The sequence below is a fragment of the Mesorhizobium sp. WSM4313 genome (assembly GCF_002294725.1).
GTDB lineage: Bacteria > Pseudomonadota > Alphaproteobacteria > Rhizobiales > Rhizobiaceae > Mesorhizobium.
In genome coordinates, this window is the sequence record NZ_NSFT01000008.1 from 218280 (window position 1) to 270070 (window position 51791).

The window sequence follows — 51791 nt, forward strand, 5'->3', positions numbered from 1 at the left end:
AGTTGCTTTGGTCAAGCTTCGTCTATGGAGGTTGTCATGCCAAGCAAACTGATGGAAGCAAGAAAGAGTCAGGACTGGATCACCCTGATCCTGGCGATTTGCCTGTTCATCTCACCATGGGTCATCGGATTCACCGCAGCGACGGTGCCCGCGTGGAACGCCTGGATTGTCGGCGTTCTCCTCGGCGCGCTGGCGCTCGCGACGCTTTCGGTGTTCGCCGAATGGGAAGAATGGGTAAACGTCGTCCTCGGGCTCTGGCTGATCGTGTCGCCCTGGTTGCTACACTTCGCGGCTGACACGTATGTCATGGCCACGCATGTCGTTCTCGGCGTACTGGTGGTCGCGGCATCGGCCTGGGCTGTCTGGGACTTCCGTCATCCCCACGCTCATGCGTGAGCGGTGATTGAGCGGGAGCCCGCCGCGCAAGCGGCGAGCTCCTGCTACTGCGGCGTCTGGGCATCGGGCTGAGCGGCCATTGCAGCGTCTTCACGCGATTGCTGCAACGGGAAACGTTTTGGTGCATTCTTGGGAATGGTCTCGATGCTTAACCCCGACACCCCGGCCAAGTGCTGCTCCTACTGCGGCGGCCGCGACCATGATTTCGAGGAATGCCCGAAACGCAAGGCCGACGCTGAGAAGGAAAAGGTGGAGCGGGAGCCGGCCGTGATCAGGCTCCCATATTCTCGTCACGCGTCCTCCAACCAGTAGATCGCGCCTTGCGTCGCCATAAAGAGATCTTGCTGCGCGGCCCGCGTCCACGGCTCGATTGCCGACAGGGGTACCGTCGAGCCGTCGTCTCAATTTGGCACTCGCCTTATCCCCTCAGCGCACGCGCCGCCGCCTCCGCGAACGAGATGTCGCCCTTGATCTCGCGCATCGCCATCGAAGTAACCGTGCGGCGCACGCCGGGCAGGCGGCTGAGTTCCTCGCGCAGCATCCGGTCGAGCGCCATCATGTCGACGGTGACGATCTGGAGCAGATAGTCGGCTTCGCCCGTGGTGGCGTAGCAGCGGCGGATCAGCGGGTGCTTCTTCACTGCCGCCTCGAAGGCATCCGACACCTCGAAGTCGATCGACACCTGAATGAAGGCCTCGATGCCGAAGCCGATCCTGGCCGGGTCGATGCGGGTCGAATATCCGCGGATAACGCCGGCCTCTTCCAGCGCCTTCACCCGTTTCCAGCAAGGCGTCTTGCTCAAGCCGACCTCCTCGGCGAGTTCGCCGAACGAAATGCGTGCGTCGCGCTCAAGCGCGGCGACTATTCTGCGGTCGAGAGCATCCAGCGTCATTCGTTCTCCAATATGACAGAAGATATCGACGATCGTCCTTCATTCCACGTCATTTGGATAACAGAAAGGAACAATGTTCAAGCCGAAAGCGCTATCCTTGTCGCCTGGTCGAAAACCTGCCGCGAGGAGGATACGCCATGGACAAGACGGACTATCACGCCCGCATCGAGGCCCCCGAGATGCGCGACTACGGCGTCTATCTGAAATGCGATCAGCTGCTCGCCTGCCAAAAACCGCTCTCCGGCATGGTCAACGCCGACGAGCTGCAGTTCCAGATCGTGCACCAGGTCGAGGAACTGTGGATGAAGCTCATCGCCTACACGCTGGTCGATGTCCTTGACTATCTGGAGAAACAGGACACGCATCGCATCGTCACGCTGATGGGCCGCGTACACCGGCTGATGCGCATGATGACGGCGCAGCTCGACCTCCTGGAGACCATGTCGCCCAAGGAGTACCAGCAGATCCGCCTGCAGCTCGGCAATGGCAGCGGCCAGGAATCGCCGGGCTTCAAGCTTTTGCTGCGCCTGCCGCCGGACCTTTGGCGGGCCTTCAGGCGTGCCTATCTCGACGGCCGCGGGCTGACCGTGGAGGATATCTATGACGAGCATTACGACCACGGCGATTCCTATGTCGTGGCCGAGGCGCTGATCGAGTTCGACGAGCTGTTCCAGAAATTCCGCGCCAACCACCTCTATCTGATCCACCGCTCGATCGGGCTCGGCGCGAAGTCGCTGAAAGGCAGGCCGGTGGAGATCCTCGAAGGCGGCGCCCGCCACCGCTTCTTCCCCGAGCTCTGGGACATTCGCTGCGCCATGACGGACCGCTGGGGCGCCGAATACGGCACCGTTCGGGATTCGATCAGCCATCTGCCGCAACTTTCTCCTTCTCCCCTTGTGGGAGAAAGTGGCCGCGAAGCGGCCGGATGAGGGGTGTTCCAGGGAAAGCCAGCGTTTCACTCCGCTGGAACACCCTCATCCGTCTCGGCGCTGAAGCGCCGATCCACCTTCTCCCACAAGGGGAGAAGGAGAAAGTTGTGGCGCCTCTCGCCAAACAATTTTTCCAGCGCCTGTCGGAACCATCTCTCTCCGCCCGTCCTTGGGGGCATCAACCGCTTCAACAATCCGGAGGACACCGTGGAAATGCAGTCGACCTGGCAGACCGCCGCCATTCTCATCGCCCGCCTAATCTTCGCCGCCATGTTCGCGATGGCCGTCGCCTTCAAGCTGATGGATATCGGCGCCACCGCAGGCTACATCGCGGCCGCCGGCTTCCCGTTCCCGCTGTTCCTGGCCTGGTGCGCGGCGATCCTCGAAGCGTTGCTGGTGATCGCCTTCCTCACCGGCGCTTATCTGACGCCGTTGGCGTTGATTGGCGCCGTCTACGTCACCTTCCTCGGCTTCGCCTTTCACGGCCCGTCGCACTGGGCCGGAAACCAGGCCGAGTTTGGCGCCTTCATGTCGCATTTCCCGTTCGCCGCCGGCCTGCTCTACGCCGCCGCCCACGGCCCGGGCAGCGTGCTGGCCGTCAAGCTGGGTTGGCCGGGCAGGGCATGAACTTTCCTTCTCCCGTTCTACGGGAGAAGGTGGCCGAAGGCCGGATGAGGGCGGCGCCAACATTTCAAGACAAGGCGCCTTCCCACATGCTCACATCTGATCGTTATACGGCTCTTTCATCTGGCCGACCATGCGCGCCAGCTTCGAGAAGGACGGCATGTCGGCTTCCGGCTGGCACTGGTTGGCGAGTTCGAGCAGCCGGATCGGGAAGTTGACGGCGTCGCGGCTGGAGGCCGACATGCCTTCCGAGCGCTCCTCGCTGGTTTCGCTGGCCTCCGCCTTGCGCAGCGCGATGTCGATCTCCTCGACCGTCAGCACGCCCTTGCGCACCAGCACCTGGTTGACCGAAGCGACGGCCATCAGGAGGCCCTCGAGCTGCAGATTGGCGACATTCATGGCTTTTGCTCCCATTGACCGGGGTGAAACGCGCGAGCCGCGGTTACGATCCGGAGATGCGCAAGCCTCGCTTAGGCCTCCATCCACCGCTCTCCATATTCGCTCCAAAGCCGCCTGATCTCGCGGTTGCCGAGCGGCGGCGTCTGGCGATCGCCGTAGAAGACAGCGACAGCGCTGAGGTCATATTGGCCCTCGGCCTGGGCGATGAAGCGGATCGCTTCGCCGAGCGGTCTCGAATGGAAGATCGGATCGGCCTGGCCCCGGCCCAGGCTGCGAACGCCCGAAATGCTTGCTGGCACATGCCGCATCCGAAAGACGGATGCCATGGCAGGTTTGTCCATGCCTGCTCTCCGCGATTCCCCTTAGGGAATGATCCCATAAGCATCGGCTAATGACCAGCCCGGGACGGCCGCCGGAACAGAGCGGGCCCCAGAACAACCTCGGGAACTAAAAAGCCGGCGGGGAAAGAAAAAGGCCCGGGCGCGACGGCCCAGCGCGCGGCCGCCGCAAAGCAACCCTCGCTCACTATTGTTTTCCGGCTCGGCTCTCTAGCCGGGCCGGCAATGTCTACCTGTGCCAACGATGCAGCCAGTCCGGCTCGGGGGCGGAGCTTCGGCTGATCGCCATGCCGGCCAGCAAGCCGACCAGGCCGCCGATCAACATCGCGGTCGAGAAGGTGCCGGGGTTCTGCTGCACGGTCTCCGAAACGCTCTGCGCCTGGCTGCGCAACTGGCTCGCCGCGCGCGACGCGCGGTCAGAGGCGCCGCTGTAAAGGTTCGAAGCCCGGTCGGCCGCGCCCCGATACCAACCATGCGCGGTCTCTGCGGCTTCCCCGGCCTGTTCGGAAAGCGTGCGGTTCAGCCGGTTCACCTCACGCTTCAATTCGGCGATCTGCTTCTTCATCGCGTCTTCCGATGCCCGCGAGGCTCGTGCGCTGCTGCGGGACGCGGGACGGGTGCGCGTGGCGCGCGCGGCGGCGGTTTTCGCGTTGCCGTTGGCTGAATTGGTGGTGCTGGTGTCATTGTCTGCCATCGGTCTCTCCTTTTTGCCTCCTGGGAACGAACGGCCGAGCCGTGCCATTGTTCCCCCGCGGTTTTCCGCAGGCGCGCCGCCAGACCAAAAGACGAGGGCCGCGAAGCGAACTCCACGGCCCTTGGTCCAAGCCCGATGCCCTTGCTTGCCGCAGTTACTTGCCGCAGTTGTTGTCGTTCACGTTCGGCTGCACCGTGGTGGCGGTGCTGTTGTTGGCATCGCCCATTGCGCCCTGCGGATGATTCGCGCAGTTCTTGTCGGCGTTCGAATTCATGTCGCCGCCTGTGATGCTGCCGGTCGTGCCGGTATCGGGCGGAGCGGCCTGGTCAGGCGACGGCGCGGCCGGCGTCTTCGGCTCGACGGTAACGGTCTGGCCGCTGCCCGTGCCGTCATTTCCGGCGGTACCCGCGTTCTGGGCCATCGCCGCCGTCGCGAGGCCGATGGTCAAGGCCGAAGCTGCAAGAATCCTTGTAAGCATGATCTCTTCTCCTCTGTTGCGAGACGGTCATCTGTCGCGTTGCGACTAGGGGTGGAATCCGTCGGACCAAGGTTGGTTCCGACAAAAATTGTTGTGATCTGGCCCGGCGTTTCAATCTATAGGTGTGGCGCGCACGGGGGCTTTGCCGCCGGTATTTTGAGAAATTTAGGAAAATGTACCTAGAGGCTATTGCCTGGTGAAGGCAGCTATGCTACTATTTTGTCCATGGTGCTGATTTGCGCCAACGACCCGCCGCCGGCGGGTTTTTTGTTTTTCGCGCCATCCATTCTTTCGAAGCGCTGGCGGCGCCTTCCCTGTCCTGCGGCGCTTTCAACATTCTGCTGGAGGCCCAGATGCCACGCTATGCCACCATCGTCACCGCCGATGACGGCGCCGAGATCGTCAGCGCTATCGGCGAATTCGAAGGCACAAGCCTTCCGCACCGCTCGGGCCGTTTCGAGCAGGTCGCGCCGGGCGTGCGCATCGGTATGGTTCGCGGTGGCCTTGATGAAGCCGTCGCCGGTTTCGGTTTCCCGCGCCAGGGCCTCGGCCCGGCTGCGGTCCGCACAGCCACGGCGGGGCTGAAGGCAATGGCCGCGCCGTCCGCCGATGCCCGGCCCGCCAGGCCGGCCATGGCAAGGCCGCGCAGGAAGTCGGCCCGCAAGGTCCGCAAGGCGAAGAAGGCGAAAGCAGCGCCATCGGATTCTGTCACCCATGGCTGACGAAAACAGACGCCGCGAGGCCGTAGGCGCGAAGCGGGCGGGGCGAAAGCCGAAAGCTACCAAAGCCGCTGCCGCTCCGTCCCCCCGCCCCAAGCGCTCGCGAAGGACGCTCGTCGACGATTTCGCCGCCGCGCTTCGCGCCGATTTCCGCGTCCATGGCGCCGGCGTCATCGCCGCGGTGCGCGCCGAAAAACCCGAGCAGTATCTGAAGGTCGTGCTGACGCTGCTGCCCAAGGATTTCTCGGCCAAGGATTTCTCGGAACGTGTCGATGCCAAGCAAACCAGCCTCGGGCAATTGAGCGATGAGGAGATCCGTAGCCGCATCCGCGGCCTCGAAACGAGCCTCCGGCCGCTCCTGGACAGCGATGCAGACCTATCTGGCGCTGCTCGAGGAGATGGACCGCAGGCGTCGCCGTAACCTTCTTGCAGCCTACGCGCCTTACAAGCAGCAGGCCGAATTTCATTCGGCAGGCGCGACGCACCGCGAGCGTCTGTTCATGGCCGGAAACCAGCTCGGCAAGACCAGGGCAGGGGGCGCGGAATGGGCCATGCACCTCACCGGTCGCTATCCGGGCTGGTGGAAGGGCAAGGTGTTCGGCCAACCCGTCAGGCTCTGGGCCGCCGGCGTCACCGGCGAGGGCACGCGCGACAATCCGCAGCGCGTGCTGGTCGGCCCGCCGCAGCAGCAAAGCGAGTGGGGCACCGGCATGATCCCGGCCGATGCCATCGCCGACACGGTAATGGGCCGCGGCGCGCCGGGAGCGCTGGACAGCGTCGTCGTGCGCTGGGGCGGTGGCGGCGATGTGCAGACCGGCGAGAGCGTGCTTTCCTTCAAGAGCTACGAAAAAGGCCGCGAGAAATGGCAAGGCGAGACGCTGCACGGCGTCTGGTTCGACGAGGAACCGCCGCTGGATATCTATTCCGAGGGCCTCACCCGTACGAATGCCACGGATGGCATTACGATCGTCACGTTCACGCCGCTGCTCGGCATGAGCGACGTGGTGCTGCGGTTTTTGAGCGCGGGCGAGATGGAGAGGATTGGGAAGACGTAGGTGACGGCCAATCTCCCCCACAAGAGGGAGATCGGCAGCTTCGGCGACGGCACCAATCAGGAAACCGCGCTGAGCCACGGGTCTCGCCCGTCCTTCGGACCCCACAAGGGAGAAGGGAAAGCCGTAGGCCCTGTCAAAACGATTTCCACCGCTTATGGTGCGCGAACGCGCGGTCGCGCGACTTGCATGCCGTAAGGGATTTCAGGAATGTATGTAGGCCGTTCTTACAGGTTGCTGGACTTCGCGCTCTGGTCGCGGCGCAGCGTCATCTACATGGTCGTGGTGAGCGGGTTGGCGATCGCCGCCTACCGCCTTCCGGCGACCGCGGGCTTCTCGGTGCCGTGGTCGGTCGTGCTGGTGCTCGGCACCACGGTGTCGCTCGTCGCCGGATTCAAGAATTCGCAGGTCTTCACCCGCGCCAACGAGGCTCTGCAGGCCTTCTCGCAGATCACCGCCAGCAGCCGGATGCTGTCCGGCTTCTGCCGGGATTTCATGGATGCTGCCACCGCCCGCCAGCTGATCTACCGTCATCTCGCCTGGCTGACGGCGCTGCGCTTTTCGCTGCGGCGGCCGATGCCCTGGGAATCGCTGGCGAAAGCGGCCAACATCGAGTTCCGGCGGCGGCGCTATCACATCCAGGAGGATAAGACCTCGCTCGCCGAGGAACTGCGTAGGTTGCTGGGCGAGGAAGCCGAAAGCGTGCTGAAATCGCCACAGCCGGCGATAGAGCTTCTCGACAGGCAATTGGCCGAGGTCAACGGCTTGTTGAAGAGCTCAGCCGTTCCGACACAGGTCTATTCCGAATTGATCAAGCTGATACGCGACTTCCAGGACCAGCAGGCGCGTTGCGATCGCATCAAGAACAATCCCTATCCCCGGCAATACGCGATCGTGAGCTCGATGTTCATGATCATCTTCTGCACCTTGCTGCCCTTCGGCGTCGTTCCGGTCTTTGCCGAAATGGCCAAGCTGGGCGGCGTGCTCGGCTGGATCTCGATCTGGCTGACCATCCCGTTCAGCGCGCTGCTGGGCTGGGTCTACATGTCGCTGGACCTGGTCGGCGAAAGCAGCGCCAATCCGTTCGAGGGCAACGCCAACGACGTGCCGATCTCGCAAATCTGCCGCGACATCGAGATCGAGCTGCGGCGTGGCCTTGGCGAGGCCGCGCTTCCCGCGCCGCTGGCGCCGGTCAACGACATCGCGACGTGAAGTTCTTTCCTTCTCCCCTTGCGGGAGAAGGTGGCCGCGAAGCGGCCGGATGAGGGGTGCTCCAGGGAACGCCAGCGCGTCTCTCCGCTGGAACACCCCTCATCCGTCTCGGCGCTGCGCGCCGATCCACCTTCTCCCACAAGGGGAGAAGGGAAAGGTTTGCCATGTCCCGACACGTCACCTTCATGACCATCGACGATGCCGGGCACTATTCGTCCGAACAGCGCGCTGAGATCATCGCGGCCTCTCGGACATCGTTTTCGAGGTGGTCGTGCGAAGATTCAAACAAACGCCGGATTCCTGATCGCGGCGGGCAGAAGCCGCGCAGGCATCGAGACATCGACCGGCGGATCGTCCACACCGGACCAAGATGCCGGTGTCAGCGGTTGGCCCGCTTGAGCCGCTGGAAGAATCCAGGTGCAACGCCTATCTATGGAGAATCCAAAGGAGGTACGACATGGCTTCTTCCACCGAGCGCGCGGTCCTTGCCGGCGGCTGCTTCTGGGGCATGCAGGATCTGATCCGGCGCTTGCCCGGCGTGATCTCGACGCGAGTGGGCTACAGCGGCGGCGATGTCCCCAACGCCACCTACCGCAACCACGGCACCCACGCCGAGGCGATCGAGATCATCTTCGATCCGGCCAAGACCAGCTTCCGCACGCTGCTCGAATTCTTCTTCCAGATCCACGATCCGACGACGAAGAACCGCCAGGGCAACGATATCGGCGCGAGCTATCGCTCGGCGATTTTCTATACCAGCGATGAACAGAAACGGATCGCCGAGGACACGATAGCCGATGTCGACGCGTCCGGCCTGTGGCCTGGCAAGGTCGTCACCGAGCTCGCTCCGGTCGGGCCCTTCTGGGAAGCCGAGCCCGAGCATCAGGACTATCTCGAGCGCTATCCCAACGGCTACACCTGCCATTTCGCACGGCCGGGCTGGAAGCTTCCGGTTCGTCAACAGGCGGCCGCGTCATAATCAGCGACCGCGGTGTGTTGACATAGTCTTCACGCGCTTTGATCTGCCCGCCGTGCCGGAAGGCATGGCGGGCTTTTTTGCGTTCCGGCTGGTTGTCCCGGCCCGGCGGGCCTTAGCCCTTGGCTCGGCGGCCTTCGTGTTCGTGGTTGCCGATCCAGTGGGCGCGGATGCGGTCGCTGGCTTCGAGATAAGCCATGTCGATCAGGTAGGTCAGAAGCTTCTCGCCATCGGCCTCCGCCTTCTGGCGAAGTTCTCGCAGGATTCCCTGCGCAAATTGCAGGTTTTCCATTTTGCTAGGCTGGTCCATGGGTGCCCCCAAATGTCGGTGCGGTAAGTTTGGCTCACTATGCTTGTACGAAGATTATCGCCTCGCTCGCGGTGAAGCTGTACTCGGTTGCACTGAGGACGCCCGATCAACGAAGCTGTTGGACATCGCGCGGAAATGTCGATATTTTACGCGCCCAATCGGATGGCGACCATGCACGAAGACGAGGGCAGCACTCCTGACAAGTTGCAAGCCATGCTTGACGTGATCGCCAGGAGCGAGCCCCCAAGCGAGAGCGGGCAAGCCGATTTCGGCCGATTGAAAGCCGACGCCGCCAAGGCTGCCGGCGTGTTGATCGAATTTTACGGCGATGCAGCCCTGGAGCGGGCCAAGCTCATAGAGCGCCGGTCGCCCCAGTCGCATTTTGCACGCATGGTCGTGGCTGAAGTCGGCCGGCGCGGCAAGCGAAATTGACCCGCGAGCAATCGGCGAAAGCTGCTTCAAGACGATCTTCGCCTCCCCAGCCTTGCGCTAAGCCGCTGCTCGACCTCTTCCTCGATGTTGTCCAGGAGATAGGACATCAGGTCGTGTCCGATCGACCGCGCTAGGTCCTTGGCTTGCCCGACATGGTTGCGGATCTCGCGCAGCGCCTGCTCTTCGCACGCGGCGTCGTCCGTCAAATCGACGAACCAGCCGGGATAGAGCGCTGCCTCGCCCGTCCCGTCAACATAGCATTGGCCGACGGCCAGGATCTTGCGCAACCCCATCTTTTCGGAATGGACCCTATAGACCTCCCTGAATGCGGACCTGCGCTCCACGGCCTTGCGGATCGCCAGCCGAACCCGTGAACGATCGTCCTGATCGATGCTTTGCATGCATCGTTCAAGCGAAGCGCCATGAGAGAACTCATCGAGTGTCAGACCGAAATAATCTGAAAGATTGGCGTCGCCATAAACGCGGTCGCGCTTGATGTCCCAGGTCCAGAACCCGTCGATCGGTGGATACCGCATGTGCATGTTGCGGCCGTGTTCAGGCGCCGACGTCATGAAAACCGCCCCGTCCGGTTTCAAGCTTTGGCAGCACTATGTCGCAAAAACGGTAAGAAACAAACATGGCCTTTTGTACAAGGCCGGAAGTCATAAGACTTGCTGCCACTGGCAATTCGGGGATGTCATGCTGATATAACCGGAAAGACGGCGAAGAAAAATTTCTCGAGCCGAAAGAATTTTCACTTTGATGTTGCAACTGCCGCTTAGCGTTTTACGCGAAAACGCGGCGGACAAGCAGGCGAAACAACCCCGGAAGCTGTATTTCCGCAAGAGGCATGGTTGAAAATTCTTATATTTTGTAAAAAGAATAAAACTCTTTGCGTGCTGCTCCAGGGAGCCAAGCCGGCTTGCCGCCTCATATTTGCAGCATATCTAAATGCTAGCGTCAGCCGATTGACCGGCAAACCGACCGGTGGTTGAAAAACGCGAAACTTCGAGAAAAGCCCGCGCATATCGATCCGCGGCTGGGCGTCCTCCCGGACGTCCGAAGCCGTCACCAGACTGAAGGTCTCTGTCGTTCAGACTAAAGTCTGCCAAGAGATCAACCTAAGCCAGTCTTTGCCGCGGCTCCAGGTCGGCTTCAGCGCTTGCGGCCGAATCATCGGCGATTCGGTCATGCTCGAACTGGCGCGCCGTGGGCAGGGCCTGCAACCAGGGCTCGCGGCGTCCGATCCAGAGTTCATAGCTCGGCACCAGCCCTTCGGTTGGCGCAACGTCCAGGCTACCGATCGTCACTTCGGCCTCGTCGTCGCCAACGAACGGAACGCGGCTTCCGCAGGTGGGGCAAAAGCTCCGAGCGCCATAGCTGCTGGTGATGCCGGTGGTTTCGAACGCTTTTAGCGGCCATACGGCGTAGGCATGGAAGGCCGATCCGCTTGTCTTGCGGCAGTCCTTGCAGTGACAGAGGCCGACCCGGAGCGGCTCCCCAGTGACGCGGAACTGCACCCCGCCACACAGGCAACTCCCGCTGCGCGCGATTTCAGGCATTGCTGTTCCTCCTGCGGCTATGCACAGAGCCAATTTCGCTCGCCCCGGCAGGTCCCGCTGCCAGCTGCTAAAACCCGCAACAAGTTGCGATGGTTCCACGCCTGCGTGCAAGAAGCACGGTCAGTCGGGGAGGTTGATCGGCTCCTCGCACCGATAGACGCGGCACTCGCCGTCCTTGGTGGGAACAGTCGTCGACACAGGCACTTCCGGCCAGTCGCACTCATTGCCGAATTGCCGAACGAATCGGTCATAAGTATCCGCGCCTGTGCTCAAGACCACGGCACGATCACTTTTGATCAGCATCTGCGTCTGCTCGCAAGTCATCGCGCGTGTGTCCGGCCGGGCGTAGGCGGCGTTCATGGTGCACAACATTGGGCCGGCGCACAATGTTTTGCCTGCGGCAAGTGCGATCAACAGGGTTCTCATGGGGACGCCAGGTTTTTGAAGTTTCCGGGTGTCGAATATCGACCGCGGCTAGAACACCGCAAGATATTTGAGCAGCGAAACGATTCCGATGATGATGACGATGATCTGCGCGATCTGGCGCGCGCGGGCATCGAGCGGCAGGCGTTGCACGAGGTAAAGCACCAGGATCACCACGAGGAAGGTGATCAATATGCCGATAAGGATCGATACGCCCATTTGCCTGCCTTCTTATCAAGATTGCCCGGATGGGCAGGCTCCAACGTTGCCGGCTGCGAAATGGTTCCAAGCGGATTGAGCCACCGATCGTGTCGTCCGAAAGCAGAAGCCGGCTTCGACGTCGGCGGAACATGCGCGCGGCTTGCGAGTTCACTTCCTCGATAGCAATGCGCGGGATCGCACTGTCAGAGAGGAAGAAACCATGGGCCTCGGCACGATTCTCATCATCATTCTCATTCTTGCCCTGCTTGGCGGCTTCAGCGGCTTAGGGGGAGGGCCTTTCTACGGCACCGGCTATTATGGCGGCGGCGGCCTCGGACTCGTCCTGGTCATCGTGATCATCCTGGTGTTGCTCGGCCGCATCTGACGGCCCACGATGCGACCAGGCCTCAGAGTGTCGCCAGCGCGTCCCTCAGCTTCGCTGCCGGGCGATTGCCTCGCGGCTGGCGTCGCGGTTCCCGATCTGCGTTTCGGCGAGTTTTGGCGGGCTAGGCGGCGATCAGCGCGACGACGGCAAGAAGCGGAAGCATTTGCCGTCGCAGGGCGCATCGCAGTCAGATGATCATTGCTGCCACAGAACAGGATTCGGCGGCGTTGCGGTCGACCGGCGGCAGATCCGCGAATCCCGCTAGCCCTCGCGCCCACTGCATTCGAGGCACACGATACTGTGTCCCGGACAATTCAGCCGGTGTGTGCCCTCTGGGCAGCAATGGCCGTTCGAGCTCAGCCAGCGCGCGCAAACGAAAACCTTCTTGGCCCCGTGACAGCGGGAGCATTCCTGCGGAGGCATCAGTTCCTCCCGTGACGGGACGCCATGTTCCGCTTCAACGACCGTGTTCATCCGTTTAGTCCCCAACGCCTGGATTATCGGTCACATATGTTAATTCACTATTCTTTACATTAGGGTTTATGAATGTGAAAGGCGTGAAAGCGACATAAGGCTTTCACGCGCTTGTGCGCTTTCCCTTTGCGCTGGCGTTGTTAAATGTGGTGCCGCCCGATGCGTCGACGGATCAGGGCACGCAAAGGGAACCTTCTTGCAATGACATGGACCGGCGCGGGCGCGCTTTTCATCCTCGTGCTCACCTATGCCGGCGTCGCCGTCGGCCGTATTCCGGGCCTGCGGCTCGACCGCGCCGGCATCGCGTTGCTGGGCGGCGCCGCCATGATCGCAATCGGCGTGATCGGCATCGAGGATGCCTACAGAGCCATCAATTTCGACACCATAACCTTGCTGCTCGGCATGATGATCGTCGTGGCGCATCTGAAGGTCTCGGGCGCGTTTCGGGCGCTCGGCGGCTTTGCCATCGAGCATGCCCACGCGCCCTTCATGCTTTTGGTAATGGTGACGCTGCTGACCGGCGCGCTCTCGGCCTTCCTGGTCAATGACGCGATCTGCCTGGTGATGGCGCCGATCGTCGTGCACGTCACACGAGTCATCAACCGCAACCCGGTGCCTTACCTCATCGCTACCTGCACGGCCTCGAACTGCGGCAGCGTCGCCACCATCACAGGCAACCCGCAGAACATGGTGATCGGTGCGCTGTCCGGCATTTCCTATCCGGCTTTCACGCTGGCGCTCGCGCCGGTGGCGCTGTTCGGCCTGCTCTGCGTCATCGTCATCGTGCGCATCGTCTACCGGGCCGAATTCTCCCGCCCTGCCGAGCTCAGCCCGGAAGTCTATCGCGGCCGCATGCTGCCCGGGCAGGTCCTGAAGGCCACCATCGTGTGCGTGTTGCTGGCGCTCGCCTTCTTCGCCGGCGTTCCCGTCGCGAAGGCGGCGCTCATTGCCGGCGCCTTCCTGCTGGTCACGCGGGCAATCAAGCCGCGGCGCATTTACCGCGAGATCGATGGACCGCTGCTCTTCATGTTCGCCGGCTTGTTCGTGGTGGTGGCGGGTGCCGAGCGCACCTTGCTCACGCCCGACATGATCGCCTGGGCCAAGAACATCGGACTCGACGATGTCTGGCGGCTCTCCGGCTTCACCGCGGTGCTTTCCAACATCATGAGCAATGTGCCGGCGGTGCTGGCGCTCCGGCCCTTCGTTCCTGGGCTGGAAAACCCGGCGCGCGCCTGGCTGGTCGTGGCGATGAGCTCGACGCTTGCCGGCAATTTCACGCTGCTCGGCTCGGTTGCCAATCTGATCGTCGCCGAGCAGGCAAAAGCTGCCGGCAAGGAGCTTTCCTTCTCGGCTTTCTTTAAGGTCGGCCTGCCGCTGACGCTGGTGACGCTTCTTGCCGGGACCGCCTGGCTAGCCTGGGCCTGAAGACGCTGTCCCTTCGGACCGCCTGATCGAGGGCGCCGCGGCGACATGACCGGCGGCAGCGTCTCGACCTGGCAGTCGGCTTGCGGGGGTGAGGGCCTTGCTTAGGCCACCGCCTTCAACGGCGCCCTGTCTGCCTGCTGCAGGCGTGCGGCGGCCGCGAGCAGGTCGGTCTGGGTGATCAGGCCGAGGATGCGCCGCTCCGCATCGACGATCACCACGGCATGGCTGCGGCCGTCGGTCAGCACCGGCAGCAGACTCATCGCCGGGGTGTCGGGTGAGGCTGTGCCGGCCTTAGACATCACCCCTTTGACCGTGTCGGTCGCCCTTGTCAGTTCGCGCAGGCCGACCGCGCCGGAGAGCCGACCGTCCGCGTCGATCACCGGCAAGGTGCGGATATTGTGGTCGATCAGCTGTTTGCGCGCGTCGTCGGCCGAGGCCTTTTCCGCCACGGAGATCACATCGCGCGACATGATGTCTTTGCAAAGCAGCGTACGCTGCGAGCGCACCATGGCCTGCAACTCGACCTGGCGCAGCAGGCGCTCCAGGTCGTCACGGTCGATGTCGAAGGTCTCGTCGAGCGCCGAGAGGGCGGCGTCGACATCCTCGGGCCGGAAGCCGACGCGCTCGGCCGGCGGCCGGTCGGCGGTGCCGTGGCCGCGGGCGGTGGGCACGTGCACATGGGGATAGTTGCGCCGCGACAGCTTGTGGAAAAGGAAGCCGAGCGCAACCAGGATGGTCGAGTTGAGTGCTACCGGCACGAAGGGAAACAGGAAGCCCGCGGCGGCTACGGCCGGCCCGCCGAGCACGCCGGTAAGCGCCGCTGCGCCGCCCGGCGGATGCAATGAGCGCGTGAACGACATGGCGGCGATCGCCAGTGCCACCGCTAGGCCGGAGGCGATCACCGTGTCATGCACAAAATGCGCCACCGTCACGCCAACCAGCGCCGAAATCGTGTTGCCGCCGATGATCGACCAGGGCTGCGCCAGCGGGCTCGAGGGAACGGCAAAGAGCAGCACCGCCGAAGCGCCCATTGGCGCCACCAGCATCGCCACAAGCGGGCCGCTACCCATGGCGAGCCCGCTGATCATGCCGGTGAGCGCGATACCGATGGTAGCGCCGATGCAGGCAAGCAGCCGCTCGCGAAGCGTCGCGCCAGCAAGGATCGGAACGAAAAGGCGAAACGCCATGGCAGGCCCTGGATCGAAGAGGTGGAATTGCGTTGCCCGCAATGCCGCTGAAGCCGCGGATTTGAAAGCCAAACCAATCCGTAGATTCGCCGCTGAAGGGAATATTATTGCACAGCGATCCGCGCAGGACGCGCCGCCAGCGGCCTCGGCTTTCTCAATCGCGCCAAGCCTTTACGACGGTTTGCAGAGTCGGTTCGGCAATTCGCCCGAATGTCTGGCCTAGGCGAAAGTGTGCGAGTGCGGCGCGCGGCGCTGAGGCTGCTTTCGGCATGGGAGGATTGCTACAAGGTCAAGCGAGGCGCTGCGCGCGCCTCGCTCTCGGATAGCTAGGGGGCCACCTCGACATGGCCCTTCATGTTGGGATGGAAGCGGCAGAAATAGTCCGCTGTTCCCGCCGCCTTCAGCGTAACGTTGCCCTTCGACTTTGCCGGGATCATCACGTCCCAGCCGCCTTTCACCGTCGCGGTGTGGGCGATCACGTCCTTGTTCGTCCACTCGATCGTATCGCCGACCTTGGCCTGAATGTTTGCGGGCGAGAAGACCAGCTTGTCGATCGTTATCTCGATCGTCGCCGCGAACGCCGGCGATGCGATGAGCGCCAGCGCCAGACTGAGCAAAGCAATTCCTGGAAAAGTGTGAAACGGTTGGGCGCAGCGACTTCGCAGCTTTCCGTCAGGAATTGCCTCAAAACAAAGCAATAGCAGCCTCATTTCAACATGCCGGCGACGTGTTCGGCATGTTGCTGATGCCCCCGGAAAATCTTGAGGCCGGTCTCCAGCAGGTCCTTCAGTTCAGCATTGCTTGCCGAGGGGATAAGCAAGGTTTCGAGCGCGCCGTTGACCTGTTTGTGATAGGCCACTTCGTTCTCTATATAGGCCTTGTCGAAGGCGGCACCCTTGAGCTTCGCCAGCTTGGCGTCTTCTTCCTTCGCAGCCTTGGTCAGGGCCTTGCTGGTGTCGTTGTCCTCGGGCGTGACCTTCAGCTTCTTCACGAGGTCGAGCGCCTGCTTGTTCACCGCCTCATGATCGCGCTCCATGCCTTTGGCGAAGTCGACGACCTCCTTGTTCTTGGACTTCTCGATCGCCAGTTTGGCCGCTTCGATGTCGAGCGTGCCGGCCGTATAGGCAATGTGGGCGATCTGCGGATCGGTGGGCTTTTCGGCGGCTAGCGCCAGCGGCGCCGTGCTCACGAAGAAAAGGGCGGCGAGGGCGGCGGTTGATCGCATGAACATGGCATCTCCTTCGCCCGACGGCATTGGCTTCGGGCTTCATTTGAGGTTGACGGTAGATTGGATGCCGGACGCGTCAAAACGTTCCCGGGAAAGTTAGACCTCGAAATCCAGCCTTTTCATCACCGCCTGCGTCAGCCGCTCGCAACGCCGGCCTGCAAAGGGGAAGGCGTCGAGCAGCACCGGACCGATCTCGTCGTCCAGTGCCTTTCGCACCAGCGTTCGCGCCCGGTGCAGTCTGGTCTTCACCGTCTCGGGCCTCACGCCGAGAAAATCGGCGGTTTCCTCGATGCTCAGGCCCTCGATGACGCGGGCGACGAAGACGGTGCGATAGACATCGGGAAGGCTGTCGGTCGCCCGTTCGACAAGCCTCAGAATCTGCCGCTGCGCCATCGTCCGCTCCGGATCGTCGCCTCGGTTCAAGTCGGTTGGATTCAAGGGAAACCGGATGATCTGCGCCTCCGGGTTCTCATGCATGACCGCGACGCGCTTGCGCTTGCGCAGCCGGCCGAGCGCTTCGTTGATGACGATGCGCGACAGCCAGGTGGAGAGCGAAGCCTCGCCGCGAAAGCTGCTGAGACTGGCGAAGGCGCGCAAATAGGCCTCCTGCACGATGTCCTCGGCCTCGGCGTCATTGCGCACCACGCCGCGCGCGATGCGGTAAAGCCGCTGGTTGTGCGTCTTGATGATGGCGCGGAACGCACCAGGATCGCGCGCAAGCGCCCGGCGCACCAGCGCCATGTCGCCGGCCTCCGCCGCACCGATTTCGGCGGCTTCAATAGCAGGCTGTCTCATCTCGCCCCGATCTCCCGGCAACGTTACATGTGCGATTGGATGCGCCTGCCGACAAAAGGTTCCAGAACGGTTGCACTGGTCATGCTACCGCTTGGACAGAGGCTTGTCTGGTCGGAATCGTCCGCTGATCAGGCCGTCACTCGGCGGCAGCCGCCGCGGCGAGGCCGCGGAGAATGTCGACCTTCAGGTCCTCGACATCCTCCAGCCCGACCTGCAGCCGGATCAGCGGGCCGGCATACGAACCTTTGGCAAGCGTGCGGTCGCCAAGGAAGACCGGAACAGCGAGACTCTCATAGCCGCCCCAGGAATAACCGAGGCCGAAGATCTTGAGCGCGTCGAGAAAGGCGTGCTGGGCCTTCTGGCCGCCGCTGTTGAGCACGATCGAGAAGACTCCGCTCGAGCCGCAGAAATCGCGCTTCCAGAGCGCATGGTCGGGATGGCTTTCCAGCGCCGGATGCAGCACCTGCGCGATGCCAGGCTGCTCCTCCAGCCAGCGCGCGATGTCGAGCGCGCTCTTGCGGTGATGCTCGAGCCGCACGCCCATCGTGCGCAGGCCGCGCAGCACTTGGTAGATATCGTCGGGACCGGAACAGCAGCCCAACGCACAAAACCCATCATAAAGCTTTGTCCAGCAGGCGTCATTGGCCGAAACCAGGCCGAGCAGCACGTCGGAATGACCGGCCGGATATTTCGTCGCCGCGTGGATCGAGATGTCGACGCCATGGTCGAGCGGCTTGAAATAGAGCGGTGTCGCCCAGGTGTTGTCCATCATCACGATGGCGTTCGCCGCATGTGCCGCCTTGGAGATCGCCGGGATGTCCTGCACCTCATAAGTGTTCGATCCCGGCGATTCGGTGAACACCACCTTTGTGTTTGGCTTAATCAGCGAAGCGATGCCGGCGCCGACCCGCGGCTCGTAATATTCGATCGCGACGCCGAGCCGCTTCAGCATCGTGTCGGCGAAGTGGCGCGTCGGGTGGTAGACGCTGTCGACGATCAACAAGTGATCGCCCGCGGCAAGGAAGGTGAGCAGCGGCACCGTCACCGCCGCCAGTCCGGAAGGCACCGCGATCGTGCCGGCCGAGCCTTCCAGCGCATCGACGGCGAGCGTCAGCGCGTCCATCGTCGGGGTGCCGCGGGTGCCGTAAGTGTATTTCTGGCTGCGCCCAGCCATCGAAGCGGCGTCGGGATAAAGCACTGTCGAGGCATGCACGACCGGCGGGTTGACGAAGCCGAAATAGTCGCGCGGGTTGTTGCCGGAATGGGCAAGCAGCGTGTTGATGCCCATCTCGATGCCGTCTCTAGCCATGGTTCGTCGCCTATCGAATGATGTCAGGGGACCAGCCATAAAGCGGCGGCAAAGCCGGCGCAACCGCGCCCGGCCCGCCAAAAGCCGGTCTTCCGCTGGGCCAATCCAAAGGCGCACAAGCCCAGTAAAGCACCCCTAGTGCCGCAGCGGATTCTATCGCCGGGCCACGGATTCGCGACGGCGCGACTTGGCTGATTTGTTCGCACGGCCTGCCGGTTTCATGTGCTCTTGTCCGCAATTCAGGCATTTGCGCCAATTGCTTTCCAAACCTCCCTGGAATCGGTCATTTCCCTTGACCTCACAGGAATAATCGCCTTCGATGCGTTTCGTGAATGGGAGGCAGCGCATCGGCAACCGATGCGGGTCCCGGGAGTGGGCCTTGGAGTGGGAGCTGCATTCACAAACGAAAAAAGATCAAGCGTCGCCTGGCAATAGGGGCGCCTGTAACAGAAAAGGGTCTGTGGGTCATGAAACACATTGCAATCGGCATTCTTGGCGTCGCCGCGCTCGGGTTCATGGCGTCTGCCGCCTCGGCCGGCACGCTCGATACCGTGAAGCAGAAGGGCTTTATCCAGTGCGGCGTCTCGACCGGCCTCGCCGGCTTCTCGGCGCCGGACGACAAGGGCGACTGGAAGGGCATCGACGCGGACTTCTGTCGCGCCGTTGCGGCCGCTGTCTTCGGTGACGGCTCCAAAGTCAAGTTCACGCCGCTCAGCGCCAAGGAGCGTTTCACCGCCTTGCAGTCGGGCGAGATCGACATCCTGTCGCGCAACACCACCTGGACCAGCAACCGCGACAGCGCGCTCGGCCTCGATTTTGTCGGCATCACCTACTATGACGGCCAGGGCTTCATGATCAACGCCAAGAAGCTGCCCGGCGTGAACTCCGCGCTGCAGCTTTCGGGCGCCGCCGTGTGCGTGCAGAGCGGCACCACCACCGAGCTCAATCTCGCCGACTACTTCAAGAAGAACAAGATGGAGTACAACCCCGTCGTGTTCGAGAAGCTTGAAGAGGTCAACGCCGCCTATGACGCCGGCCGCTGCGATGCTTACACCACAGACCAGTCCGGCCTCTATGGTATCCGTCTGACGCTCTCCTCGCCGGCCGACCATGTCGTGCTGCCCGAGATCATCTCCAAGGAGCCGCTCGGCCCGGCCGTGCGCCAGGGCGATGACCAGTGGGCGCATATCGCGCGCTGGACATATTTCGCGCTGCTCAACGCCGAGGAAGCAGGCATCACGCAGGCCAATGTCGATGAGATGAAGGCGTCGACCGACCCGAACATCCAGCGCCTCCTCGGCACTGAACCGGACGGCAAGTATGGCGCCGATCTCGGCCTCTCCAACGACTTTGTCGTCAACATCGTCAAGGCTGTCGGCAACTACGGCGAAATGTTTGAGCGCAATGTCGGCTCGGGCAGCCCGCTCAAGATCGCGCGCGGCATCAACGCGCTGTGGACCAAGGGCGGCCTGCAATACGGTCCGCCGATCCGCTGATTGAAACGTGATCCGGGAGGCAGGTCGTCTGTCTCCCGGTTTCTCTTTCCAGAGGACGGTCCATGGCTTCGCAGGAAATCCTTCGCGAGGAGCCGAGTCGCGGCTCCTTCATCAATGACCCGAGAATACGCAGCCTGTTCTTTCAGACGCTGGTTGTGATCCTGCTGTTCAGTTCGATCTGGTGGATCGTCCACAACGTCATCGAAAACCTCCAGCGTCTGCACATCGCGTCGGGCTTCGGTTTCCTCAGGAGCAGGGCTGGCTTCGACATTTCCGACACGCCGATCGCCTATACGTCCGACTCGACCTATTTCCGTGCGCTGGTCGTCGGTTTGCTCAACACGATCATCGTTGCCGCCGCCGGCATCGTGCTTGCGACCATCGTGGGCTTCGCCATCGGCATCGGCCGCCTGTCGCAGAACTGGCTGATCCGCAAGATCTGCACGGTCTATGTCGAGATCTTCCGCAACATCCCGCCGCTGTTGGTCATCTTCTTCTGGTATTCCGGCGTGCTGGCCGTGCTGCCGCCGCCGCGCGAGAGCATCCACCTGCCCTTCGGCTCGTTCCTCAACCAGCGCGGTTTCTATTTTCCGCGCGCCGTTTGGGGCGATGGCTCCTGGCTGATCGGCGTCGCACTGCTGCTCGCCATTGCAATGGCCTGGTTCGTCGCCCACAGGGCGCGACAGCGGCAAAAGGCGACCGGCCAGCAATTTCCGGTCTTTTGGACATCGGTCACGCTTATCGTGGGCCTGCCGGTGCTGGCCTACCTGCTTAGCGGCATGCCGCTCACCTTCGATTTTCCGAAGCAGTCGACCTTCAACCTGACCGGTGGCTTCTGGGTCAAGCCGGAATTCCTGTCGCTCTTGCTGGCGCTCTCCTTCTACACGGCGGCCTTCATCGCCGAGATCGTGCGCGCCGGCATCAGGGGCGTCAACAAAGGGCAGAGCGAAGCGGCGGCGGCGCTCGGCCTCCGCTCCGGTCCGACCCTGCGGCTGGTGGTCATCCCGCAAGCGATGCGCATAGTCATCCCGCCGCTCACCAGCCAGTATCTCAACCTGACCAAGAACTCCTCGCTGGCGATCGCCATCGGCTATCCGGACCTTACCGCGACCGCCGGCACGGTGCTCAACCAAACTGGCCAGGCGGTGGAGGGCGTGTTCATCATGATGATCGCCTATCTGGTGCTGAGCCTGGTGACGTCCTTTGTCATGAATATCGTCAACGCCAGAATGGCGCTGGTGGAGAGGTAGGGCCATGCAGGAACATGACATGTCCTGGGTGCGCACCGAGATGGCGCTTGCCCAGCCGGCCCCGCCTACCGAACGCGGCGCCTATGCCTGGGTGCGCAAGAACCTGATCGGTTCGGTCGGCGACACCGTCCTCACAATCCTCGGCATCGCCATCGTGCTTTGGATCCTGCCGCAGGTCATCAGCTGGGCCTTCCTCAATGCCCAGTGGACCGGGCCGGATCGCACCGTCTGCACCACCGTCACGCAAGGCGGTATCCAGCCCGACGGCTGGACCGGTGCCTGCTGGGCTTTCGTCAACGCCAAGTTCGGCCAGTTCATGTTCGGCACCTATCCGATCGAGGAGCGCTGGCGGCCGATCCTGGTCGCCATCCTGTTCGTGGCGCTGTTGGTGCCGATGCTGATCCCGCGCGTGCCGCGCAAGGGATTGAATGCGGTGCTGTTGTTCGTAGCGCTGCCGATCGTCGCCTTCTTCCTGCTGCTTGGCGGCGTGTTCGGCCTGCCGGTGGTCGAGACCTCGCGCTGGGGCGGGCTTCTCGTGACGCTCAGCCTCTCCTTCGTCGGCATTGCGGTGTCGCTGCCTTTGGGCATCGTGCTCGCGCTCGGGCGCCGTTCGAAGATGCCGATCATCAAATGGCTTTGTATCGTCTTCATCGAGACGGTGCGCGGCATTCCGCTGATCACGGTGCTGTTCTTCGCCAGCGTCATGCTGCCGCTGTTCCTGCCCGCGGGCGTTACCTTCGACAAGTATCTGCGTGCGTTGATCGGTGTGTCGCTGTTTGCCGCCGCCTATATGGCCGAAGTGATTCGCGGCGGCTTGCAGGCGATCCCGAAGGGCCAGTATGAGGGCGCCGATTCGCTCGGCCTCGGCTACTGGCAGAAGATGAGCCTGATCGTGCTGCCGCAGGCGCTGAAGCTGGTCATTCCGGGCATCGTCAACACCTTCATAGGCATGTTCAAGGACACCAGCCTAGTCCTGATCATCTCGATGTTCGACCTGCTCGGCGTGGTGAAGCAGAATTTCGCCGATGCAAACTGGGCGACCCCGCAGACCGCGAGATCCGGCCTGATCTTTGCCGCCTTCGTTTTCTGGCTGTTCTGCTTCGGCATGTCGCGCTATTCAATGTACACCGAACGCCGGCTCGACACCGGTTATAAACGATAAAAAGGGAACAGGTTATGGCCACCGAAAACGCCGTCAGCGCGGAAGAAATCAAGGTCAACGCCGCCAAGATGCACATCTCCACCACCGATGTCGCCATCGACATCGTCGGCATGCACAAATGGTATGGCGAGTTCCATGTGCTGAAGGACATCAACCTCAAGGTGATGCGTGGCGAGCGCATCGTCATTTGCGGTCCCTCCGGTTCTGGCAAGTCGACCATGATCCGCTGCATCAACCGGCTGGAGGAGCACCAGAAGGGCAAGATCATCGTCGACGGCAAGGAACTCACCAACGATCTGAAGAAGATCGACGAGGTGCGCCGCGAGGTCGGCATGGTGTTCCAGCACTTCAACCTGTTCCCGCATCTCACCATCCTGGAAAACTGCACCCTGGCGCCGATCTGGGTGCGCAAGATGCCGAAGAAGCAGGCCGAGGAAATCGCCATGCATTTCCTCAAGCGCGTCAAGATACCGGAACAGGCCAACAAATATCCGGGCCAGCTCTCCGGGGGGCAGCAGCAGCGCGTGGCGATCGCGCGCTCGCTGTGCATGAATCCGCGCATCATGCTGTTCGACGAGCCGACCTCGGCGCTCGATCCGGAAATGATCAAGGAAGTGCTGGAGACGATGGTGGGGCTGGCGGAAGAGGGCATGACCATGCTCTGCGTCACCCACGAAATGGGCTTTGCCCGCAAAGTCGCCAACCGCGTGATCTTCATGGATCAGGGCCAGATCGTCGAGCAGAATACGCCAGCCGAATTCTTCGACCATCCGCGCCATGAACGCACAAAGCTTTTCCTATCGCAGATCCTGCACTGAGCGGGCGCAATCGCCAAATTTTCGGAAGCCCGGCTGGAAACAGCCGGGCTTTTTTGCTTTCGGGCTATCGGACAAGGATCGGCTCATTTTTGGTTGACGCTCCGAAATCGTCGAGCCTGATCGGCCAGGCCTTCCTGGAATCGCCCCAGACAAGATGGAACCACCGCATCCGATGAGACGAGGCCTGCGATATCTGGTGATGCTGTTGGGGGCGGTGCTGCTTGCCGCCGCGCTCGGCACGCTGGTGCCGCGTCCGCTCTGGCCGGCGGCACGGGCCGACGGCGAGGGGACGCGGCACATACTGATGTTGAGGAATCCGATTCACACCGACATTGCTGTGCCCCTCGATGACGGCGTGCGCCGGCGATTTGCCTTCCTGGCCGATGCCGGCCTGCCGACCGACGCGTCGGAGGCGCGGTATCTCATTTTCGGCTGGGGGGCCGCGCCTTCTATCTGGAAACGCCGACCTGGTCGCTACTCAAAGCGGTGCCGGTGCTGAAGGCGCTAACGCTGGACGCCTCGGTGATGCATGTCGATGTCGCGGGCGCTATTCTAGAGCCGCATCCGAATGTCGTCGGTTTTGACATCGATGAGGAACATTTCTCGGCGCTGCTCGACTATATGGCCGGCAAGCTTCCGGCAGGGGCCGGGCGGACCGATGCCGATCGAAAATGCGGGCTATTCAACTTACGACCGTTTCTACGAGGCCAACGGCCATTTCAACGCGCTGGTCGGCTGCAACACCTGGTCGGCGGCGGCATTGTGCACTGCCGGAATCCGGACAGGTTGGTGGAATCCGCTGCCGGCATCGCTGGGGTGGTCACTTACACTTTATAATTAGATAATTAGCTGGTTCTGCTCGTCAGCCGGTTTTACGATCCTGCTTCGTCACATATTCACGCAATGCCTTGTTGATTGCGCTCTGGTAGCCGCGACCGTCAGGTGTGTGCCTCTTGAACCAAGCGACAACATCCGAATCGAGGCGAAGAGTCAGTTGCTGCTTGATTGGCTTGAAATACGGATTTTGGACAGCATTCAGCCAGAATTCCTCAGTCAATTCCGGAATATCGCTCGTATCGACATCGTCTTCCGAGCGCGCCTTCAGCGCGGCGATTTCCGCTTTCTGGGCTTCGGTTAGCGGAGGTGGATTTGCAGGGTCGAACTTATATCGAACGATTTTCCGCATAACGTCTTCTTTCTCTTGTTGTAGCCCGCCGCGCAGAAATTATGCGGATCATTTCGATCCCATGTTCTTCCGTATCGGCGTGGGCAACTAGCAACACGAGCGCTCCGTCAACCAGACCGATCGTCTGCCAACGATATTCGCCACCTTCTATCCTGTCCTGCTCCGTCAGCGCGAACGGATCTGAGAAAACGCGAACGGCAGTCTCGAAGCTCACGCCATGTTTGCGCAGATTGGATCCGGCCTTTTCCGAATCCCACTCAAATCTCAATTCATCCATTGTTCGTAACCACAAAAATGTAACTACAAATAGCCACTACGTCAAGGATGGCTGTTCGCCTCCTACCGCCGCACAACCTCCCGCTCCTCCCACCCATAGAGCCAGTCCAGGTCCGCCGCGAGCTTCTCCGGCGGGCGCGTCGCCAGCACCAGATTGCGCGCGATCGCCGCCGGCCCCCAGGCATGCCAGGCGAGGCGATTGAGCGCGCCGCGTTTCAGCACTCTTTCGACACGCGGCCGTCTGAGATTCTCCCAGGTAGTCAGGCCCTGCTTCGGATCGTCCGGAAAGACCAGATTGGCGAGCATCGCAGCATCCTCTATCCCCATTGCCGCGCCTTGGGCCGCGAAGGGCGTCATGGCATGCGCGGCGTCGCCGATCAGCGCGATGCCCTCCGCCATCGTCCAGCGGCGCTGCTCGACCGTGTGGATGGGGAACGCCGTCCAGGGGCCGGCGAGCGCCACCAGCCTCGACAGCACCGCAGCGGTGCCCCGGATGGCGCCTGAGAGGATCGCGGGGTCGGCATGGCCGGACCAGCCTTCGGCAATGCGTTCGCCCTTGGTGAAGGCGGCAAGGTTGAAGGCGCTGCCCTTGCTCACGGGATAGGCAACCATGTGGAAACCGGGATGCAGGAAGGTGGTGACGCTGTCGGTCGCGGCGATTTGCGCGAAAGCCTGGCCGGCGGCGCTTTCCGCCGCGATCGTCGCGCGCCAGGCGAGCTCTCCCGAAAAGCGGCTTGCCGCAAAGCCGGTCGTCCGGGCAAGCTGGGTGCGGACCGAGGACCAAACGCCGTCGGCTGCGACCAGCAGGCCGCCCGCGACATTCGTCGCTTTGCCGTCGATCTCTACCGTCGCGGTCACGCTTTGCGGGTCGACAGCAATGCCGGCAACACGCGCGCCGGTGACAAGCGCGATGTCAGGCCGTTCGACCACTGCCGCCATCAGCGCCGCCTGCAGGTCGGCGCGGTGCGCCACGAGATAGGGCGCGCCCCAGCGCTTTTCTGCGGCTTCCCCAAGCGGCACGCGCGCCAGCTCGCGCAGGCTCCTTGCGTCCTTCAGCACCACGGCTTGCGGCCGTATCGCGTTGGGCAGCAGGCGATCGAGCACGCCGAGCCGGCGCAGGATGCGGGTCGCGTTGGGGGAAAGCTGGAGGCCGGCGCCGGCCGCTTCGAGTTGCCTGGCCTGCTCGAACAGTGTTACCGGGAAGCCACGCTCGGCAAAGGCAAGCGCTGCCGTCAGCCCGGCGATGCCAGCCCCGGCGATGACGATTTGCCGGGACCGTGCTTCAGTCATGATCTAGCAGTCGTTCATGATCTGCCGGGTCAGGCGGCCTGGTCGACATAGAGGCAGCCGGCCGGCTGCGTTTCCGTCGCCTTCAGCGACGGTGAATAGCGGTAGAGCGTCGAGCAGTAGGGGCAGACCTTTTCATTGTCGTCGCCCATGTCGAGGAAAACATGCGGATGGTCGAAAGGCGGATTGGCGCCGGTGCACATGAATTCCTTGACGCCGATCTCGATGACCGGATGGCCCGCGTCGTTCTGGAAATGGGGAATGCTGCCGCCTGCCATCGTCGTCTCCAATTGGGTTCGGCCAGTGGGTGTGACCAGTTTGCATCTGGAGCATAACAGGCCAGTTTGCAAGATCGATGAAATCAAACTGTCGCAAAAGGCTGGCAGAGGATAAGTTGAGCCGGTTAAGAGCGTCGTTTAACGGCAGTATGCGGCGCCTCCTGGGAACGGTTGCGGGCAAGAGCAGGAAACCATGAACGAACTGAAGCCTGTGCAGAGCGAGTTCATCACCGTCGAGGCCGCAAGCCCCGACGGCGGCAATCCCGATCGTTTCGTCAACCGCGAATTCTCCTGGCTGCAATTCAACCGCCGCGTGCTGGAGGAATCGCTGAACGAGCATCATCCGCTGCTTGAACGCGTCCGCTTCCTGTCGATTTCTGCCGCCAATCTCGACGAGTTCTTCATGGTCCGCGTCGCCGGCCTTGCCGGCCAGGTCCGCGAGGGCATCGCGCTGAAGAGCCCGGACGGCCGCACGCCCGAACAGCAGCTGGAACAATTGCTGCGGGAGGTCGAGCGCCTTCAGGAAGACCAGCAGAAGAGCCTCTCGGCGCTGATGACGCTGCTTAACAAGGAAGGCATCGAGAGCATCACCCGCGACGCGCTGACCAAGGATGAGAAGGCCTGGCTGGAGGAACATTTCCAGGAACAGGTTTTCCCGGTGCTGACGCCGCTGTCGATCGACCCGGCGCATCCGTTTCCGTTCATCCCCAATCTCGGCTTTTCCATCGCCCTGCAATTGCGCCATCGCAAGAATGGCGAGGAGATGAGCGCGCTGCTGCGCCTGCCGGTGGCGCTCAGGCGTTTCATCCGCCTGCCCGACCGCAAGAACCATGTCCGCTTCATTCCGCTGGAGGAAGTGGTCGGCATCTATATCGGCAAGCTTTTCCCCGGCTACGAGGTCAAGGGCTCCGGCACGTTCCGCATCATCCGCGACAGCGACATCGAGGTCGAGGAAGAATCGGAGGACCTGGTGCGCCTGTTCGAAACGGCGCTGAAGCGGCGCCGCCGCGGCTCGGTGATCCGCATCGAATTCGACACGCTGATGCCGGCCGCGTTGCGGGACTTCGTCGCCGGCGAGCTCGGCGTGTCGTCGAGCCGCATCAGCGTGCTCACCGGTCCGCTGGCGCTCAACCAGATATCCGAGATTGTCGCCATCCCGCGCGACGACCTCAAATTTACACCCTACAATCCGCGCTTTCCCGAGCGCATCCGCGAGCATGGCGGCGACTGCTTCGCCGCCATCCGCGAGAAGGACATCGTCGTCCATCACCCCTATGAGTCCTTCGACGTGGTGGTGCAGTTCCTGCGCCAGGCCGCCGCCGACCCGGAAGTGGTGGCGATCAAGCAGACGCTCTACCGTACCTCTAACGACAGCCCGATCGTGCGCGCGCTGATCGACGCCGCCGAAGCCGGCAAGTCGGTCACGGCACTTGTCGAGCTCAAGGCGCGCTTCGACGAGGAAGCCAACATCCGCTGGGCGCGCGACCTCGAGCGCGCCGGCGTCCAGGTCGTGTTCGGCTTCCTGGAGCTGAAGACCCACGCCAAGATGTCTTTGATCGTGCGCCGCGAGGATGGCCGGCTGCGCAACTACGTGCATCTCGGCACCGGCAACTACCACCCGGTTACCGCCCGTATCTACACCGACCTGTCCTTCTTCACCACCGACCCGACGATCGCGCGCGATGTCGCGCAACTCTTCAATTTCATCACCGGCTATGCCGAGCCCGCCGAGGAGATGCGCCTTGCCGTATCGCCCTTCACGCTGCGCAAGCGCATCCTGAAACACATCTTGGACGAGATCGTTCATGCCCGCGACGGCCGACCGGCGCGCATCTGGATGAAGATGAACGCGCTGGTCGATCCGACCGTCATCGACGCGCTTTACGACGCCAGCCGCGCCGGCGTCGAGGTCGACCTCGTCGTGCGCGGCATCTGTTGTCTGCGGCCGCAGGTGCCGGGTCTTTCCGAGAACATCAGGGTGAAATCGATCGTCGGCCGCTTTCTCGAGCACAGCCGCATCTTCTGCTTCGGCAACGGCCACGGCCTGCCGTCCGACGAGGCGGTCGTCTACATTTCGTCGGCCGACATGATGCCGCGCAATCTCGACCGTCGCGTCGAGACTCTGGTGCCGATCACCAATCCAACTGTGCATGAACAGGTGCTTGGCCAGATCATGCTGGGCAACATCATGGACAACCAGCAAAGTTTCGACGTATTGGCTGACGGCACCTCCCGGCGCGCTGTGCTGGAGGAGGGCGAGGAGCCGTTCAACGCGCAGGAATATTTCATGACCAATCCGAGCCTCTCCGGGCGGGGCGACGCGCTGAAATCGCATGCGCCCAAGCGCATTGCCCAGTTCAAGCGCCGCAAGAAGAACAGCGCCGCGTGACTGCAGTTTCCCAGGGCCGGCTTCAGGACCGGCGGCCGCTGTCGATCATCGACATCGGATCGAACTCGATTCGCCTTGTCGTCTATGAGGGGCTGGCGCGCTCGCCCACGCTTCTGTTCAACGAGAAGATGCTGGCCGGCCTCGGCCGCGGCATCGTTTCGACGGGCAAGCTCGATCCCGAGGCGGTGACGCGCTCGATGGAGGAATTCCGCCGGTTCCGCGCGCTCTCGGACCAGGCGGGTGCCGAGCACATCTATGTGCTGGCGACAGCCGCCGCGCGCGAGGCGGGCAACGGCCCCGATTTCATCCACCGTGCCGAGGAGGTGCTGAAGACCGAGATCCGCGTGCTCACCGGCCGTCAGGAGGCCTATTATTCGGCGCTCGGCGTCATTTCCGGTTTCCATCCGGCCAATGGCGTCGCCGGCGACCTTGGCGGCGGCAGCCTCGAGCTGATCGACATCAATGGCGAAGCGATAGGCGACGGCATCACGTTGCCGCTCGGCGGCCTGCGCCTGCAGGACATGGCCAGGAACTCGCTCGTGCAGGCCCAGAAGATCGCGCGCCAGGAACTGGCGCGGGCGAAGCTTCTGAAGGGCGGGCAGGGCAGGGTTTTCTACGCAGTCGGCGGCACCTGGCGAAATCTTGCCCGGCTGCATATGGAGATGAACAACTACCCGCTCGGCGTCATGCATCACTACGAGATATCGGCCGACAGCGCGCAGACTTTCCTCAAGCAGGTCGCCCGCAGCGAGGTCGAGAAGGTGAGGGGCATCGAGGGCGTTTCCAAGAACCGCCGCTCGCTCTTGCCCTACGGTGCCGTCGTGCTGCAGGAGATCATGTCGGCCATGCAGCCGTCGAAGATCGTCGTCTCGGCGCAGGGCGTGCGCGAGGGTTTCCTCTACTCGCTGCTCGACGCCGCCGAGCAGAAGGCCGACCCGCTGATCTCGGCCGCCGAGGAACTGGCGCTATTGCGCTCGCGCTCGGTGCATCACGCGCACGACCTGGTCGAATGGACCGGCAAGGCGTTCAAGGCCTTCGGCATTGATGAGACGGAAGACGAGGCACGCTACCGCCATGCCGCCTGCCTGCTTGCCGATATCGGCTGGCGCGCGCATCCGGAATATCGCGGCCGGCAGTCGCTCAACATTATCGCGCATGCCTCCTTCACCGGCGTCGATCATCCCGGCCGCGCCTATCTGGCTCTGGCCAACGCCTATCGCCATGACGGCGTCTTCAACGACGGCATCGCACCCGAGATCAAGGCGCTGGCGCCGCCGCGCCTTCTGGAACGCGCCCGCACGCTGGCGGCCATGATGCGCGTCGTCTATCTGCTGACGGCGGCTATGCCGGGCGTGATGCCGAGGCTGAAATGGGAGAACCGCGGCAACGGAGCGCTCGCGCTGGTGCTGCCGGCCTCGCTTTCCGACCTCTATGGTGAGCGCCCGGCCGGCCGGCTGGCGCAACTGGCGCGTATCACCAATCGCCGCCTAGTGCTCGCGGTCGAGGGCGGGCCGAGCGTCTCGGTGAAGTAACGGATCAGCTGACGTCGGCGCCGATTCCGAAGCCACGCCCGTCCGCCGACCATGCGCCGGCGCCGGCCATGGCCAGCGCCAGAAAGCCGCCGGCAATGGCGATGTCCTTCATCAGCATCTGCTGGTGCATGAAGGACAGCGTGGCGTCGTCCGCGCCCTGGCCGTAATGGCCGATGAAACCGGCGACTACGCTGAAGGTGGCAAGCAGCAGCGCCACGATCCGCGTCTGGAAACCGACGAGGACCAACAACCCGGCGATCAACTCGAACAGGCCTGTGCCCCATGCCGCCAAGGTCGGCAGCGGCAGGCCGAGGCCGGCGAAGTAACTGGTCGTGCCGGCGATATTGGTGAGCGCCTGGAAGCCCGACGGTACGAACAGCGCGGCGAGCAGGAGCCGCGAGACGAGAAGCAATGCGTTGCGGGGCATTGGTCATCTCCCTTGCCGGCATCAGGCCGGCTGCCGGCGCAGTCTACGCCTACAACCGGAAAACGAAAAAGCGATGCGGAAAATTCCGCACCGCTTTCGTTTCAGTTTGGGAGGATTGCTTCAGTATGGGAGGAAAAAGATCAGCCGCGCTTGGCGTCAATCGAATAGGCGCCGGCCCCGGAAGAGGCGAGCAGGATGAAGCCGCCGGTGATGGCGAGGTTCTTGAGGAACTGGATCATTTGCATCTGGTCGGCCCAGCCGGTGTGCGCGACCAGCCCGGTGGCGATCGTGAAGATGGCGAGCACCCAGGCGGCGATCCGGGTCTGGAAGCCGACGAGAATGGCAAGGCCGCCGAGCAACTCGATCAGGCCGACCAGGACGGCGGTTACGGTTGGCATCGGCAGGCCGAGAGCGCCGAAATAGCCGGCAGTACCGGAAATCGCGGTGAGCTTGCCGAAGCCGGAAAACAGGAAGATGACGGCGAGCAGAATGCGACCCAGGAGGATCGTGGTGGAGCTGTTGGGCGCGGTGCCGGCGACGGAAGAGTTGATGGACATGGCGGTTCTCCGAACGGGGTTGAATAGTCCGTCAGGTAGACGACAGTAACTGTTCACCAAAGCCGCCTATATGACGACACATTGTTCACAGAATATATATTCCGATATCGGCAAGCAGCGCGCGAAAAATCTGTCGGCAGGTTGCGCCGGGGGAGTAAATTGTTCTGCCACCAAATGGCTCTGCTACCGAGTCGGCGGTTTGGGTAGCGGCAGTCGCGGGCTTTCGGAGATTCGCCGACACGTCAAATGCTTCGTCATTTTCGGGCGTAGCATGAGCGAAGCTCCGTTGCAGAGACCCTGGATGACGACGTGGGCTTTTCCCGATGGCGAAAACTACCCCGGATGCGTCATGTCCTCCGGCCGCACCAGCCGATCGTAATCGGCTTCGCTGACCAGCCCGGTGGCCAAGGCCTCCTCGCGCAAGGTCGTGCCATTCTTGTGCGCGGTCTTGGCGATCTTGGCGGCGTTGTCGTAGCCGATGGTCGGCGCCAGCGCCGTCACCAGCATCAGCGAGCGCTCGAGCGCGGCCTTGATGTTGTCCTCGCGCGCCTCGATGCCGACCACGCAATTGTCTGTGAAGGAAACGGAAGCATCGGCAAGCAGCTGCACCGACTGCAGGAAATTATACGCCATCAGCGGGTTGTAGACATTGAGCTCGAAATGGCCCTGGCTGCCGGCGAAGGCAAGTGCTGCATTGTTGCCGAACACCTGCACGCAGACCTGCGTCAGCGCCTCGCACTGGGTCGGGTTGACCTTGCCGGGCATAATCGAGGAGCCCGGCTCGTTTTCCGGCAGCGAGAGCTCGCCGAGGCCCGAGCGCGGGCCGGAGCCGAGCAGGCGGATGTCGTTGGCGATCTTGAACAGCGCCGCGGCCGCAGCGTTGATCGCACCATGCGAGAACACCATGGAATCATGTGCCGCGAGCGCCTCGAACTTGTTCGGCGCGGTGACGAAGGCGATGCCGGTGATGGCGGCGATGCGGTCCGCCACCTTTTCCGCGAAGCCGACCGGCGCGTTGAGGCCCGTGCCGACGGCGGTGCCGCCTTGGGCCAGCTCCTGCAGGCCGGGCAGCGTCAGCTCGATGCGCTTGATCGACGAGGCGACCTGTGCAGCATAGCCGGAAAATTCCTGGCCGAGCGTCAGCGGCGTGGCGTCCTGGGTATGGGTGCGGCCGATCTTGATGATATGGTTGAAGGCGCGGGCCTTGGCGCCGAGCGCCTTGTGCAAATGGTGCAGTGCTGGGATCAAGTGGTGCGCGACCCGCTCGGCGCAGGCGATGTGCATGGCCGTCGGATAGGTGTCATTGGACGACTGGCTCATATTGACGTGGTCGTTCGGATGCACCGGCTTCTTCGAGCCCATGACGCCGCCGAGCATCTCGATCGCCCGGTTGGAGATCACCTCATTGGCATTCATGTTGGACTGCGTGCCCGAGCCCGTCTGCCAGACCACCAGCGGAAAGTGCTCGTCGAGCTTGCCGTCGATCACTTCCTGAGCTGCTTCCACGATCGCCTTGCCGATGGCCGGGTCGAGCCGCTTCATCTCCATGTTCACTTCGGCGGCGGCGCGCTTGACGATGCCGAGCGCACGCACGATCGAAGCCGGTTGCTTCTCCCAGCCGATCTTGAAATTGCCCAGAGAACGCTGCGCCTGCGCGCCCCAATAGCGGTCGGCCGCGACCTCTATGGGGCCGAACGTATCGGTTTCGGTTCTGGTCTTTTCAGCGCTCACGGCAAGTCTCCGTCTGTCGATTTGGGCAAGGGCGTATCGCGTTGCACAAACCGCTTCAAGCGGAGATTGCGGTCGGGGAAGATGCAAATCGGTTGAAGAGAGGGCCTCTTCCTCTCGCTCTGGGCGAGACGGCGGTGACGGCCAATCGTCCCCCTTACGGGGGAGATGCCCGGCGGAGATCAGCGCTTCAGCGGCGGCCCGACAATATCGATGCCGTTCTCGGCGCACAGGCTCGTCAACACCTCAATCATCTCCGGCGTCGGCGCTGCCGCCGGCGGCAGTTCGGCTCGCTCCGCAGGGCGACTAGCCTTGCGCACCATCGTCTCGAAATCCGAACCGCGCGTGACGGTGAGCGTATGGGCGCCTTCGAGAGACTCGACCTTGTAAGTGTGCGGCAGGCCTTTCGGAGCGAGCACCGTTTCGCCGGCGCCGGCAAGCCGCTCGCGGCCGTCGACGACAAAACGTATCCGGCCTTCGAGGATATGAAACACCTCGTCCTCATTGCGGTGCACGTGCAGCGGCGCGGAATCGCCGTAGGGCTGGCGGTGCTCGATAATGCAGATGCCGTCCTCGCCGTCGGCCGACGAAACCTGGATGGTAACGAGCGTGTTGTTGAACCAGAGGAGTTCCTTGCCTGCGATCGTCGTGTTGATCATTGTGATCATTGCTCTCCCTTATTGAGTGCCGACAAAGCGGCTTCGACGGCGACCTAAGCAAGGACGAGCCGGTGATGGAAATCGAATGATCGTATGGGGCGGATTGATGCGATGAATTTGAACGCGCTCGACCTCAATCTGGTGAGGGTGCTCGACGCGCTGCTGCGCGAGAAGAGCGTGACGCGCGCCGGCGAGCAGATCGGCCTCAGCCAGCCGGCTGTTAGCGCCGCGCTCAACCGCCTGCGCCATGCGCTCAACGACCAACTCTTCGTGCGCCGCGGCAACGACATGGTGCCGACGCCTCGCGCCGAAAGCCTCGCGGAGCCGGTGCGTGCAGCGCTGCGCGAGATCGAGCGCGCCTTTCAGCCGGCGACCGATTTCGATCCGGCAAGGCTGGAACGGACCTTCACCTTCATGGGCGCGGATTTCTTCTCCATGCTTCTTATGCCGCCCTTCGCCGCGCGCATTGCGGCGGTGGCGCCCGGCGTATCGTTCCGTTTCCTCGACAGCGCCATCGGCGACGTCTCGAAGCTGTTGCAGGACGATCGGATCGACCTTGCGCTGGAGCGCCCGCTGGAGGTCGCGGAGTGGGTCTCAAGCGTGGCGCTGTTCGGCTCGCCCTTCGCCATTGTCGCGGCGAAGGACAATGCGGCGCTCGGCCAGGCCGGCATCGCCGAGGGCGAAGAGGTGCGACTCGACCTGTTCTGCGCGCTGCCGCATGCGCTGCGCTCCATCGATGGATCAATGTCGGGCTTCACCGACGATGCGCTGGGCAGGATGGGCCGGGCGCGTCGCGTCATGCTTGCTTTGCCGCACTTCCAGGCCGTCGCGCTGGCCGTGGCGAACGGGCCTTATCTGGCTGCGGTTCCAACGCAGTTCGCTGTGGCGGCGGCAAAATCCCTGCCGATCGGCATCTATCGGGCGCCGATCCCGATACCATCGCCGGCGGTCAGAATGTACTGGCACGCCCGCCGCGATGATGAGCCACCGCATCGCTGGATCCGCGAACAGATACTCGATGAGGTGGGAACGCTCGGCTTCAAGGACTGGGACGGCACCGCAAGTGCTCTCCCGGGGGTATAGCTGCCGTTGGAGCGGGAGTGCAGCGCTGAGCAACGCGGACGGTCAAGCGCAGGAGCGATCGCCGGTATGAACTTATCCGGCTGAGGCTAGCTCGACCGGCGCGGGCTGGCGCAGGCCCAGCCGGCCCGCGACGAAATCCTTGACCTGGCGCACGGCCTGTTCGCGCGTGACGCTGCCCGGCTGCAGGCCAAGCCTGAGCCACAGTCCGTCGATCAAAGCGGTGACGCCGAGCACGATTTCTTCGGCCAGTTCGGGCGCAGCGAGGCCACGCAGGCCGGACAAAAGGTTCGAGCGCATGCGCGCGTGGATGACTTTCTGGATGCGCGCCAGCTTCTCGTCGCGCGGCACCTCGGCGCAGAGCGACAGCCATGCGTGGCAAAGCGGCGGCAGGAAGAAATGCTCCTCGAAATTGCCCTCGATCACGGCGTCCAGCCGTTCCATCGGCGTTCGCGCCCGCTGAAGCCGGGCGACGACGGCGTGACAGAGCACGGCGTTCGCCTCGCGCATGGCGTGCTCGAAAAGCTCCTGCTTGTTGCGGAAATAATGCAGCACGATGCCCTTCGAAGCGCCGGCCTGGGCCGCGACCTTTTCCAGCGTCGCGCCGGCGATGCCTTCGCGCTCCAGCACCGCGAAGGCCGCCTGCCGCAGTTCCTTGCGGCGAATGTCGCTGAGACGCGTGAGTTTCACCGGACCGATCCATGCATAACGAATCCACGTTGACATTTTCGTCCGCTCAGATCAATGATTGACCAATGGGACAATAAAATGACCACAAGGTCAAAAAAGGATTGAAAGAGGAGAACCGGAATGTTGCGCATGCTTGCGAGAGGCGTCTGTGTCGCGGCGCTAATGGCGGCTTCCCAGGCGGCCGGCGCCGCCGAAGCCGAAGGCTGCAAAGCGGTTCGCATGGCCGAACCCGGCTGGAACGATCTCGCCTTCACCACGGGAGTGGCCAAGGTGCTGCTCCAGGCGCTCGGCTACGAGCCGCAACGCGAGGTGCTTGGCATCAACGTCATCTATGAAGGGATGAAGAACAAAGACCTCGACCTGTTCCTCGGCTACTGGGATCCTGCGATGGTCACCTACTACGAGCCCTACAAGAAGGACGGTTCGATCGAGAATGTGCGCGTCAACCTGGTCGGCGCCAAATACACCTTCGCCGTGCCGACTTATGTCTGGGACGCCGGCGTCAAGGACCTGTCGGACCTGCACAAATTCGCCGACAAGTTCGGCAAGAAGATGTACGGCATCGAGCCCGGATCCAATCAGCTCATGATGGATGCCATTGCCGATCCGCAATATGGTCTGGATGGCTGGCAAGTGGTGGAGTCGAGCGAAGCCGGCATGCTCTCGGAGGTCAGCTACGAGATCAAGGAGAAGCAGTTCATCGTCTTCCAAGGTTGGGCGCCGCACCCGATGAACACGATGTACGACTTCAAGTACCTGACCGGCGGCGACAAGTTCTTCGGCCCGAATTTCGGCGCCGCCACCGTGACCACCCAGGTGCGCAAGGGTTTCCTGCAGGAATGCCCCAACGTCGCGCAGTTCCTGAAGAACCTTGCCTTCGACATCGACATGGAAAATGTCGGTATGGGCTATCTCATCAATGACGGCATGAAGCCGGAGGATGGGGCGCTGAAGTCGATCACCCTGCACAAGGATCGGCTCGATGCGTGGCTCGCCGGCGTCACCACCTTTGACGGCAAGCCCGGCCTTGCCGCGGTCAAGGAAAAGCTCGGACTGTGAGGCCGGCAGCCTTGGAACTGACGGATCAGGAGGTCGAGCAGGCGTCTTGGGCCGGGCGCAAGCGGATCGTCGATATCGGCGGTCTCGACCTTGCCTATGTCGAGATCGCCGGTTCGGAGCCGCCGCTGCTGCTGATTCACGGCTTCACCGACACCAGCCGCAGTTTTTCTCTGCTGGCGCCGCATCTTCCCGGCCGCCGGCTGATCATGCCGGACCTGCGTGGCCACGGCGGCTCGCAGGCGGGCGAGGGCTGCGGCGTCGCCGATTTCGCCGACGACATCGCGGGGCTGATCCGGCGCCTGCGGCTCGACCGGCCGGTCGTCGTCGGCCATTCGCTGGGCGGCATGGTGTCGATCGCGCTGGCCACACGGCATCCGGAACTGGTCGGCGGGCTGGTGATCCTGGCAAGCGCGCTGATGCCCGGTTTCGAACAGGATCACCAACTGATCGATGAAGTCGCCGCGTTGCGCGATCCGATCTCGCCGGTCGATCCCTTCTATGATTGGTGGCATGCCTGCCGGCCGGGCGTGCCGCGGGCTTTTCTCGCCGGTCTCGCGCAAGATGCGTCCGCGATTCCCGCGGCGCGCTGGCGCGCCGTTCTCGAAGAAGTCCGTGGCACCGATCTGACCGCCGCGGCGCGCGCCGTGCAGGCCCCGACGCTGATCATCGCAGGCGGGCGCGATCCGCTTTTTGGCGAAGCGCATCAGCGGGCGATGGCAGGAGCGCTGGCCGGATCGCGCCTGGTGTGGGCACAGGATTGCGGCCACAACCCGCATTGGGAAGATCCGGGCTTTGTCGCCGAGGCAATAGCCGGCATGTTGTCGGCAGCGTGACTATCGCAACAGCGACCGGGCCGTGGGCGTCAGGCGCAACGTCTCGGTCGGCTTCGTCGAAACAGCTTGCAGGGTTTCGCGAACCACCTGCCATTCCGGCGAAGCGGCGAGAGCGGCCTGATGGTCCGCGTGGACATCGCCATCGTCGAAACCGGTAATGGCGATGAAGACATTTTCGCCGGCTCGCACGGGCAGCCGAGGAAATGTGTTTTCGGAATGCTCGCTGACGAAGGCGCCGAGAAGCCGGGCGCCGTTTGCCGCAAGCAGCGGAACCGCCTCAGCCTGGAAGCGTTCGGCAAAGCCGACCACGGCACCTGGCCGCAAATGGTGAATCGAAATCTCAACAAAGCCGAGCAACCGGCTCCCATTGCTCATGGTTTCGGCCTCGGTGGCTGTCGGCCGCTGCAACCCTGACAGGTCGAACCCCGCGCCCCGCCAAGCCGGTTTGAGCAGCAACACGTCGTCGGAATCGATCATCGTCGCATTGGCGGCATCGCGATGCGCTGCCCAGACCGGGCCGCCATAGAAGGCGCTCAGCGCGTCCTTTCTCGTTTCCATGTCCTCAAAACCGCGCAGCCAGACGAACATGTCGGGGCGATCGAGATCGCGGAACTGGCCGATGACGGTCATGCCGGCGGCTTCCTGCGTTTCGACGAACTCCCGGTCGAACAGCGCGATCAGCGTTTCGCGCTGTCCGGCCTTCAGCGTGTATTGCCGAAGCTCGACGACGGGCGAGGCAAGGCGGGAAGGTCGGTTCATGGCCAGAATCTCAAAACAGGGCGATCGTCCTGTTTATAAACAGACCGGTTGTCCTGTTTTGTCAATCTGCTATCTTCCTCCCTTCTCCCCCTGTGGGAGAAGGTGGATCGGCGCGTAGCGCCGAGACGGATGAGGGGTGCTCCAGCGGAGTGAGACGCTGGCTTCCTTTATCCGCCTTCGCTTCGCTCAGGTACCTTCTCCAACAAGGAGAACGGGGAGATCGATATGGCCCCGCGCAAAAAGCGCACCAACGATCCGGAAGGCATGCGCCGGCGCGTCCTCGACGTGGCGGAAGGCGCCTTCCAGGCGCGCGGCTATCACGCATCGAGCCTCGGCGATCTGATGGCGGCGGCCGGCGTCACCGGCGGCGCGCTGCACCACCATTTCCCGACCAAGAAGGCGCTGGCGCTCGCAGTGATCGAGGAACGAGTGGCGGCGGCGGTCCAGAAGACCTGGATCGACCCGATGCTGGCGGCGTCATCGGCCCGCGAAGGCGTGCGGGCCGTGTTCGAGGCGGTGGCTGCGGAGCTAGAGCGACAGGGCTATGTCCGCGGCTGCCCGCTCAACAATCTGGCGCATGAACTGTCGCTGGCCGACGACGAGTTTCGCCTGGCGCTTGCCAAGATTTTCGCCGGCTGGCGGAGGGCGATCGCCGACAAGATCCGAGCCGACCAGCAGGACGGCGGGGAGGGTGGGACCGATCCCGACCGCTTCGCCGCGCTTGCGGTGGCTGCTTATTCCGGCGCCATGTCGATGGCCAAGACATCGCAGGATGCGGGGGTGTTGCGCGAGTGTTTGAGGGGGCTGGAAAGCGTGCATCCGTCTTCGGGCGGATTGGCAATGAGACGACGCCGCAGGGTGCTGTTGCGATAAACGCTGTCAGGACAGAGGGAGGCGGTCCGAGGGTGTTTAATCGGGTGACGATGAATCGCTCTTCGCCAGCAACTGTTTCGCGCCGCGTCTTCATCGCCGGAGGTCTCGCTGCTGCCGGCGCGCTGCCTCGCGTCGCCTTCGGCCAGACCGGCAGGCGCATCCAGCCGATCGACGCCACTTTCCTCTTCATCGCCGATATTCATGCCTGCCGCATGGCGAACGGGCTCAGTCCCAACTGCCTGCAGGAAGGCAAGACCGATGCAGCACTTCTGCGCAACGTCGCGGCCTTGAACGCGATTGCCGACAAGAAGTGGCCGGCCGAGATCGACGGCGTTGCCACTGGCCTGCATTCGGCCGGCACCCGTATCGGCACGCCGCTCGGCCTCGTCACCGGCGGCGACATCACCGACGATGGCGGCGGCCAGGTCACGGAGCCCAGCGAAGGCACGCAGCTTCTGCAGTTCTCCAAGCGCTATCAGGAAGGTGTCGGGCCGGACCGGATCCACATCCCGGTCTATGTCGGGCTCGGCAATCATGATCTCGACCAGAACGGCTCGCCGCCGCACGTCGATTGGTATCGCCGCGAATTGCGCGATTATGTCGAGGTCAACCATCGGCCCGGCGTGTTCTTCAAGCCGCCGGTCCCCGCTACCGAATACGACGTCGATACCGACTGCTATTCCTGGGACTGGGGCGGCCTGCATCTCGTCCAGATGCACCGCTTCGCCGGCGATACCGGCCATGGCGCGCCAAGCAGCCTGCCTTGGCTGAAGCAGGACCTCGCCACTTATGCCGGCGACGGCCGGCCGGTCGTCCTGTTCCAGCATTATGGCTGGGACACTTTCTCTACGGAGCGCTGGGATCCGGTGAAACGCACCTATGATGACGATGGCTCCGGGCGCCCGCATTGGTGGGGCGAGGCCGACCGCCAGGCCCTGGTGACCGCGATCAAGGGCTACAATGTAATTGCCGTCTTCCACGGCCATCAGCACGAAGTGCCGATGATCTACCAGCGTGACGGGCTCGACATCATCAAGCCGAAGGCGGCCTATATGGGCGGCTTCGCGCTGGCCAGGGTCACTGCCGGCAACATGGATGTGGTGTTGGGCGAGGCGGCCGGTGACCATGGCGAGATCGTCTTCACCAACGCTTTCGCCAAACAATTCCAGACATGAAAAGGCCACCTCGCGGCGGCCTCTTGCCTATCTGCCATCAAGACAAGACGGCCTCAGAACGCTTTGCGAACCTTCTCCTTCACGTCGCCATAAGCCTTCTGCATCTTGCCGGCAATCTTGTCGGCGGCGCCCTCAGCCTGGATCCGCCTGTTGCCGGTGGCCTTGCCGGCCGTTTGCTTGACTGAGCCCTTCATCTGCTTGGCGATACCGGGCGACCTGATCCCTGTTCACCATGCGCGCATCTCCTGGGTCTGGAAGGGAAACTGGACACGAGAACCGCATCCGGGTCTGACAACGTGCCGGAAGCACCTGGATATCCCTTTTGAGGAAGGCTTCGTGCGGCTGCGCACGCCCGAGACGGCGGCAAACCTCGCCAAGGTGTCGCCGACCGGCCTCGTGCCGGTCTTGAATCACAATGGAAGGATTGTCTGGGAAACGCTTGCCATCCTTGAATATCTGGCCGATCTCTATCCGGAAAAAAGGCTCTGGCCCACCGATCTCGGCGCCCGTCAACTGGCGCGCTCGGTGGCGACGGAAATGCATTCGGGCTTCCGCGAGGTCCGCTACGGCTGGCCGATGAACCTGCGCCGGCCGAAATCCCATAAGCCGCTCGATGCCGAGGGCGAGGCGCAGCGGGCGAGGATCGAAGCGATCTGGCGCCAGTGCCGCGAGCAATATGGCGAGGGCGGGCCGTTCCTGTTCGGCCATTTCACCGCGGCCGATGCCATGTATGCGCCGGTGGTGACGCGCTTCGACACCTATGGCGGCGAACTGGCGCCCGTCACCCGCGCCTATGTCGACGCGGTCTTGGCGACGCCCGCGATGCGGCACTGGTATGCGGAAGCCGCCAGGGAGCCTTGGCCGGAGCCCGGGCCGCACGAACAGGATTGAGCCCGGGTCGGCTCGGCAATTGCTTCGACTGCTCTGATGGGGTCTTCAAGCCCCGGCGGCGCGGCCTATGTGAAGGGCGAGCCGGGCTCCTGGAGATTTCTCATGATAACCGCAAATTCACCACTCACGGGCAAAGTCGCGCTCGTCACCGGCGCTTCGTCCGGCATCGGCGAGGCCACCGCCGCGGTCCTTGCCGCGGTCGGCGCGAAAGTCGCGGTCGCCGCCCGTCGTGCCGATCGCCTCGAAGCATTGGTTGCGCGCATCGAACGCGGCGATGGCGTCGCGCTCGCCATTGAAGCCGACATCGCCAAGCCCGGCGACATCACCGCGATGGTCGACAAGGTCGTATCCGAATGGGGACGGCTCGACATCCTCGTCAACAATGCCGGCGTCATGCTGCTTGCTCCTGCGGCCGAAGCCGATCTAGACGACTGGCGCCAGATGATCGAGCTCAACCTTATCGGCCCTGATGGCGACCACCAAGGCGGCGCTGCCGCACCTGAAGGCTTCAAAGGGTCATATCGTCAACGTCTCCTCGGTCGCCGGCCGGGTCGCAAATCCCGGCGCCAGCGGCTATGCGGCGACAAAGTTCGGGGTGGTGGCTTTTTCGGAATCGCTGCGCCGCGAGGTCTATGCCGATAAGGTGCGCGTCACCGTCGTCGAGCCGGGCCTTGTGCGTACCGAACTCGGCGATCATATCACCAACGTGCAATCCAAGGCCGTACTCGAACACCGTCTCGCCACGATGGAAGCGCTGACCGCGGAAGACATTGCGAACGCGATTTTCTATGCCGTCAGCCAGCCGCCGAGGGTCAATGTCAACGAGATACTTATCCGTCCGACCGATCAGGAGCGGTGAACAACAGAAAACGCCTCTCGCGCTTGTTATGGCGCGGGAGGCGCTTTTGCCGTCAACCGTTCTCGATTGCTCGTGAATTGCCGACGGCTTGAGTGAAAACGGCCCGCCATGAGATTGGTTCCGCAGCCGACGAATTTTTTGTCCTTATTTGCGGATAGCCCCAACGTCCGCCGCGATGTGATAAGAATGCTGCAAGGCCAGGGATGCGGGCGTCCGCAATTTTAATCCGACGCCATGTTGCTTTGTGCATGGTCATGGCCGAAAGACGCTCTGCCATTTCGGCATCAACCTGCGGGCAGGAGAAGATTTTGACCGCTAGCTCGAATGAATCATGTGGGCAGGCTTTGCCGAAACCGGTAGGCACACGCTGATGGCCGCCAAACGCGTGCCATCTACGCCGATCGCCGCCGATGCGACCATCGCCGATATGGTCGACACCCTCGACAAGCCGATCGAATATGTTCGCCGAGTGCTGGAAAGGCTCGAACGCTGCAAGCGCGCGCATGGCGATGCCCAGGTGCGCGTTGGCGTGCGCGGCCGCGCCGAAGCCCCGAACTATCTGATTGAGTATGTGCGGGAAGACGCCAAGACCCGTCAACGCACCAGCTATCAGGATGCCGCCTACAGCGGCAGCACGCATCGTGAGCTGGCGCCGCACCACATTGAGGACGCCAGGAACTGGTCGCCCGAGGAAATGAACATCACGGCGGTCTCGGCGCTGATCGGCCGCTTGCGCAATCCGAATGCGCCATCATCGCGCTTTTCTGACGAGGACTGACATGGCCATAAAATTCTCCGCCAAGGACCAGCCGGCAGCTCCGCCCGCCGCGGCCAAGCCAGCCAAGCCGGCGGCAAAGCCGGATGCGCCCGCAGAGGTTGCGACTGATCTGTTCAAGTCGCCGGCCGAAGCGCCGGCGCGCAAGACCAGGAAGAAGTAGCGCCCTTGCCGCAGGACGGCGGTCGCACAGCCGGGCCGCTCGGCCTGCTAGGTCAGTCCTCTGTGTCTGTTGACGAGGATGGCGGTGCGGTCGCCGTCTTCGACTGTCAGAGCTGCGGCGCCTGCTGCTCCTACTCGGCGGACTGGCCGCGTTTTTCGACCGAGGAGGATGAGCAGCTCGACCGCATCCCGGCCGAGTTGGTAGCGGCCGACCAGTCCGGCATGCGTTGCGAGGGCGGCCGATGCTCGGCGCTCACCGGCGAGGTGGGCAAGCACACGGCCTGCGGCATTTACGAGCTGCGCCCCGACGTCTGCCGCGCCTGCATGCCCGGCGGCGGCGACTGCCTGATGGCGAGGGCGGCGCACGGGCTGGCGGTGAGCTAGTTTCCTTACCCCCGCATCGCGGGGGCGAGGAAAAGCGCCCCGCTTGCCCTGTTGCGCGCCTCCCGGTACCTTCTCGCCGGGCAGGGCAGCGGAGGAAATCCATGAGCATTGAATTTCTGTTGACGTCGTTGATCATCGTGGCTTCGCCCGGCACCGGCGTCATTTACACGCTTGGCGCCGGCCTCTCGCGCGGCGCGCGCGCCTCAATTATCGCGGCCTTCGCCTGCACGCTTGGCATCATCCCGCATATGGCGGCCGCCATCACCGGCCTGGCCGCAGTGCTGCACACAAGCGCCGTCGCCTTCGAGACGCTGAAATATCTCGGTGTCGCCTATCTGCTCTACATGGCCTGGAACACATTGAAGGAAAAAGGCGGCCTCAGCATCGACGAGGACGCCGCGCCGCGCTCGACCGCCAGAACGATCACCTCGGGCATCCTGATCAACATCCTGAACCCGAAACTGTCGATCTTCTTCTTTGCCTTCCTGCCGCAATTCGTCAGCACCACCGAGCCGCACGCGCTGTCCAAGATGCTGGAGCTCTCCGGCGTCTTCATGCTGATGACGTTCATCGTCTTCGCCATCTACGGCGTCTTCGCGGCATCGGTGCGCAGCCACATCGTGTCGCGGCCGAAGGTGTTGACATGGATGCGCCGCAGCTTTGCCGCCGCCTTCGTCATGCTCGGCGCCAAGCTGGCGCTGGCCGATCGGTAGCCCTTCAGCGCCAGCCCTCTACATAGCCCATGGTCGCCTCGGGGGAGCTTTGGGCTGATGGGGCTCGAGAGATTCAGAAATCCGGATAAGGCCGGAAATCCGAGTAAGAAAGGCGGTCGCAATGACGCTTGAATGCATCAATCCCCACGATCTGCCCAAGCCTGACACATACAGCCAAGTCGTCGTGGCGAAGGGCACCAGGCTGATATTTATCGCCGGCCAGGAACCTGAAGACCTGAACGGCAAGCTTGTCGGCGAGGGCGATTTCACGGCTCAAACGCGCCAGGGTATTCGCCAATCTCGGTCGGGCTATTGCCGCCGCAGGCGCCCGTCCCAACGACGTGGCGAAGATCATGATCTACGTCGTCGGCTACCGGCTCGATGACCATTACCCGATCATCGATGCCGCCCGCGTGGCTCTGTTCGGGGACCACAAGCCGGCCAACGTCGTGTTGGGAGTGGCCAGCCTGTCGCCTGGATATCTGATCGAGGTCGATGCGGTTGCGGTGGTCGACGCCTAGCCTTTCACATAGCCCATCGCCTCGACGATTTGCCCATCGGCGACACGCATCAGGTTGACGCCGCGCAGCGACCTGCCGTCGGCCATCCAGAAGCGCCAGCGGATCGTGGCGCGGTCGCCGGCGACGAACGTCTCTTCGATGTCGAAGCGGGTACCGGGTCCGGTGGCGATCGCCAACCACAATTCGACGCAAGCCGCCTTGCCGGTGCGGCGGGCGCCGTCGGGCGCCGGCGTGGTGTTCTCGATCACGCAGTCCTGCGCCACAAGTTCGTCCAGTGCCGAAGGGTCGTGGCGCTGGAAGACGTCGTTGTAGCGCCGCATGATTTCCGCCGTCTCGGCGGAGCGCTTGGCCGCGGCGATGTCGATGATGTGTTCATGGGTCATTTGATCTTCTCCTGTCGTTTCATTGAGCTGCGAGGCTCGCCTTGAGCGTGATGGTGGCGACGCCCGCCAGCGCCCGCGAGACGAGACAGGCCGCCTTGGCCTTTTGCGCCAGCCGCTCGAAATCCTCGGCCGATATGCCGGCGATGCGCGCCTGAGTTTCGAGCTCGATGCGGGTGATCGTCGGCCCGGCCGTGGTCGCGCCGAGATGCACCTTGGCGATGGTGTGGATGCTCTCGGCCGTATGGCCTTCGGCGCCGAGAATGGCGGTAAGCGCCATCGAAAAGCAGCCGGCATGGGCGGCCGCAATCAGCTCTTCCGGATTGGTGCCCGGGCCGCTCTCGAAGCGCGACGGGAAGGAATAGGCGCTTTCGAACACTCCGCTGCCCAGCCGCAGCCGGCCGGATCCTTCCTTGAGTGTTCCTTGCCATTGGGCCGAGGCTTCGCGGATTGTCATGGCTGATCTCCTTTCTGTTTGCGGGAAAGCATGATGGTCACGCGCCGTCGATGACGACCTTGCCGAAGACGTCGCCCAGCTGGAAATGGCGGTAGGCCTCGCGCGCCTCGGCGAAGGGGAAGACCTTGTCGATGATCGGCTTCAGCCGGTGCGTGGCGACAGCGGCAAGCATTGCCTCCAGCCCGTTGCGGCTGCCGACGAACAGTCGGCTGATGGTGACGAGGCTGCGCTGATAGACCGCGCCCGGGATCTCGACCGGCTTGCCCTTCTGGTCCTGAACGGTCAGCAGCACGATGCGGCCGTAGAGCGAACTGGCGATCAGCGACTGCGCGAAGGTGGCAGGGCCACCGGTCTCGACGACCAGATCGATGCCGCCGGTCACCTCGCGCAGCTTCATGCCCCATTCCGGTGTTTCGGCCGCCGCGATGACGAGGTCAGCGCCGAGTGCCCGCAGCCTGTCGGCCTTCTCGGCGCGCGAGGTGACGGCGGCCACGCGGCAGCCCATGAGCTTGGCGAACTGCAAGGCAAAGAGCGCAACACCGCCTGAGCCGATCACCAGAACCCATTGTCCGGGCTTCGGAATCTCGGCGCCCGTCAGCGCGCTCCAGGCGGTCAGCCCGGCGCAGGTGAAGGTCGCTGCTTCCTGCCACGAGAGATGGTCGGGCAGCCGCACCGCCCATTGTTCGTCGAGCAGCGCATATTCTGAGAGCATGCCGTCCAGCGTGCAGCCGAGCTGATCGACGACGCACGGGTGCATGCGGCCGTCGATCCAGCGCGCGAAGTAGCTGCCGGTCACGCGGTCGCCAATGGCAAAGCGGGTCACGCCGTCGCCGGCGGCCGCGACTTCGCCGGCACCGTCGCTCAGCGGCACGATGCCCGCGCGGGGTGCCAGAGGATAAGTGCCGTTGAGGATCATCGTGTCGCGGCGGTTGAGCGAGGCGGCGCGCACTCGTACCAGGATCTGGTTTGCACCCGGCTTGGGCAGCGCTTCCTTGCGCATGACCAGCCCCTCGATGTCGCCGAACTCCTCGAGCCGGTAAGTCCGCATTTTTGCCTCTGATATATGTAGACCGATTTATATATTATGTAGACCGATTGTCATATTCGAGGCAAGCCCTATAATGCGTGCTCCTGACAGAGGTTGACATTTTGAGAGGTCGACGTGGCGACGAACACACGCACCCGCATGATCGAGGCGACGGCGCTGCTCATCCGCAAGCGCGGCTATCACGGCACGTCGCTGAACGACATTCTAAGCGCCAGCGCAGCACCGCGCGGGTCGCTCTATTTCCATTTCCCGGGCGGCAAGGACCAACTGGTCATCGAGGTGACGCGCGCCAGTGTCGCCGACGTGACGGAGCGGCTGGGCGCCGCGCTGTTGGAGGAAAGCGATCCCGCCGTTGCCGTCCACCACATCTACCAGTCGGTCGGACGCATGCTGGAGGAGAACGAATTCTCGCTCGGCTGTCCGGTCGCGCCGGTGGTGCTCGACGCGCCGAACAATGTGCCGGACCTGGTTGAAATCTGCCGCTCGGCCTTCGAGCAGTGGATCGGACTGCTGCGCCAGGCATTCGTCAGGGCAGGGGTGCCCGAGCGGCGCGCGCAGGCGCTGGCCCTGCTGGTCGAATCCTCGCTGGAAGGCCTGATGGTGATCGCCCGCGCCACCCGCGACCGCACGCCGCTCGCCGCCGTGGCCGACGAGGTTGCGGCGCTGGTCGAGCAGGCGGTGCTGGCTGGCAAGGCGGCACGGCAAGCGGAGAGTGCCGCCTGAGGACTCGGATCTCCAAATGCAAAACAAAAAGGGCGCCTTTCGGCGCCCTTTCGTATGCATTGGCTTGGTAGCCTGGATTTAGAAGTCCATGCCGCCCATGCCGCCCATGCCGCCGCCGCCCATGCCGCCAGGCATGCCGCCGCCAGCCGACTCCTTCTTGGGAGCTTCGGCGATCATGGCTTCGGTGGTGACAAGCAGGCCGGCGACCGAGGCCGCGTCCTGGAGAGCCGTGCGCACGACCTTGACCGGGTCGACGATGCCCATGGCGATCATGTCGCCATACTCGCCGGTCTGGGCATTGTAGCCGAAGGTCGCGCCCTTGTTGTCGAGGATCTTGCCAGCGACGATCGAGGCTTCCGCACCGGCGTTGGCCGCGATCTGGCGGGCCGGAGCCTGCAGCGCGCGACGCACGATGTTGATGCCGGCGGCCTGGTCGGAGTTGGCGCCGGTGGCCTTGAGGTTGCCCGAAGCGCGCAGGAGCGCGACGCCACCGCCGGCGACGATGCCTTCTTCCACGGCCGCGCGGGTCGCGTTCAGGGCGTCATCGACGCGGTCCTTCTTTTCCTTGACTTCCACTTCGGTCGCACCGCCGACGCGGATCACGGCAACGCCGCCGGCGAGCTTCGCCAGACGTTCCTGCAGCTTCTCCTTGTCGTAGTCTGAGGTGGTCTCCTCGATCTGCTGCTTGATCTGGGCGACGCGGCCCTGGATCTCGGCCTTCTTGCCGGCGCCATCGACGATGGTGGTGTTCTCCTTGGAGATCGACACCTTCTTGGCGCGGCCGAGCATGTTGAGGCCGACATTCTCGAGCTTGATGCCGAGGTCTTCCGAGATGACCTGGCCACCGGTGAGGATGGCGATGTCTTCCAGCATGGCCTTGCGGCGGTCGCCGAAGCCCGGCGCCTTGACGGCGGCGATCTTCAGGCCGCCGCGCAGCTTGTTGACGACCAGCGTGGCCAGGGCCTCGCCTTCGACGTCTTCCGAGATGATGAGCAGCGGCTTCGAGGTCTGGACGACGGCTTCCAGGACCGGCAGCATGGCCTGCAGGTTGGAGAGCTTCTTCTCGTGCAGCAGGATGTAGGCGTCCTCGAGATCGGCGACCATCTTGTCGGCGTTGGTGACGAAGTAGGGCGACAGGTAGCCGCGGTCGAACTGCATGCCTTCCACGACTTCCAACTCGGTCTCGGCGGTCTTGGCTTCCTCGACGGTGATGACGCCTTCGTTGCCGACCTTCTGCATCGCTTCCGCGATCATCTTGCCAACCGACTCGTCGCCATTGGCCGAGATCGTGCCGACCTGGGCGACTTCCTCGGAAGTCTTGATCTTCTTGGCGGCCTTGCCGAGCGCCGTGACGACTTCGGTGACGGCGAGGTCGATGCCGCGCTTCAGGTCCATCGGGTTCATGCCGGCGGCAACCGCCTTGTGGCCTTCCTGGACGATCGACTGCGCCAGGACCGTTGCGGTCGTGGTGCCGTCGCCAGCGATGTCGTTGGTCTTCGAAGCGACTTCGCGGACCATCTGGGCGCCCATGTTCTCGAACTTGTCCTCAAGCTCGATTTCCTTGGCGACGGTGACGCCGTCCTTGGTGATGCGCGGGGCGCCGAACGACTTATCGATGACGACGTTGCGGCCCTTGGGACCGAGGGTGACCTTCACCGCGTCGGCGAGGATGTTGACACCGCGCAGCATGCGCTCACGGGCATCGCGGGAGAATTTTACGTCTTTGGCAGCCATGTTTTAGCTCCTGGCAGGGGCTCGGGAAGAGCCCGAAGATGAAGATTCAGGTGAGGCCGATGATCAGCCGATGATGCCCATGATGTCGGATTCCTTCATGATCAGAAGGTCTTCGCCATTGAGCTTGACTTCAGTGCCCGACCACTTGCCGAATAGGATGCGGTCGCCGGCCTTGACGTCCAGCGGCACGAGCTTGCCGCTTTCGTCGCGGGCACCGGAGCCGACGGCGATGATCTCGCCTTCCTGCGGCTTCTCCTTCGCCGTATCCGGGATGATGATCCCGCCGGCGGTCTTGGATTCGGATTCGACCCGGCGAACGACCACGCGGTCATGAAGCGGGCGGAACTTGGACTTTGCCATGTTTTCTTCCTCGAATGAGAACGGTGAGAACTGTTCCTCCATCCGGCGAGGCCGCCGGATATAAGTTAGCACTCACCAAAGGCGAGTGCTAACGTGGCGCTGAGATAGGCCGCTGGGTTGCCGGAGTCAAGGCGCGCGCAACGGGGCAGCGGCGCGAAATTTTTCTCGTGCGAGACGCAAGGCCGAAATGCACCGGCCATCGCGAGGCGCCGACGAGCAACCCGCCCGTTAGTCCAGGCGCCTCGGCGAACGCAGCACCAGCAACGGGCAGCGTTCTGCGAGCCCGTATGTGCCGGTCGAGGCCAGCCGGACGTCATCGAAGAAGGTCTGGGCTTCCTTGATCAGCGCTGCCGCCGGGGCGAAGCTGTAGACGACGGACGAGTTCCGGTAGACGTCGATGGTCCCGATGGTCGGCAGCTCCCACCCGGTTCGAGCCGACAGCTCCTCGCGGTCGGGAAACATCCTGTCGAATTGTTCGAGGATGCCCCTCACCGGTATCGTGTAATCAGGCGCTCCGCCGATGGCGGTCATTGCCACGCGCCATTTGAGTTCATGGAAGGTCGAGACGCCGCCGCTCAGCGCCAGGGCGCGGACATCCTTCGGGTCGTCTGGAGTTCCGGGGAAAGCATAAAGCCTGATGGCGGCACGGCCGACGGATTTGAGTGAACGCGCAATCGACGCGAACAGCGTGCGTCTGAGGTCAGCGGCGCCGATGACGGAGAGACATCCATCGCCGATCAGCGCTTCGATGCTCGCGCCGGGAAACGGCAAGTCGAACCAGTCGCCCTGCACCGCCTTGCGCATATCGGTGTCGCCCGGCCAGATGCCGGCAATCATGTCGGGAGACTCGTCGACCGCCGTCATCGTGGCGCCGAGCCCGGCGAGCTCGGGCGTCACGCCGAGCATGACGACGTGCGATTGCGAAAGCTCGAGCTCACGTTCGTAGGCCTCGACCACCTGAGCCGGCGGCCGCAGCGGCGAGCCGAGCAACTGCCAGTGCTTGCGAATTGCATTCCAGTGCTCGGTCATGCAAACCCTGTATCGGTTAGGGCATTGTGTTCGTCGCATAATCGAAAGCGCATGATAAGCCAAGTGGGGCGCATGGCACGCATCGCCGTCATCACGCATGAACAAGACCGCTTCCAGACCCGGCGCGGGCTGCTGCTGCGCCGTGACAGCCCGTATATGCTCTTCGACCTGCTGGAGGAGCTGAAGCGCCGCGGCCATTCGGTGCGGGTCCTGCGCGGCACCTCGGCGAAGCCGGCCGCCGACATCGCGGTGCTGCATCTCGACGCGACCGTGACGCCGCCCGATTATGTCGACTATGCGCGCCGCTTTCCCTTCTGCCTCAATCTTGGGGCCGCCGACATCTCGAAACGCCGCGTCAGCGGCGCCGTGATTGGCCAAGGCGACGACTGGCAGGGACAGGTCATCGTCAAGAGCAGCCTCAACCATCGGGGAACGCCGGAACAGCAGCTGAACCGGCGCGCGCGGCGAGCCGGCAGGCCGGAGCCGTTTCCCGGGGTCCAAGCCTTCGAAAAATACGAGATCCATGCCTCGCTCGCCGATGTTCCGGCCGCGGTCTTTGAACGCCGGGATCTGGTCGTCGAGAAATTCATTCCCGAGCCGGAGCCGGACGGTTTTGGCGCCCGCTTCTGGCTGTTCTGCGGCGAGCGCGAGCGCTGCACCCGTCATGTCTCGCCGCAGAGCCTGGTCAAGGGCGACGACACCATCCGCCGCGAGGCGGTGCCCGTGCCGGACGAGCTGCGCGCGCTGCGGCGCCAGCTCGGCTTCGATTACGGCAAGTTCGACTTCGTCATACATGAGGGCAGGGCGGTGCTGCTCGATGCCAACAAGACCCCTGGGCGTGCCAGGAACCTGTCGAGCTTCATCGCCGCCGGCAATGCCAATCTTGCCGACGGCTTCGAAGGACTGATCCGCCAGGTCAAGTGACCGATCGTCTAGATATTCATGCCCCCAGACACCTCGATGCGCTGGGCGTTGACCCAGCGATTGTCGTCGGAGAGCAGCGAGGCGATCATCGGCCCGATATCGTCGGGGACGCCGACGCGGCCGAGCGCGGTGACGCCGGCCACCATGCGGTTGATCTCGGCATTGTCGCGCACATGGCCGCCATTGAAGTCCGTGGCGATCGCGCCGGGCGCCACGGTGTTGGCGGTGATGCCGCGCTGGCCGAGCTCCTTGGCGAGGTAGCGCGTGAACACCTCGATGCCGCCCTTCATCATCGCATAGGCCGACGATCCGGGAGCAGCAAAGCGGGCGAGCCCGCTCGAGATGTTGATGATGCGTCCGCCATCATTGATCAGCGGCAGCAGCGCCTGGGTGAGGAAGAACACGCCCTTCAGATGGGTGTTCATCAGCGTGTCGAACTCCTCTTGCGTCGTCTCGGCGATCGGCTTACGCAGACCGGTGCCGGCATTGTTGACGAGATAGTCGAAGCGGTCGCGCTGCCAGGTGTCCTTGAGGGTCTTCTTCAACGCCGCAACGAAAGCCGGGAAGCTGGCGACGGCGCCGGCGTCGAGCTCAAGCGCCGCTGCTCGACCGCCGGCAGTCTCGATCTCGGCGATTGCGCTCTTCGCCTCGTCGGCGCGCGAGCGATAGGTGACGATGACGTCGACGCCCCTCCGGGCAAGGTGGATCGCGGTGTTGCGGCCGAGGCCGCGGCTGCCGCCGGTGATGAGAGCAATGGGACGAGTGGTCATGGCGAATCTCCTTCTTTTGGATGGAGATGCATATACTCGCCTGCCTGATCGATATAATCGGCCATGGATTGCCAACACTATTCAGTCTGTGCGAACAATCGGCGATG

At 63.3% G+C, this 51791-nt stretch carries 65 protein-coding genes and 4 pseudogenes (1 of these 69 only partly in view); 35 read left to right on the forward strand and 34 right to left on the reverse strand.

The features are described from left to right. Window positions 1-36: 36 nt before the first annotated feature. Entirely contained in the window at window positions 37-396 is a 360-nt protein-coding gene (locus CK219_RS19825) for an SPW repeat protein (RefSeq protein ID WP_095768502.1), read from the forward strand. Between the two features lie 144 nt (window positions 397-540). Then, a complete protein-coding gene (locus CK219_RS31750; protein ID WP_176477082.1) occupies window positions 541-708 on the forward strand; it encodes a hypothetical protein in 168 nt (55 codons plus the stop codon). A 106-nt stretch (window positions 709-814) separates the two neighbouring features. On the opposite strand, the gene CK219_RS19830 is transcribed toward CK219_RS31750, so the two are convergent. Beyond that, complete coding sequence (locus CK219_RS19830) at window positions 815-1288, reverse strand: Lrp/AsnC family transcriptional regulator (RefSeq protein WP_095768406.1); 474 nt, start codon at window positions 1286-1288, stop codon at window positions 815-817. Between the two features lie 137 nt (window positions 1289-1425). Between CK219_RS19830 and CK219_RS19835 the strand changes: the two genes are divergently transcribed. Together CK219_RS19835 and CK219_RS19840 are read left to right on the forward strand one after the other, a co-directional pair. After that, window positions 1426-2217 carry a tryptophan 2,3-dioxygenase family protein gene (locus CK219_RS19835; RefSeq protein WP_095768407.1) on the forward strand — a complete coding sequence of 264 codons (792 nt, stop codon included), beginning with the start codon at window positions 1426-1428 and terminating at the stop codon, window positions 2215-2217. Window positions 2218-2430: 213 nt separating this feature from the next. Continuing rightward, window positions 2431-2844, forward strand: coding sequence for a DoxX family protein (locus CK219_RS19840; protein WP_095768408.1), 414 nt, complete (start codon window positions 2431-2433; stop codon window positions 2842-2844). A 90-nt stretch (window positions 2845-2934) separates the two neighbouring features. On the opposite strand, the gene CK219_RS19845 is transcribed toward CK219_RS19840, so the two are convergent. From CK219_RS19845 to CK219_RS19860, 4 genes are all read right to left on the reverse strand, one after another. After that, window positions 2935-3240 (reverse strand): hypothetical protein, encoded by a 306-nt coding sequence (locus CK219_RS19845; protein WP_095768409.1) that lies wholly within the window; start codon window positions 3238-3240, stop codon window positions 2935-2937. Between the two features lie 71 nt (window positions 3241-3311). Further along, entirely contained in the window at window positions 3312-3581 is a 270-nt protein-coding gene (locus tag CK219_RS19850) for a hypothetical protein (RefSeq protein WP_095768410.1), read from the reverse strand. A gap of 226 nt (window positions 3582-3807) precedes the next feature. Beyond that, on the reverse strand, window positions 3808-4272 hold the full coding sequence (locus tag CK219_RS19855) for a hypothetical protein (RefSeq protein ID WP_095768411.1): 465 nt from the start codon (window positions 4270-4272) through the stop codon (window positions 3808-3810). Window positions 4273-4426: 154 nt separating this feature from the next. Next, entirely contained in the window at window positions 4427-4750 is a 324-nt protein-coding gene (locus CK219_RS19860; RefSeq protein WP_095768412.1) for a hypothetical protein, read from the reverse strand. Window positions 4751-5103: 353 nt separating this feature from the next. Here CK219_RS19860 and CK219_RS19865 point away from each other — a divergent pair, with 353 nt between their 5' ends. From CK219_RS19865 to msrA, 5 genes are all read left to right on the forward strand, one after another. Next, window positions 5104-5472 (forward strand): hypothetical protein, encoded by a 369-nt coding sequence (locus tag CK219_RS19865; protein ID WP_095768503.1) that lies wholly within the window; start codon window positions 5104-5106, stop codon window positions 5470-5472. Then, on the forward strand, window positions 5465-5890 hold the full coding sequence (locus CK219_RS19870) for a hypothetical protein (RefSeq protein ID WP_141245385.1): 426 nt from the start codon (window positions 5465-5467) through the stop codon (window positions 5888-5890). Before CK219_RS19865 ends, CK219_RS19870 begins: the two co-directional genes overlap by 8 nt. Then, window positions 5838-6524 (forward strand): terminase family protein, encoded by a 687-nt coding sequence (locus CK219_RS19875; protein WP_245340539.1) that lies wholly within the window; start codon window positions 5838-5840, stop codon window positions 6522-6524. Before CK219_RS19870 ends, CK219_RS19875 begins: the two co-directional genes overlap by 53 nt. 207 nt (window positions 6525-6731) lie before the next feature. Further along, on the forward strand, window positions 6732-7733 hold the full coding sequence (locus CK219_RS19880) for a bestrophin family ion channel (RefSeq protein ID WP_095768414.1): 1002 nt from the start codon (window positions 6732-6734) through the stop codon (window positions 7731-7733). Window positions 7734-8190: 457 nt separating this feature from the next. Further along, the gene (gene msrA, locus CK219_RS19885; RefSeq protein WP_095768415.1) at window positions 8191-8712 is read left to right on the forward strand and encodes a peptide-methionine (S)-S-oxide reductase MsrA; all 522 of its coding nucleotides are present in this window, start codon (window positions 8191-8193) and stop codon (window positions 8710-8712) included. Window positions 8713-8824: 112 nt separating this feature from the next. Here msrA and CK219_RS31755 read toward each other — a convergent pair whose 3' ends face one another. Beyond that, complete coding sequence (locus CK219_RS31755) at window positions 8825-9001, reverse strand: hypothetical protein (protein ID WP_176477083.1); 177 nt, start codon at window positions 8999-9001, stop codon at window positions 8825-8827. A 189-nt stretch (window positions 9002-9190) separates the two neighbouring features. Between CK219_RS31755 and CK219_RS19890 the strand changes: the two genes are divergently transcribed. Next, window positions 9191-9451: a hypothetical protein gene (locus CK219_RS19890; protein ID WP_210200012.1), complete on the forward strand. Its 261-nt coding sequence runs from the start codon at window positions 9191-9193 to the stop codon at window positions 9449-9451. A gap of 26 nt (window positions 9452-9477) precedes the next feature. Here the strand turns inward: CK219_RS19890 and CK219_RS19895 are convergent, their stop codons facing one another. From CK219_RS19895 to CK219_RS19910, 4 genes are all read right to left on the reverse strand, one after another. Further along, window positions 9478-10023 (reverse strand): hypothetical protein, encoded by a 546-nt coding sequence (locus CK219_RS19895; protein ID WP_095768417.1) that lies wholly within the window; start codon window positions 10021-10023, stop codon window positions 9478-9480. A gap of 549 nt (window positions 10024-10572) precedes the next feature. Next, on the reverse strand, window positions 10573-11013 hold the full coding sequence (locus CK219_RS19900) for a GFA family protein (RefSeq protein WP_095768418.1): 441 nt from the start codon (window positions 11011-11013) through the stop codon (window positions 10573-10575). Between the two features lie 120 nt (window positions 11014-11133). After that, entirely contained in the window at window positions 11134-11385 is a 252-nt protein-coding gene (locus CK219_RS19905) for a hypothetical protein (RefSeq protein WP_095768419.1), read from the reverse strand. A gap of 102 nt (window positions 11386-11487) precedes the next feature. After that, entirely contained in the window at window positions 11488-11655 is a 168-nt protein-coding gene (locus CK219_RS19910; RefSeq protein WP_095768420.1) for a Thivi_2564 family membrane protein, read from the reverse strand. A gap of 202 nt (window positions 11656-11857) precedes the next feature. On the opposite strand from CK219_RS19910, the gene CK219_RS19915 reads away from it, so the two are divergent. Next, on the forward strand, window positions 11858-12022 hold the full coding sequence (locus tag CK219_RS19915) for a DUF3309 family protein (RefSeq protein WP_095768421.1): 165 nt from the start codon (window positions 11858-11860) through the stop codon (window positions 12020-12022). 675 nt (window positions 12023-12697) lie between these two features. After that, complete coding sequence (locus CK219_RS19920) at window positions 12698-13921, forward strand: anion transporter (RefSeq protein ID WP_095768422.1); 1224 nt, start codon at window positions 12698-12700, stop codon at window positions 13919-13921. Between the two features lie 101 nt (window positions 13922-14022). Here CK219_RS19920 and CK219_RS19925 read toward each other — a convergent pair whose 3' ends face one another. The 5 genes from CK219_RS19925 to CK219_RS19945 all read right to left on the reverse strand — a co-directional run bounded on the left by CK219_RS19925 (window position 14023) and on the right by CK219_RS19945 (window position 18440). Then, window positions 14023-15108 carry an HPP family protein gene (locus tag CK219_RS19925; protein ID WP_095768423.1) on the reverse strand — a complete coding sequence of 362 codons (1086 nt, stop codon included), beginning with the start codon at window positions 15106-15108 and terminating at the stop codon, window positions 14023-14025. A gap of 326 nt (window positions 15109-15434) precedes the next feature. Further along, the gene (locus CK219_RS19930) at window positions 15435-15731 is read right to left on the reverse strand and encodes a cupredoxin family copper-binding protein (RefSeq protein WP_245340545.1); all 297 of its coding nucleotides are present in this window, start codon (window positions 15729-15731) and stop codon (window positions 15435-15437) included. Between the two features lie 83 nt (window positions 15732-15814). After that, complete coding sequence (locus CK219_RS19935) at window positions 15815-16339, reverse strand: DUF4142 domain-containing protein (RefSeq protein ID WP_095768504.1); 525 nt, start codon at window positions 16337-16339, stop codon at window positions 15815-15817. Window positions 16340-16432: 93 nt separating this feature from the next. Further along, entirely contained in the window at window positions 16433-17131 is a 699-nt protein-coding gene (locus CK219_RS19940) for an RNA polymerase sigma factor (protein ID WP_095768425.1), read from the reverse strand. A 136-nt stretch (window positions 17132-17267) separates the two neighbouring features. Further along, window positions 17268-18440: a cystathionine beta-lyase gene (locus CK219_RS19945; protein ID WP_095768426.1), complete on the reverse strand. Its 1173-nt coding sequence runs from the start codon at window positions 18438-18440 to the stop codon at window positions 17268-17270. Between the two features lie 467 nt (window positions 18441-18907). On the opposite strand from CK219_RS19945, the gene CK219_RS19950 reads away from it, so the two are divergent. From CK219_RS19950 to CK219_RS19970, 5 genes and pseudogenes are all read left to right on the forward strand, one after another. Further along, window positions 18908-19936 (forward strand): amino acid ABC transporter substrate-binding protein, encoded by a 1029-nt coding sequence (locus CK219_RS19950; protein ID WP_095768427.1) that lies wholly within the window; start codon window positions 18908-18910, stop codon window positions 19934-19936. 62 nt (window positions 19937-19998) lie between these two features. Beyond that, entirely contained in the window at window positions 19999-21186 is a 1188-nt protein-coding gene (locus CK219_RS19955; RefSeq protein ID WP_095768428.1) for an amino acid ABC transporter permease, read from the forward strand. A gap of 4 nt (window positions 21187-21190) precedes the next feature. Next, on the forward strand, window positions 21191-22348 hold the full coding sequence (locus CK219_RS19960) for an amino acid ABC transporter permease (protein ID WP_095768429.1): 1158 nt from the start codon (window positions 21191-21193) through the stop codon (window positions 22346-22348). A gap of 14 nt (window positions 22349-22362) precedes the next feature. Then, window positions 22363-23166, forward strand: coding sequence for an amino acid ABC transporter ATP-binding protein (locus tag CK219_RS19965; RefSeq protein WP_095768430.1), 804 nt, complete (start codon window positions 22363-22365; stop codon window positions 23164-23166). A 172-nt stretch (window positions 23167-23338) separates the two neighbouring features. Then, window positions 23339-24007, forward strand: a pseudogene (locus tag CK219_RS19970) (TIGR02117 family protein). Between the two features lie 21 nt (window positions 24008-24028). Here CK219_RS19970 and CK219_RS19975 read toward each other — a convergent pair. The 4 genes from CK219_RS19975 to CK219_RS19990 form a co-directional block, all read right to left on the reverse strand. Next, entirely contained in the window at window positions 24029-24352 is a 324-nt protein-coding gene (locus CK219_RS19975; RefSeq protein ID WP_095768431.1) for a BrnA antitoxin family protein, read from the reverse strand. Next, window positions 24330-24629, reverse strand: coding sequence for a BrnT family toxin (locus CK219_RS19980; RefSeq protein ID WP_095768432.1), 300 nt, complete (start codon window positions 24627-24629; stop codon window positions 24330-24332). Before CK219_RS19980 ends, CK219_RS19975 begins: the two co-directional genes overlap by 23 nt. A 62-nt stretch (window positions 24630-24691) precedes the next feature. After that, entirely contained in the window at window positions 24692-25918 is a 1227-nt protein-coding gene (locus CK219_RS19985) for an FAD-dependent monooxygenase (protein WP_095768433.1), read from the reverse strand. A 29-nt stretch (window positions 25919-25947) separates the two neighbouring features. Then, window positions 25948-26193, reverse strand: a complete 246-nt coding sequence (locus CK219_RS19990) for a zinc-finger domain-containing protein (RefSeq protein ID WP_027169907.1) — start codon at window positions 26191-26193, stop codon at window positions 25948-25950. Between the two features lie 193 nt (window positions 26194-26386). Between CK219_RS19990 and CK219_RS19995 the strand changes: the two genes are divergently transcribed. Together CK219_RS19995 and ppx are read left to right on the forward strand one after the other, a co-directional pair. Then, the gene (locus tag CK219_RS19995) at window positions 26387-28582 is read left to right on the forward strand and encodes an RNA degradosome polyphosphate kinase (RefSeq protein WP_095768434.1); all 2196 of its coding nucleotides are present in this window, start codon (window positions 26387-26389) and stop codon (window positions 28580-28582) included. Next, a complete protein-coding gene (ppx, locus tag CK219_RS20000; RefSeq protein WP_095768435.1) occupies window positions 28579-30114 on the forward strand; it encodes an exopolyphosphatase in 1536 nt (511 codons plus the stop codon). The genes CK219_RS19995 and ppx overlap by 4 nt, the downstream gene beginning before the upstream one ends. A gap of 4 nt (window positions 30115-30118) precedes the next feature. On the opposite strand, the gene CK219_RS20005 is transcribed toward ppx, so the two are convergent. The 4 genes from CK219_RS20005 to CK219_RS20020 form a co-directional block, all read right to left on the reverse strand. Beyond that, window positions 30119-30541 carry a DoxX family protein gene (locus CK219_RS20005; RefSeq protein ID WP_095768436.1) on the reverse strand — a complete coding sequence of 141 codons (423 nt, stop codon included), beginning with the start codon at window positions 30539-30541 and terminating at the stop codon, window positions 30119-30121. A gap of 140 nt (window positions 30542-30681) precedes the next feature. Next, the gene (locus tag CK219_RS20010; protein WP_095768437.1) at window positions 30682-31098 is read right to left on the reverse strand and encodes a DoxX family protein; all 417 of its coding nucleotides are present in this window, start codon (window positions 31096-31098) and stop codon (window positions 30682-30684) included. A 333-nt stretch (window positions 31099-31431) separates the two neighbouring features. Further along, on the reverse strand, window positions 31432-32829 hold the full coding sequence (gene fumC / locus CK219_RS20015) for a class II fumarate hydratase (RefSeq protein WP_095768438.1): 1398 nt from the start codon (window positions 32827-32829) through the stop codon (window positions 31432-31434). A 179-nt stretch (window positions 32830-33008) separates the two neighbouring features. Beyond that, complete coding sequence (locus tag CK219_RS20020; protein WP_318012085.1) at window positions 33009-33494, reverse strand: cupin domain-containing protein; 486 nt, start codon at window positions 33492-33494, stop codon at window positions 33009-33011. Window positions 33495-33596: 102 nt separating this feature from the next. On the opposite strand from CK219_RS20020, the gene CK219_RS20025 reads away from it, so the two are divergent. Then, on the forward strand, window positions 33597-34568 hold the full coding sequence (locus tag CK219_RS20025; RefSeq protein WP_095768439.1) for a LysR family transcriptional regulator: 972 nt from the start codon (window positions 33597-33599) through the stop codon (window positions 34566-34568). Between the two features lie 72 nt (window positions 34569-34640). Here the strand turns inward: CK219_RS20025 and betI are convergent, their stop codons facing one another. After that, the gene (gene betI, locus CK219_RS20030; protein ID WP_095768440.1) at window positions 34641-35291 is read right to left on the reverse strand and encodes a transcriptional regulator BetI; all 651 of its coding nucleotides are present in this window, start codon (window positions 35289-35291) and stop codon (window positions 34641-34643) included. A gap of 84 nt (window positions 35292-35375) precedes the next feature. Here betI and choX point away from each other — a divergent pair, with 84 nt between their 5' ends. Together choX and CK219_RS20040 are read left to right on the forward strand one after the other, a co-directional pair. Beyond that, window positions 35376-36314, forward strand: a complete 939-nt coding sequence (gene choX / locus CK219_RS20035) for a choline ABC transporter substrate-binding protein (RefSeq protein ID WP_095768441.1) — start codon at window positions 35376-35378, stop codon at window positions 36312-36314. Window positions 36315-36325: 11 nt separating this feature from the next. Further along, window positions 36326-37147, forward strand: coding sequence for an alpha/beta hydrolase (locus CK219_RS20040; RefSeq protein WP_245340541.1), 822 nt, complete (start codon window positions 36326-36328; stop codon window positions 37145-37147). On the opposite strand, the gene CK219_RS20045 is transcribed toward CK219_RS20040, so the two are convergent. Continuing rightward, entirely contained in the window at window positions 37148-37906 is a 759-nt protein-coding gene (locus CK219_RS20045) for an NIPSNAP family protein (RefSeq protein WP_095768443.1), read from the reverse strand. It lies immediately after the preceding gene. 225 nt (window positions 37907-38131) lie between these two features. On the opposite strand from CK219_RS20045, the gene CK219_RS20050 reads away from it, so the two are divergent. Continuing rightward, window positions 38132-38779, forward strand: a complete 648-nt coding sequence (locus CK219_RS20050) for a TetR/AcrR family transcriptional regulator (RefSeq protein ID WP_095768444.1) — start codon at window positions 38132-38134, stop codon at window positions 38777-38779. 50 nt (window positions 38780-38829) lie between these two features. Further along, on the forward strand, window positions 38830-39954 hold the full coding sequence (locus CK219_RS20055) for a metallophosphoesterase (protein ID WP_095768445.1): 1125 nt from the start codon (window positions 38830-38832) through the stop codon (window positions 39952-39954). 53 nt (window positions 39955-40007) lie between these two features. On the opposite strand, the pseudogene CK219_RS20060 reads toward CK219_RS20055, so the two are convergent. After that, window positions 40008-40188, reverse strand: a pseudogene (locus CK219_RS20060) (CsbD family protein). 69 nt (window positions 40189-40257) lie between these two features. On the opposite strand from CK219_RS20060, the pseudogene CK219_RS20065 reads away from it, so the two are divergent. The 7 genes and pseudogenes from CK219_RS20065 to CK219_RS20090 form a co-directional block, all read left to right on the forward strand. Beyond that, window positions 40258-40845: pseudogene (locus tag CK219_RS20065) on the forward strand (glutathione S-transferase); the annotation flags it as partial. A 102-nt stretch (window positions 40846-40947) separates the two neighbouring features. Continuing rightward, window positions 40948-41241 (forward strand): annotated as a pseudogene (locus CK219_RS32610) (SDR family NAD(P)-dependent oxidoreductase); the annotation flags it as partial. 73 nt (window positions 41242-41314) lie between these two features. Further along, the gene (locus tag CK219_RS32615; protein ID WP_280950911.1) at window positions 41315-41704 is read left to right on the forward strand and encodes an SDR family NAD(P)-dependent oxidoreductase; all 390 of its coding nucleotides are present in this window, start codon (window positions 41315-41317) and stop codon (window positions 41702-41704) included. 370 nt (window positions 41705-42074) lie between these two features. After that, a complete protein-coding gene (locus tag CK219_RS20075) occupies window positions 42075-42482 on the forward strand; it encodes a hypothetical protein (RefSeq protein ID WP_095768506.1) in 408 nt (135 codons plus the stop codon). A gap of 1 nt (window position 42483) precedes the next feature. Next, the gene (locus CK219_RS31760) at window positions 42484-42642 is read left to right on the forward strand and encodes a hypothetical protein (RefSeq protein ID WP_095768447.1); all 159 of its coding nucleotides are present in this window, start codon (window positions 42484-42486) and stop codon (window positions 42640-42642) included. 62 nt (window positions 42643-42704) lie between these two features. Then, on the forward strand, window positions 42705-43025 hold the full coding sequence (locus CK219_RS20085; RefSeq protein WP_140632022.1) for a YkgJ family cysteine cluster protein: 321 nt from the start codon (window positions 42705-42707) through the stop codon (window positions 43023-43025). Between the two features lie 101 nt (window positions 43026-43126). Continuing rightward, entirely contained in the window at window positions 43127-43738 is a 612-nt protein-coding gene (locus tag CK219_RS20090) for a LysE family translocator (RefSeq protein ID WP_095768448.1), read from the forward strand. 73 nt (window positions 43739-43811) lie between these two features. Here the strand turns inward: CK219_RS20090 and CK219_RS32220 are convergent, their stop codons facing one another. Next, the gene (locus CK219_RS32220) at window positions 43812-44093 is read right to left on the reverse strand and encodes a hypothetical protein (protein WP_245340546.1); all 282 of its coding nucleotides are present in this window, start codon (window positions 44091-44093) and stop codon (window positions 43812-43814) included. Between CK219_RS32220 and CK219_RS20095 the strand changes: the two genes are divergently transcribed. Then, window positions 44080-44259, forward strand: coding sequence for a RidA family protein (locus CK219_RS20095; RefSeq protein ID WP_348628342.1), 180 nt, complete (start codon window positions 44080-44082; stop codon window positions 44257-44259). The genes CK219_RS32220 and CK219_RS20095 overlap by 14 nt on opposite strands. Here the strand turns inward: CK219_RS20095 and CK219_RS20100 are convergent. The 3 genes from CK219_RS20100 to CK219_RS20110 are packed head-to-tail and all read right to left on the reverse strand — an operon-like array spanning window position 44256 to window position 46144. Further along, the gene (locus CK219_RS20100; protein ID WP_095768449.1) at window positions 44256-44642 is read right to left on the reverse strand and encodes a nuclear transport factor 2 family protein; all 387 of its coding nucleotides are present in this window, start codon (window positions 44640-44642) and stop codon (window positions 44256-44258) included. The two genes, CK219_RS20095 and CK219_RS20100, sit on opposite strands and share 4 nt — an antisense overlap. Window positions 44643-44661: 19 nt before the next feature. Continuing rightward, complete coding sequence (locus tag CK219_RS20105; RefSeq protein ID WP_095768450.1) at window positions 44662-45096, reverse strand: OsmC family protein; 435 nt, start codon at window positions 45094-45096, stop codon at window positions 44662-44664. Between the two features lie 37 nt (window positions 45097-45133). Beyond that, entirely contained in the window at window positions 45134-46144 is a 1011-nt protein-coding gene (locus CK219_RS20110) for an NAD(P)-dependent alcohol dehydrogenase (RefSeq protein WP_095768451.1), read from the reverse strand. Window positions 46145-46258: 114 nt separating this feature from the next. On the opposite strand from CK219_RS20110, the gene CK219_RS20115 reads away from it, so the two are divergent. Next, the gene (locus CK219_RS20115) at window positions 46259-46867 is read left to right on the forward strand and encodes a TetR/AcrR family transcriptional regulator (RefSeq protein ID WP_095768452.1); all 609 of its coding nucleotides are present in this window, start codon (window positions 46259-46261) and stop codon (window positions 46865-46867) included. 78 nt (window positions 46868-46945) lie between these two features. Here CK219_RS20115 and groL read toward each other — a convergent pair whose 3' ends face one another. The 3 genes from groL to CK219_RS20130 all read right to left on the reverse strand — a co-directional run bounded on the left by groL (window position 46946) and on the right by CK219_RS20130 (window position 49990). Continuing rightward, window positions 46946-48601, reverse strand: a complete 1656-nt coding sequence (gene groL / locus CK219_RS20120; protein WP_095768453.1) for a chaperonin GroEL — start codon at window positions 48599-48601, stop codon at window positions 46946-46948. A 63-nt stretch (window positions 48602-48664) separates the two neighbouring features. Further along, a complete protein-coding gene (gene groES / locus CK219_RS20125; protein ID WP_010915433.1) occupies window positions 48665-48961 on the reverse strand; it encodes a co-chaperone GroES in 297 nt (98 codons plus the stop codon). 228 nt (window positions 48962-49189) lie between these two features. Further along, window positions 49190-49990, reverse strand: coding sequence for a class I SAM-dependent methyltransferase (locus CK219_RS20130; protein WP_095768454.1), 801 nt, complete (start codon window positions 49988-49990; stop codon window positions 49190-49192). Window positions 49991-50062: 72 nt separating this feature from the next. Here CK219_RS20130 and CK219_RS20135 point away from each other — a divergent pair, with 72 nt between their 5' ends. After that, complete coding sequence (locus CK219_RS20135; RefSeq protein WP_095768455.1) at window positions 50063-50914, forward strand: hypothetical protein; 852 nt, start codon at window positions 50063-50065, stop codon at window positions 50912-50914. Between the two features lie 8 nt (window positions 50915-50922). Here the strand turns inward: CK219_RS20135 and CK219_RS20140 are convergent, their stop codons facing one another. Continuing rightward, entirely contained in the window at window positions 50923-51684 is a 762-nt protein-coding gene (locus CK219_RS20140) for an SDR family oxidoreductase (RefSeq protein WP_095768456.1), read from the reverse strand. A gap of 104 nt (window positions 51685-51788) precedes the next feature. Between CK219_RS20140 and CK219_RS20145 the strand changes: the two genes are divergently transcribed. Next, window positions 51789-51791 carry the beginning of a LysR family transcriptional regulator gene (locus CK219_RS20145; protein WP_095768457.1) on the forward strand. 897 nt of this gene lie beyond the right edge of the window, so the window shows 3 of its 900 coding nt (coding positions 1-3); the start codon lies at window positions 51789-51791; its stop codon lies beyond the right edge, outside the window.

Excerpts from the sequence above, each read along its gene's own strand:
- CK219_RS19825 (WP_095768502.1), top strand. The coding sequence starts at position 37 with ATGCCAAGCAAACTGATGGAAGCAAGAAAGAGTCAGGACTGGATCACC.
- CK219_RS31750 (WP_176477082.1), top strand. The coding sequence starts at position 541 with ATGCTTAACCCCGACACCCCGGCCAAGTGCTGCTCCTACTGCGGCGGC.
- CK219_RS19830 (WP_095768406.1), bottom strand. The coding sequence starts at position 1,288 with ATGACGCTGGATGCTCTCGACCGCAGAATAGTCGCCGCGCTTGAGCGC.
- CK219_RS19835 (WP_095768407.1), top strand. The coding sequence starts at position 1,426 with ATGGACAAGACGGACTATCACGCCCGCATCGAGGCCCCCGAGATGCGC.
- CK219_RS19840 (WP_095768408.1), top strand. The coding sequence starts at position 2,431 with ATGCAGTCGACCTGGCAGACCGCCGCCATTCTCATCGCCCGCCTAATC.
- CK219_RS19845 (WP_095768409.1), bottom strand. The coding sequence starts at position 3,240 with ATGAATGTCGCCAATCTGCAGCTCGAGGGCCTCCTGATGGCCGTCGCT.
- CK219_RS19850 (WP_095768410.1), bottom strand. The coding sequence starts at position 3,581 with ATGGACAAACCTGCCATGGCATCCGTCTTTCGGATGCGGCATGTGCCA.
- CK219_RS19855 (WP_095768411.1), bottom strand. The coding sequence starts at position 4,272 with ATGGCAGACAATGACACCAGCACCACCAATTCAGCCAACGGCAACGCG.
- CK219_RS19860 (WP_095768412.1), bottom strand. The coding sequence starts at position 4,750 with ATGCTTACAAGGATTCTTGCAGCTTCGGCCTTGACCATCGGCCTCGCG.
- CK219_RS19865 (WP_095768503.1), top strand. The coding sequence starts at position 5,104 with ATGCCACGCTATGCCACCATCGTCACCGCCGATGACGGCGCCGAGATC.
- CK219_RS19870 (WP_141245385.1), top strand. The coding sequence starts at position 5,465 with ATGGCTGACGAAAACAGACGCCGCGAGGCCGTAGGCGCGAAGCGGGCG.
- CK219_RS19875 (WP_245340539.1), top strand. The coding sequence starts at position 5,838 with ATGCAGACCTATCTGGCGCTGCTCGAGGAGATGGACCGCAGGCGTCGC.
- CK219_RS19880 (WP_095768414.1), top strand. The coding sequence starts at position 6,732 with ATGTATGTAGGCCGTTCTTACAGGTTGCTGGACTTCGCGCTCTGGTCG.
- msrA (WP_095768415.1), top strand. The coding sequence starts at position 8,191 with ATGGCTTCTTCCACCGAGCGCGCGGTCCTTGCCGGCGGCTGCTTCTGG.
- CK219_RS31755 (WP_176477083.1), bottom strand. The coding sequence starts at position 9,001 with ATGGAAAACCTGCAATTTGCGCAGGGAATCCTGCGAGAACTTCGCCAG.
- CK219_RS19890 (WP_210200012.1), top strand. The coding sequence starts at position 9,191 with ATGCACGAAGACGAGGGCAGCACTCCTGACAAGTTGCAAGCCATGCTT.
- CK219_RS19895 (WP_095768417.1), bottom strand. The coding sequence starts at position 10,023 with ATGACGTCGGCGCCTGAACACGGCCGCAACATGCACATGCGGTATCCA.
- CK219_RS19900 (WP_095768418.1), bottom strand. The coding sequence starts at position 11,013 with ATGCCTGAAATCGCGCGCAGCGGGAGTTGCCTGTGTGGCGGGGTGCAG.
- CK219_RS19905 (WP_095768419.1), bottom strand. The coding sequence starts at position 11,385 with ATGTTGTGCACCATGAACGCCGCCTACGCCCGGCCGGACACACGCGCG.
- CK219_RS19910 (WP_095768420.1), bottom strand. The coding sequence starts at position 11,655 with ATGGGCGTATCGATCCTTATCGGCATATTGATCACCTTCCTCGTGGTG.
- CK219_RS19915 (WP_095768421.1), top strand. The coding sequence starts at position 11,858 with ATGGGCCTCGGCACGATTCTCATCATCATTCTCATTCTTGCCCTGCTT.
- CK219_RS19920 (WP_095768422.1), top strand. The coding sequence starts at position 12,698 with ATGACATGGACCGGCGCGGGCGCGCTTTTCATCCTCGTGCTCACCTAT.
- CK219_RS19925 (WP_095768423.1), bottom strand. The coding sequence starts at position 15,108 with ATGGCGTTTCGCCTTTTCGTTCCGATCCTTGCTGGCGCGACGCTTCGC.
- CK219_RS19935 (WP_095768504.1), bottom strand. The coding sequence starts at position 16,339 with ATGTTCATGCGATCAACCGCCGCCCTCGCCGCCCTTTTCTTCGTGAGC.
- CK219_RS19940 (WP_095768425.1), bottom strand. The coding sequence starts at position 17,131 with ATGAGACAGCCTGCTATTGAAGCCGCCGAAATCGGTGCGGCGGAGGCC.
- CK219_RS19945 (WP_095768426.1), bottom strand. The coding sequence starts at position 18,440 with ATGGCTAGAGACGGCATCGAGATGGGCATCAACACGCTGCTTGCCCAT.
- CK219_RS19950 (WP_095768427.1), top strand. The coding sequence starts at position 18,908 with ATGAAACACATTGCAATCGGCATTCTTGGCGTCGCCGCGCTCGGGTTC.
- CK219_RS19955 (WP_095768428.1), top strand. The coding sequence starts at position 19,999 with ATGGCTTCGCAGGAAATCCTTCGCGAGGAGCCGAGTCGCGGCTCCTTC.
- CK219_RS19960 (WP_095768429.1), top strand. The coding sequence starts at position 21,191 with ATGCAGGAACATGACATGTCCTGGGTGCGCACCGAGATGGCGCTTGCC.
- CK219_RS19965 (WP_095768430.1), top strand. The coding sequence starts at position 22,363 with ATGGCCACCGAAAACGCCGTCAGCGCGGAAGAAATCAAGGTCAACGCC.
- CK219_RS19975 (WP_095768431.1), bottom strand. The coding sequence starts at position 24,352 with ATGCGGAAAATCGTTCGATATAAGTTCGACCCTGCAAATCCACCTCCG.
- CK219_RS19980 (WP_095768432.1), bottom strand. The coding sequence starts at position 24,629 with ATGGATGAATTGAGATTTGAGTGGGATTCGGAAAAGGCCGGATCCAAT.
- CK219_RS19985 (WP_095768433.1), bottom strand. The coding sequence starts at position 25,918 with ATGACTGAAGCACGGTCCCGGCAAATCGTCATCGCCGGGGCTGGCATC.
- CK219_RS19990 (WP_027169907.1), bottom strand. The coding sequence starts at position 26,193 with ATGGCAGGCGGCAGCATTCCCCATTTCCAGAACGACGCGGGCCATCCG.
- CK219_RS19995 (WP_095768434.1), top strand. The coding sequence starts at position 26,387 with ATGAACGAACTGAAGCCTGTGCAGAGCGAGTTCATCACCGTCGAGGCC.
- CK219_RS20005 (WP_095768436.1), bottom strand. The coding sequence starts at position 30,541 with ATGCCCCGCAACGCATTGCTTCTCGTCTCGCGGCTCCTGCTCGCCGCG.
- CK219_RS20010 (WP_095768437.1), bottom strand. The coding sequence starts at position 31,098 with ATGTCCATCAACTCTTCCGTCGCCGGCACCGCGCCCAACAGCTCCACC.
- CK219_RS20020 (WP_318012085.1), bottom strand. The coding sequence starts at position 33,494 with ATGATCACAATGATCAACACGACGATCGCAGGCAAGGAACTCCTCTGG.
- CK219_RS20025 (WP_095768439.1), top strand. The coding sequence starts at position 33,597 with ATGAATTTGAACGCGCTCGACCTCAATCTGGTGAGGGTGCTCGACGCG.
- betI (WP_095768440.1), bottom strand. The coding sequence starts at position 35,291 with ATGTCAACGTGGATTCGTTATGCATGGATCGGTCCGGTGAAACTCACG.
- choX (WP_095768441.1), top strand. The coding sequence starts at position 35,376 with ATGTTGCGCATGCTTGCGAGAGGCGTCTGTGTCGCGGCGCTAATGGCG.
- CK219_RS20045 (WP_095768443.1), bottom strand. The coding sequence starts at position 37,906 with ATGAACCGACCTTCCCGCCTTGCCTCGCCCGTCGTCGAGCTTCGGCAA.
- CK219_RS20050 (WP_095768444.1), top strand. The coding sequence starts at position 38,132 with ATGGCCCCGCGCAAAAAGCGCACCAACGATCCGGAAGGCATGCGCCGG.
- CK219_RS20055 (WP_095768445.1), top strand. The coding sequence starts at position 38,830 with ATGAATCGCTCTTCGCCAGCAACTGTTTCGCGCCGCGTCTTCATCGCC.
- CK219_RS32615 (WP_280950911.1), top strand. The coding sequence starts at position 41,315 with ATGGCGACCACCAAGGCGGCGCTGCCGCACCTGAAGGCTTCAAAGGGT.
- CK219_RS20075 (WP_095768506.1), top strand. The coding sequence starts at position 42,075 with ATGGCCGCCAAACGCGTGCCATCTACGCCGATCGCCGCCGATGCGACC.
- CK219_RS31760 (WP_095768447.1), top strand. The coding sequence starts at position 42,484 with ATGGCCATAAAATTCTCCGCCAAGGACCAGCCGGCAGCTCCGCCCGCC.
- CK219_RS20090 (WP_095768448.1), top strand. The coding sequence starts at position 43,127 with ATGAGCATTGAATTTCTGTTGACGTCGTTGATCATCGTGGCTTCGCCC.
- CK219_RS32220 (WP_245340546.1), bottom strand. The coding sequence starts at position 44,093 with ATGATCTTCGCCACGTCGTTGGGACGGGCGCCTGCGGCGGCAATAGCC.
- CK219_RS20100 (WP_095768449.1), bottom strand. The coding sequence starts at position 44,642 with ATGACCCATGAACACATCATCGACATCGCCGCGGCCAAGCGCTCCGCC.
- CK219_RS20105 (WP_095768450.1), bottom strand. The coding sequence starts at position 45,096 with ATGACAATCCGCGAAGCCTCGGCCCAATGGCAAGGAACACTCAAGGAA.
- CK219_RS20110 (WP_095768451.1), bottom strand. The coding sequence starts at position 46,144 with ATGCGGACTTACCGGCTCGAGGAGTTCGGCGACATCGAGGGGCTGGTC.
- groL (WP_095768453.1), bottom strand. The coding sequence starts at position 48,601 with ATGGCTGCCAAAGACGTAAAATTCTCCCGCGATGCCCGTGAGCGCATG.
- groES (WP_010915433.1), bottom strand. The coding sequence starts at position 48,961 with ATGGCAAAGTCCAAGTTCCGCCCGCTTCATGACCGCGTGGTCGTTCGC.
- CK219_RS20130 (WP_095768454.1), bottom strand. The coding sequence starts at position 49,990 with ATGACCGAGCACTGGAATGCAATTCGCAAGCACTGGCAGTTGCTCGGC.
- CK219_RS20135 (WP_095768455.1), top strand. The coding sequence starts at position 50,063 with ATGGCACGCATCGCCGTCATCACGCATGAACAAGACCGCTTCCAGACC.
- CK219_RS20140 (WP_095768456.1), bottom strand. The coding sequence starts at position 51,684 with ATGACCACTCGTCCCATTGCTCTCATCACCGGCGGCAGCCGCGGCCTC.